Source organism: Ruminococcus sp. 1001713B170207_170306_F1, assembly GCF_015668065.1.
In the GTDB taxonomy this organism is placed as follows: Bacteria; Bacillota; Clostridia; order Lachnospirales; family Lachnospiraceae; genus Blautia_A; species Blautia_A faecis.
Genome location: NZ_JADPEX010000028.1, coordinates 1 through 57,671, shown reverse-complemented (window position 1 = coordinate 57,671; position 57,671 = coordinate 1). Strand labels below are relative to the sequence as shown.

At 42.8% G+C, this 57,671-nt stretch carries 44 protein-coding genes, 5 pseudogenes, 1 riboswitch and 1 other annotated feature (1 of these 51 running past the window's edge); of the genes and pseudogenes, 34 read left to right on the top strand and 15 right to left on the bottom strand.

Going from position 1 to position 57,671, the window contains the following annotated elements; translation table 11 throughout:
• The 14 genes and pseudogenes from I4V84_RS15710 to I4V84_RS15650 all read left to right on the top strand — a co-directional run.
• Positions 1-257, top strand: the 3' end of a protein-coding gene (locus I4V84_RS15710; protein WP_118577947.1) for an ABC transporter ATP-binding protein. Its footprint begins 712 nt before the window's first position; the window shows 257 of its 969 coding nt (coding positions 713-969); its start codon lies off the left edge, out of view; its stop codon occupies positions 255-257.
• A complete protein-coding gene (locus I4V84_RS15705) occupies positions 257-1,243 on the top strand; it encodes a dipeptide ABC transporter ATP-binding protein (protein ID WP_148463505.1) in 987 nt (328 codons plus the stop codon). Before I4V84_RS15710 ends, I4V84_RS15705 begins: the two co-directional genes overlap by 1 nt.
• 303 nt (positions 1,244-1,546) lie before the next feature.
• Positions 1,547-3,292, top strand: a complete 1,746-nt coding sequence (locus tag I4V84_RS15700) for an MATE family efflux transporter (RefSeq protein WP_207728042.1) — start codon at positions 1,547-1,549, stop codon at positions 3,290-3,292.
• A gap of 12 nt (positions 3,293-3,304) precedes the next feature.
• Positions 3,305-4,810 (top strand): annotated as a pseudogene (locus tag I4V84_RS20015) (amino acid adenylation domain-containing protein); the annotation flags it as partial.
• Positions 4,811-4,858: 48 nt separating this feature from the next.
• A complete protein-coding gene (locus I4V84_RS15695; RefSeq protein ID WP_243284129.1) occupies positions 4,859-12,295 on the top strand; it encodes a non-ribosomal peptide synthetase in 7,437 nt (2,478 codons plus the stop codon).
• Between the two features lie 28 nt (positions 12,296-12,323).
• Positions 12,324-12,626 carry an STAS domain-containing protein gene (locus I4V84_RS15690; protein ID WP_118577945.1) on the top strand — a complete coding sequence of 101 codons (303 nt, stop codon included), beginning with the start codon at positions 12,324-12,326 and terminating at the stop codon, positions 12,624-12,626.
• A 94-nt stretch (positions 12,627-12,720) separates the two neighbouring features.
• Positions 12,721-13,356 (top strand): 4'-phosphopantetheinyl transferase superfamily protein, encoded by a 636-nt coding sequence (locus tag I4V84_RS15685; RefSeq protein ID WP_118577944.1) that lies wholly within the window; start codon positions 12,721-12,723, stop codon positions 13,354-13,356.
• Between the two features lie 222 nt (positions 13,357-13,578).
• Complete coding sequence (rpmG, locus tag I4V84_RS15680) at positions 13,579-13,728, top strand: 50S ribosomal protein L33 (protein WP_117853039.1); 150 nt, start codon at positions 13,579-13,581, stop codon at positions 13,726-13,728.
• 25 nt (positions 13,729-13,753) lie between these two features.
• Positions 13,754-13,978 carry a preprotein translocase subunit SecE gene (gene secE / locus I4V84_RS15675; RefSeq protein ID WP_173718538.1) on the top strand — a complete coding sequence of 75 codons (225 nt, stop codon included), beginning with the start codon at positions 13,754-13,756 and terminating at the stop codon, positions 13,976-13,978.
• A gap of 16 nt (positions 13,979-13,994) precedes the next feature.
• On the top strand, positions 13,995-14,510 hold the full coding sequence (gene nusG, locus I4V84_RS15670) for a transcription termination/antitermination protein NusG (RefSeq protein ID WP_173718537.1): 516 nt from the start codon (positions 13,995-13,997) through the stop codon (positions 14,508-14,510).
• A 68-nt stretch (positions 14,511-14,578) separates the two neighbouring features.
• The gene (gene rplK, locus I4V84_RS15665) at positions 14,579-15,004 is read left to right on the top strand and encodes a 50S ribosomal protein L11 (RefSeq protein WP_117852954.1); all 426 of its coding nucleotides are present in this window, start codon (positions 14,579-14,581) and stop codon (positions 15,002-15,004) included.
• A 56-nt stretch (positions 15,005-15,060) separates the two neighbouring features.
• Positions 15,061-15,753 carry a 50S ribosomal protein L1 gene (gene rplA, locus I4V84_RS15660; protein ID WP_118577943.1) on the top strand — a complete coding sequence of 231 codons (693 nt, stop codon included), beginning with the start codon at positions 15,061-15,063 and terminating at the stop codon, positions 15,751-15,753.
• A gap of 155 nt (positions 15,754-15,908) precedes the next feature.
• Positions 15,909-18,326, top strand: a complete 2,418-nt coding sequence (locus I4V84_RS15655) for a N,N'-diacetylchitobiose phosphorylase (protein WP_148463502.1) — start codon at positions 15,909-15,911, stop codon at positions 18,324-18,326.
• A gap of 50 nt (positions 18,327-18,376) precedes the next feature.
• A complete protein-coding gene (locus tag I4V84_RS15650; protein ID WP_173718535.1) occupies positions 18,377-21,220 on the top strand; it encodes a cellobiose phosphorylase in 2,844 nt (947 codons plus the stop codon).
• 118 nt (positions 21,221-21,338) lie between these two features.
• Here I4V84_RS15650 and I4V84_RS20865 read toward each other — a convergent pair.
• Positions 21,339-21,467, bottom strand: a pseudogene (locus tag I4V84_RS20865) (DUF6783 domain-containing protein).
• On the opposite strand from I4V84_RS20865, the pseudogene I4V84_RS20860 reads away from it, so the two are divergent.
• Positions 21,417-21,536, top strand: a pseudogene (locus tag I4V84_RS20860) (DUF6783 domain-containing protein); the annotation flags it as partial. The pseudogenes I4V84_RS20865 and I4V84_RS20860 overlap by 51 nt on opposite strands.
• Here the strand turns inward: I4V84_RS20860 and I4V84_RS15645 are convergent.
• A complete protein-coding gene (locus tag I4V84_RS15645) occupies positions 21,518-22,258 on the bottom strand; it encodes a helix-turn-helix domain-containing protein (protein WP_148463499.1) in 741 nt (246 codons plus the stop codon). The pseudogene I4V84_RS20860 and the gene I4V84_RS15645 sit on opposite strands and share 19 nt — an antisense overlap.
• Before the next feature lie 161 nt (positions 22,259-22,419).
• Between I4V84_RS15645 and I4V84_RS15640 the strand changes: the two genes are divergently transcribed.
• The 5 genes from I4V84_RS15640 to I4V84_RS15620 all read left to right on the top strand — a co-directional run bounded on the left by I4V84_RS15640 (position 22,420) and on the right by I4V84_RS15620 (position 29,512).
• A complete protein-coding gene (locus I4V84_RS15640) occupies positions 22,420-23,787 on the top strand; it encodes an ABC transporter substrate-binding protein (RefSeq protein ID WP_195992856.1) in 1,368 nt (455 codons plus the stop codon).
• A gap of 163 nt (positions 23,788-23,950) precedes the next feature.
• Positions 23,951-24,913: a sugar ABC transporter permease gene (locus I4V84_RS15635; RefSeq protein ID WP_148463497.1), complete on the top strand. Its 963-nt coding sequence runs from the start codon at positions 23,951-23,953 to the stop codon at positions 24,911-24,913.
• Positions 24,910-25,755 (top strand): carbohydrate ABC transporter permease, encoded by an 846-nt coding sequence (locus I4V84_RS15630; RefSeq protein ID WP_195992854.1) that lies wholly within the window; start codon positions 24,910-24,912, stop codon positions 25,753-25,755. The genes I4V84_RS15635 and I4V84_RS15630 overlap by 4 nt, the downstream gene beginning before the upstream one ends.
• A complete protein-coding gene (locus I4V84_RS15625; RefSeq protein ID WP_195992853.1) occupies positions 25,755-28,262 on the top strand; it encodes a glycoside hydrolase family 3 protein in 2,508 nt (835 codons plus the stop codon). Before I4V84_RS15630 ends, I4V84_RS15625 begins: the two co-directional genes overlap by 1 nt.
• A 254-nt stretch (positions 28,263-28,516) precedes the next feature.
• Positions 28,517-29,512: a serine hydrolase gene (locus I4V84_RS15620; protein WP_226841023.1), complete on the top strand. Its 996-nt coding sequence runs from the start codon at positions 28,517-28,519 to the stop codon at positions 29,510-29,512.
• A 66-nt stretch (positions 29,513-29,578) separates the two neighbouring features.
• Here the strand turns inward: I4V84_RS15620 and I4V84_RS15615 are convergent, their stop codons facing one another.
• Positions 29,579-30,775, bottom strand: a complete 1,197-nt coding sequence (locus tag I4V84_RS15615) for an iron-containing alcohol dehydrogenase (protein WP_173774003.1) — start codon at positions 30,773-30,775, stop codon at positions 29,579-29,581.
• Between the two features lie 276 nt (positions 30,776-31,051).
• On the opposite strand from I4V84_RS15615, the gene I4V84_RS15610 reads away from it, so the two are divergent.
• Positions 31,052-31,981, top strand: a complete 930-nt coding sequence (locus tag I4V84_RS15610; protein ID WP_195992851.1) for an Rpn family recombination-promoting nuclease/putative transposase — start codon at positions 31,052-31,054, stop codon at positions 31,979-31,981.
• A gap of 68 nt (positions 31,982-32,049) precedes the next feature.
• On the opposite strand, the gene I4V84_RS15605 is transcribed toward I4V84_RS15610, so the two are convergent.
• Both I4V84_RS15605 and I4V84_RS15600 read right to left on the bottom strand, forming a co-directional pair.
• Positions 32,050-33,273 carry a cation:proton antiporter gene (locus I4V84_RS15605; RefSeq protein ID WP_195992849.1) on the bottom strand — a complete coding sequence of 408 codons (1,224 nt, stop codon included), beginning with the start codon at positions 33,271-33,273 and terminating at the stop codon, positions 32,050-32,052.
• Between the two features lie 53 nt (positions 33,274-33,326).
• Positions 33,327-33,399, bottom strand: a riboswitch (Fluoride riboswitch).
• A 313-nt stretch (positions 33,400-33,712) separates the two neighbouring features.
• The gene (locus tag I4V84_RS15600; RefSeq protein ID WP_148463803.1) at positions 33,713-34,138 is read right to left on the bottom strand and encodes a helix-turn-helix transcriptional regulator; all 426 of its coding nucleotides are present in this window, start codon (positions 34,136-34,138) and stop codon (positions 33,713-33,715) included.
• 231 nt (positions 34,139-34,369) lie between these two features.
• Between I4V84_RS15600 and I4V84_RS15595 the strand changes: the two genes are divergently transcribed.
• The 5 genes from I4V84_RS15595 to I4V84_RS15575 all read left to right on the top strand — a co-directional run bounded on the left by I4V84_RS15595 (position 34,370) and on the right by I4V84_RS15575 (position 40,799).
• Complete coding sequence (locus tag I4V84_RS15595) at positions 34,370-35,074, top strand: serine/threonine-protein kinase (protein ID WP_148463804.1); 705 nt, start codon at positions 34,370-34,372, stop codon at positions 35,072-35,074.
• A gap of 117 nt (positions 35,075-35,191) precedes the next feature.
• Positions 35,192-36,451 (top strand): zinc ribbon domain-containing protein, encoded by a 1,260-nt coding sequence (locus I4V84_RS15590; protein WP_195992847.1) that lies wholly within the window; start codon positions 35,192-35,194, stop codon positions 36,449-36,451.
• A gap of 317 nt (positions 36,452-36,768) precedes the next feature.
• Positions 36,769-37,872: a hypothetical protein gene (locus I4V84_RS15585; RefSeq protein WP_195992845.1), complete on the top strand. Its 1,104-nt coding sequence runs from the start codon at positions 36,769-36,771 to the stop codon at positions 37,870-37,872.
• A gap of 100 nt (positions 37,873-37,972) precedes the next feature.
• On the top strand, positions 37,973-39,106 hold the full coding sequence (locus tag I4V84_RS15580) for a hypothetical protein (RefSeq protein ID WP_195992843.1): 1,134 nt from the start codon (positions 37,973-37,975) through the stop codon (positions 39,104-39,106).
• Positions 39,107-39,383: 277 nt separating this feature from the next.
• Entirely contained in the window at positions 39,384-40,799 is a 1,416-nt protein-coding gene (locus I4V84_RS15575) for an Ig-like domain-containing protein (protein ID WP_195992841.1), read from the top strand.
• Positions 40,800-40,848: 49 nt separating this feature from the next.
• Here the strand turns inward: I4V84_RS15575 and I4V84_RS15570 are convergent.
• The 4 genes and pseudogenes from I4V84_RS15570 to I4V84_RS15555 all read right to left on the bottom strand — a co-directional run.
• Positions 40,849-41,184: pseudogene (locus I4V84_RS15570) on the bottom strand (tyrosine-type recombinase/integrase); the annotation flags it as partial.
• 202 nt (positions 41,185-41,386) lie between these two features.
• Entirely contained in the window at positions 41,387-42,172 is a 786-nt protein-coding gene (locus tag I4V84_RS15565; protein WP_243284127.1) for an IS3 family transposase, read from the bottom strand.
• A 652-nt stretch (positions 42,173-42,824) separates the two neighbouring features.
• Complete coding sequence (locus I4V84_RS15560) at positions 42,825-43,370, bottom strand: NADH peroxidase (protein WP_148463755.1); 546 nt, start codon at positions 43,368-43,370, stop codon at positions 42,825-42,827.
• 229 nt (positions 43,371-43,599) lie between these two features.
• Complete coding sequence (locus tag I4V84_RS15555) at positions 43,600-43,998, bottom strand: transcriptional repressor (protein ID WP_118577930.1); 399 nt, start codon at positions 43,996-43,998, stop codon at positions 43,600-43,602.
• 188 nt (positions 43,999-44,186) lie between these two features.
• Positions 44,187-44,472 (top strand) — a binding site (T-box leader).
• An 88-nt stretch (positions 44,473-44,560) separates the two neighbouring features.
• Between I4V84_RS15555 and metG the strand changes: the two genes are divergently transcribed.
• The 3 genes from metG (at position 44,561) to I4V84_RS15540 (ending at position 47,591) form a co-directional block, all read left to right on the top strand.
• The gene (metG, locus tag I4V84_RS15550; RefSeq protein WP_195992839.1) at positions 44,561-46,519 is read left to right on the top strand and encodes a methionine--tRNA ligase; all 1,959 of its coding nucleotides are present in this window, start codon (positions 44,561-44,563) and stop codon (positions 46,517-46,519) included.
• A gap of 77 nt (positions 46,520-46,596) precedes the next feature.
• Entirely contained in the window at positions 46,597-47,103 is a 507-nt protein-coding gene (gene moaC / locus I4V84_RS15545; RefSeq protein ID WP_195992836.1) for a cyclic pyranopterin monophosphate synthase MoaC, read from the top strand.
• Entirely contained in the window at positions 47,100-47,591 is a 492-nt protein-coding gene (locus I4V84_RS15540; protein WP_195992834.1) for a MogA/MoaB family molybdenum cofactor biosynthesis protein, read from the top strand. The genes moaC and I4V84_RS15540 overlap by 4 nt, the downstream gene beginning before the upstream one ends.
• Before the next feature lie 96 nt (positions 47,592-47,687).
• Here I4V84_RS15540 and I4V84_RS15535 read toward each other — a convergent pair whose 3' ends face one another.
• Both I4V84_RS15535 and I4V84_RS15530 read right to left on the bottom strand, forming a co-directional pair.
• Positions 47,688-48,089 (bottom strand): NAD(P)-dependent oxidoreductase, encoded by a 402-nt coding sequence (locus I4V84_RS15535; RefSeq protein WP_207748685.1) that lies wholly within the window; start codon positions 48,087-48,089, stop codon positions 47,688-47,690.
• A complete protein-coding gene (locus tag I4V84_RS15530; protein ID WP_195992830.1) occupies positions 48,064-48,381 on the bottom strand; it encodes a sulfite exporter TauE/SafE family protein in 318 nt (105 codons plus the stop codon). The genes I4V84_RS15535 and I4V84_RS15530 overlap by 26 nt, the downstream gene beginning before the upstream one ends.
• 267 nt (positions 48,382-48,648) lie before the next feature.
• On the opposite strand from I4V84_RS15530, the gene I4V84_RS15525 reads away from it, so the two are divergent.
• From I4V84_RS15525 to I4V84_RS15510, 4 genes are read left to right on the top strand one after another with little or no spacing between them, the layout of a single operon-like run.
• Positions 48,649-49,425, top strand: a complete 777-nt coding sequence (locus I4V84_RS15525; RefSeq protein ID WP_195992828.1) for a TatD family hydrolase — start codon at positions 48,649-48,651, stop codon at positions 49,423-49,425.
• 25 nt (positions 49,426-49,450) lie between these two features.
• Positions 49,451-50,311: a class I SAM-dependent methyltransferase gene (locus I4V84_RS15520; protein ID WP_195992826.1), complete on the top strand. Its 861-nt coding sequence runs from the start codon at positions 49,451-49,453 to the stop codon at positions 50,309-50,311.
• Entirely contained in the window at positions 50,308-50,925 is a 618-nt protein-coding gene (locus I4V84_RS15515; RefSeq protein ID WP_195992824.1) for a GNAT family N-acetyltransferase, read from the top strand. The genes I4V84_RS15520 and I4V84_RS15515 overlap by 4 nt, the downstream gene beginning before the upstream one ends.
• Positions 50,922-52,559, top strand: coding sequence for a SpoIIE family protein phosphatase (locus I4V84_RS15510; protein WP_227198948.1), 1,638 nt, complete (start codon positions 50,922-50,924; stop codon positions 52,557-52,559). The genes I4V84_RS15515 and I4V84_RS15510 overlap by 4 nt, the downstream gene beginning before the upstream one ends.
• Positions 52,560-52,639: 80 nt before the next feature.
• On the opposite strand, the gene upp is transcribed toward I4V84_RS15510, so the two are convergent.
• Both upp and I4V84_RS20855 read right to left on the bottom strand, forming a co-directional pair.
• A complete protein-coding gene (gene upp, locus I4V84_RS15505) occupies positions 52,640-53,269 on the bottom strand; it encodes a uracil phosphoribosyltransferase (RefSeq protein ID WP_118579383.1) in 630 nt (209 codons plus the stop codon).
• 456 nt (positions 53,270-53,725) lie between these two features.
• Positions 53,726-53,884, bottom strand: a pseudogene (locus I4V84_RS20855) (DUF6783 domain-containing protein).
• 54 nt (positions 53,885-53,938) lie between these two features.
• Here I4V84_RS20855 and I4V84_RS15500 point away from each other — a divergent pair.
• Positions 53,939-55,294, top strand: coding sequence for a uracil-xanthine permease family protein (locus I4V84_RS15500; RefSeq protein ID WP_118579324.1), 1,356 nt, complete (start codon positions 53,939-53,941; stop codon positions 55,292-55,294).
• A gap of 278 nt (positions 55,295-55,572) precedes the next feature.
• Here I4V84_RS15500 and I4V84_RS15495 read toward each other — a convergent pair whose 3' ends face one another.
• Both I4V84_RS15495 and I4V84_RS15490 read right to left on the bottom strand, forming a co-directional pair.
• The gene (locus I4V84_RS15495) at positions 55,573-56,463 is read right to left on the bottom strand and encodes a TPM domain-containing protein (protein WP_118579327.1); all 891 of its coding nucleotides are present in this window, start codon (positions 56,461-56,463) and stop codon (positions 55,573-55,575) included.
• 13 nt (positions 56,464-56,476) lie between these two features.
• Entirely contained in the window at positions 56,477-57,565 is a 1,089-nt protein-coding gene (locus tag I4V84_RS15490) for a hypothetical protein (RefSeq protein ID WP_118579330.1), read from the bottom strand.
• Positions 57,566-57,671 lie beyond the last annotated feature (106 nt).

Here is a 57,671-nt window from a genome sequence, read left to right as displayed (position 1 = left end):
GCATTGAGGACATTTTTGAAAGACCGAAGCATCCTTACACACAGGGACTTTTGAACTCTATTCCCCGCCTTGATGAGGATGTAGAGCTGCTGAATACCATTGAGGGCACCGTTCCGGCACCGGACGCCATGCCTGCAGGCTGCAGATTTGCTCCCCGATGTCCTTACGGAAAAGACCGCTGCATGAAAGAAAAACCAGGCGTTTACCATGCTGGAAATTCTCTGGTAAGCTGCTTCAGATACGAGGGTGAGAAATAATGAGTGAGAACACAGGAATCTTATTGGAAACAAAGGATTTATCCAAATATTTTACGGCAAAAAAAGGGCTTCTGAACCGTAATCCATCTGTAGTAAAAGCAGTAGACCATGTAAGTCTTTCTGTGAGAAAGGGTGAGACACTGGGCCTGGTCGGAGAGTCCGGCTGCGGAAAATCCACTCTGGGAAGAACTATTCTCCGCCTGATCCCGGCAACAGAGGGCCAGGTTATGTACAATGGGGAAGATATCCTTACCTATGATAAGAAAAAAATGTGGGAAATGCGCCGGAAGCTGCAGATTATTTTCCAGGATCCATATAGCTCCCTGAATCCCAGAATGACCGTTTATGATCTGATCAGTGCCCCTCTTGAGGTGTATAAAGTGGGGACTAAGGAAGAACGCAGGGAAATGGTGGAAGAGATCCTTCAGGAGGTTGGACTGGATAAACAGTATCTGAATCGTTTTCCTCACGAGTTTTCAGGCGGTCAGAGGCAGCGAATCGGAATTGCAAGGGCACTGATCCTGAATCCGGAATTTGTTGTCTGTGATGAGGCAGTTTCCGCACTGGACGTATCTGTCCGCGCGCAGGTGCTGAATCTTATGAGAAATATGCAGCAGAAGAAAAATCTGACCTACCTGTTTATCTCCCATGACCTGAGTGTAGTCCGCCATATCAGTGACAGGATTGCAGTTATGTATCTTGGAAGTGTGGTTGAGGTTGCAGAAAAAGCCCAGCTTTATTCCAATCCGATGCACCCCTATACAAAAGCTCTTCTTTCTGCAATCCCGCTTCCAGATGTGAAGAAGAAACGTCAGCGTATCATTCTGGAGGGTGACGTGCCAAGTGCCTACAATCCACCGTCAGGATGCAAATTCCATACCCGCTGTCCCTATGCAACAGACCGCTGCAGGCAGGAAGCTCCTGTGCTTCAGGAGGTGGAAAAGGGGCATAAAGCAGCCTGCCACAGGGCTTTGGAGCTTGCCTGAAAATTTATTTCCTGCAATCTGCAGGCTCCGCAAATTGTGACGTACATTTTGTAGAAAGCCTTTTTAAACATGTTCTGGAGTCTGCTGAATAATTACATATCAGGAAGGATACTACCGGTTTCCAAAGAATTCCATTAAAGGGATATCTTCGGGAAACCGGTATTTTTTTAAGCTATTTTTGTTTAATTTGACGTTATTTTCGTTGCTTTATTGAAAAATATTTCATTTTTTGCTAAATTATATATAAATATGGAGTATTCTGATTTTGTTTAGAAATACTCCAAAATTTCGAAAGGGGATGGAATGGTGGAAAACAGAAATAACAGGTTGCTGAATGCGAAATTAAACAAGTATATCGTTCCAGGTATTATGATGTCGCTGGCACTTCAGCTTGGAAACATTGTGGACACTATCTTTGTAAGTAATTTAATTGGTGTAGAAGCAATGTCCGCAGTCACAATGAGTCTTCCGGTTGAAACGATAGTTCAGCTTACCGGTTACTGTCTGGGTGTGGGAGGTTCCATAGCTGCAGGAAATATGCTTGGTAAACGTGACAAAGAAGGGGCTTCGAAATTGTTTTCAGCCACTTTCATCGTCACACTCGTGGTGGGACTGCTGTTTTCTCTTATTGCATTTCCTGCTGCAGGACCTATTGCCAGATTTCTGGTATCCGGAGACGGAGTTTTGACAACTTATACAAGAGACTATATCCGCATCAGCATGTTAGGTGCACCGGTAATCGGAATTGGTCTGATGATGGTAAATTACCTTGGGGTGGAAAATCATCCGGAGCTTGCTTCTGTTTATCTGATCACAGCCAATGTGATAAATCTTGTGCTGGATTACATATTTCTTAGATTTACACCACTTGGAGTTACAGGTGCATCCTTATCAACGGTACTTGGCTTCCTTTTTGCCATGGTGGTTTTCCTTTTCTATATTCGCTCAGATAAGAGGAATATCAGTTTCGTGCGGCTGAATGCAAAGGATTTCGGAATCGTGAAGGAAGCAGTGATTACAGGTGTGCCCATGCTTGTTTTCATGGCAACCAATTTTGTAAAAGCCCTTGGCCTGAACACCATCATTATGAATCAGATCGGGGAAGACGGAATGGCAGTATTTACGGTCTGCGACAATGTTTTGCTGATCGTGGAAATGCTTACAGGCGGAATCATTGGTGTAATTCCTAATGTTGCAGGAATTCTTTTTGGAGAAAAAGACTATGTAGGAATCCGTGTCCTGTGCAAAAAAATGCTGAAATACAGCTATATCGTGCTGGCCGTCATATTCGTTCTGATCATGCTGTTTACAGAACAGATCACCATTATGTTCGGAGGCGGCGGAGAGCTGGGACGGGAGATGGTTCATGCACTGCGTATTTTTGCTTTATGTGTAGTGCCTTATCTCTGGAATAAATTTACCGTAAGCTATTATGAATCTATTGAAGAGACTGCAATTGCAAGCTTTGTTACCTTCCTTGAAAACGCAGTGGCAGTTCTTCCTGCAACATTTATAGGAATTTCTATCTGGAAACAGATTGATGGAATCGGTACAAATGGAATTGGTGCTGCATTTGTTGCCACAGAGATCATAACCCTGATCGCAGCCTGGATTTTCCGAAAGATCAAACACAAAAATTCTACTTTTTATATTGTTCCGGACCAAAATCCCGGAATCAATCTTGATTTTTCCATTAAGAGCACCATGGAAGAAGCTGGCGCAGTTAACAGAAAAATCCTGGAGTTCTGCAAGGAAAACGGTGTATCCGGAAACAGATCCAATCTTGCTGCCGTGTGTGCAGAAGAAATGACTGTGAATATCATTAAATTTGGTGGAAAAACTTCCAACTGGATCGACATCAATCTTTGCCTGGAGGATGACATTTGCCAGTTAAGGATAAGAGACAACGGAGTGAATTTTAATCCGCTGGAATACAGCTATGACCATGAGGAGTTTGATATCCATGGAATTGAGCTGGTGAAAAAGATTTCAAAATCAATGGATTATATCCGCGCAATTGATATGAATAATACAATAATATCATTTTAGGAGGTGCAGGAAATGTCTGACATTAACGAAAAGAGCAATTTTGTTTTTGAATTTCAGTCTGTGACAAAGTTGTTTGAAGAGCAGGTGCGGCTTCATCCTGACAAATGTGCTGTAGCTTCCAGCAAGGAAAGCTTTACCTACGCACAGCTGAATGAAAGAGCAAACAGAATTGCGAATTCTCTTATTGAAAAAGGCGTTGGCTGTGAAAAAATCGTAGGTGTGGTACTGGAGCGCTGTTGTGACTTTTACGCAGTCCGTCAGGGTATTTTGAAGGCTGGTGGTGCATTTGCTGTCGCAGCCCCGGATTATCCCGATGACCGTGTACAGTTCATTTTTGAAGATGCAGGAGTTCCCTTTATTATCACCACAAAGGAGATCCAGAAGGAGCGCCAGGAGCTGTTTTCCAGGCTTTCCTGTACGGTGCTTCTGCTTGAAGAACTGCTGGAAAACCCAAATGCCGGGAACCCGGATACCCAGATTAAGGAACATGATCTTTGCTACTGTATTTACACCTCAGGTTCTACTGGAAAACCAAAAGGTGTTATGATCGAGCATATCAATCTTGCCAATTTTGTAAATCCCAATCCAAAGAATGCGGAAACCTATGGCTATGTAAGCAGGGGAAGCGTTTCCCTTTCCATGGCAGCCATGACATTTGATGTTTCGGTACTGGAGGAATTTCTCCCTCTCACCAATGGAATGACTGCAGTGATCGCAAGCGATGAAGAGATCCTGAATCCTATTATGCTTGGAGATTTAATTGTAAAAAATAAAGTGGATATTATGACCACAACTCCTACCTATCTTTCCAATATGATCGATCTGCCCTAGCTTCAGGAAGCAGCTGCCCAGATCAAGGTATTTGACGTAGGAGCAGAAGCATTCCCGCCTGCACTTTTCGACAAGATTCACGCAGTAAACCCGGATGCTTATATTATGAACGGCTATGGACCAACCGAGACTACCATCAGCTGTACCATGAAGGTGATCACCGACAGCAAAAACATTACCATCGGAGAGCCAAACGGCAATGTTCAGGTTTATGTGGTTGACAAAGAGAACAGGATCCTTCCGGACGGAGAGACCGGAGAGCTTGTAATTGCAGGTCTTGGAGTAGGTCGTGGCTACATCAATCTGCCGGAGAAAACAGCAGAAGTTTTCATCACTCTCAACGGAGAAAGAGCCTATAAAACAGGCGATCTTGCAAAGATCACTCCAGATGGCGAGATCGAATTTTTCGGAAGAATTGACAATCAGATCAAGCTTCGCGGTCTCAGAATCGAGCTTGGTGAGATCGAGGAGGTTGTTAACAGCTTCGAAGGAATCATCACCAGTATTACAGTACCGGTGGATAATAAATATCTTTGCTGCTACTTTATGGCAGACCGCCAGATCAATGTTGAAGCGCTTACCGCTTATGCGTCAGAATCCCTGGCTCATTACATGGTTCCGGATGTTTTCATCCAGCTGGAAAAAATGCCTTTAACACAGAATGGCAAAATTGACAAAAAAGCATTGCCAAAGCCGGTGGCGCAGCCCAGAAACCTGAAAGAGCCGGAAAATCCAATGCAGAAGAAGATTTTTGACATTGTGGCAAAAGTAGTAGAAAACGACTTCTTCGGAATCGACACCAGTTTTTATAAGGCCGGCCTTTCCTCCATCAGTGCAATGAAGCTCTGTGTCCTGATCTCAGAGGAATTTGGTGTTACCGTAAAAACAAGCGATATCCACGAGAACAATACCGTGGAGAAGCTGGAAAAATATGTCATGCTGGCGCCGAAACTCAGAACCTACGAAAAGAGAGAGGTTTATCCTCTTACCGGTTCCCAGAAGGGTATTTTTGCAGAATGCAGCAAAAATCCTGAGAGTACCGTATACAATATCCCCTTCCTTTTTGAACTGGATCCTGCAGTGGATACCCGGAAATTATCCGATGCAATTGCCAGAATGGTAAGTGCCCATTCCTACCTGCTCACACAGGTATATCTTGACGATAATGGGGAGATGGTACAGCGCCCTGGAAATGAGACGTTTGCGCCGGAAGTAATCGAGACCACAAATGAGAAATTTGCCAGCCAGAAGGAAAGCCTTGTACGTCCGTTTAAGCTGGAAAAGGGACGTCTCCTTCGTGTGGCAATTTATGTGACAGAAGATAAGAAATACCTCTTTACTGATTTCCACCATATTATTGCTGACGGCAACTCCTATGATATCATTTTCGAGGATATCAATAAGGCCTATATGGGTGAAAAACTGGAAAAAGAGTCCTATACAGGATTTGATGCGGCCCTTGACGAAGAGCAGCAGATGAAAGAGGGCAAATACAAAAAAGCTGAGAAATATTATGACAGTATTTTTGAAGGAATTGAGACAGAATCCCTTCCTATGCCAGACCTGAATGGAAAGGCTCCTGAAAAAGGTTATCTGGAGAAGACCATGGGCCTGAAGGAAGAGACCATTCTTTCCTATTGCGAGAAGCTGGGTGTTACCCCGAATATTTTATTTACAGGTCTGTTCGGCATCCTTATGGCAAAATACTCCAATGCAGAGGATAGTCTGTTTTCTACTATTTATAATGGACGAAACGATTCCAGGCTTGAAAACACAGTCTGCATGCTGGTAAAAACCCTTCCTGTTTATTGTAAATTCGACCCGAAGACCACCGTACAGGCGTATATGGCAGAGCTTTCCGAGCAGATGCTGTCCTCCATGGCAAACGATATTTTCCCATTTTCCGATATCTGTGCAAAATACGGGCTGAATTCGGATCTTACTTTTGCATACCAGGCAGAGTTAAGCGACGATTATCCAATCGGAGACACCATTGCCAGAGGCCATGACCTTTCCCTGGATATGGCAAAAATGCCTCTGCTGATCCAGGTAAGAGAGTACAACCACACTTATGTGCTCACTGCAGAATACCGCAGCGACATGTACAGCCAGGCCTTTATTGACGGAATCCTGGATTCCTATGAAGCTGCCATGAGTTCTGCTCTGAAGACAAAACTTGTTTCCGAAATCTCTGTGATTTCCCAGCGCGGAGTGGATAAGATTGCAGAATTCAATCATACAGAAAACGAATTTGACAGAAGCAAAACTATTTCTGACATGTTTGATGAACTGGCAGAGACCATTCCGGACCACACAGCAGTGGTATTTAAAGAACGGAAATACACCTACAAAGAACTGGACGAGCTCAGCAACAGACTTGGAAAATATATTGCATCCCAGGGAATAGGTAGGGAGGATGTAGTTTCCATTCTGATCCCTCGCTGCGAATACATGGCCATCGCACCAATGGGCGTGATCAAAGCCGGTGCAGCATACCAGCCTCTTGATCCTACATACCCGAAGGACCGTCTGATGTACATGCTGGAGGATTCTGCTGCTAAGCTTTTGATCGCAGACAGAGAGCTTCTGCCACTGGTAGACGGCTATCAGGGACCTGTTTTATTTACAGATGAGATCCCACTGCTGGAAGAGTGTGAGGTGGAACTTAAGAAGCCAGAGCTTCATGATCTGTTTATTTTACTGTACACTTCCGGCTCCACCGGCGTGCCGAAAGGCTGTATGCTGGAATATGGAAATATCACTGCATTCTGCCACTGGTACAAAAAGTATTACCAGGTAGATCACAGCTCCAAAATAGCAGCTTATGCGTCCTTTGGATTTGATGCTTCCATGATGGATATTTACGGTGCAATTGCAAACGGTGCAGAGCTTCACATTATTCCGGAAGAAATCCGTCTTGATTTTATTGCACTTCAGCGTTATTTTGAAGAGAATGGCGTTACCCATTCCTTTATGACTACACAGGTGGGAAGACAGTTTGCGATGGAAATGAGCTGCGAGAGTCTGCAATATCTTTCCATAGGTGGAGAGAAGCTTGTTCCTATGGAACCGCCGAAGGATTATAAATTCTTTAATGCGTATGGTCCTACAGAGTGCACAATTTTTACAACTGTATTTGAAGTGGATAAATATTATTCAAATATTCCAATCGGAAAAGCGCTTGATAATTTCAAGCTTTATATAGCCGATAAGTTTGGTCATCTGCTTCCATACGGTGCCTGCGGTGAACTGATGATCTCCGGATGGCAGGTTTCCAGAGGCTATCTGAATAAACCGGAGAAAACTTCGGAAGTTTATACGAAGAATATTTATGACGATGCAGAAGGTTATGAAGTCCTGTATCATTCCGGTGATGTTGCCAGATATCTTCCGGATGGAAACATCCAGATCATTGGAAGAAAAGACTCCCAGGTTAAGGTCAGAGGCTTTAGAATTGAGCTTTCCGAGGTTGAGGAGGTCATAAGAAGATACGAAGGCATAAAGGATGCAACCGTAGTGGCTTTTGACGATCCAAATGGCGGCGGAAAATATATTGCAGCTTATGTAGTATCTGACGGTCAGGTTGACATAAATAAGTTAAATGATTTCATCAAAGAAACCAAGCCTCCATACATGGTTCCGGCAGTTACCATGCAGATCGACAAGATTCCGCTGAACCAGAATCAGAAGGTAAACAAAAAAGCCCTTCCACTGCCAGAGCGAAAAGTGGAAGAGATTGTGAAACCGGAGAATGAGACCCAGCAGAAGCTGTTTGACTGTATTGCTGAGGTTCTTGGCTATACCGAATTCGGCATTACCACAAATATTTACGAGGCAGGACTGACCTCTATCACTGCTATTAAGCTGAATATCCTTATTTCTAAAGCTTTTGACATTGTGATAAAAACATCTGACATCAAGGATCACCCAACTATTCAGATGTTAGAGGGCTTTGTGAAGACTGCCGGAAAAGAAACCAAGAGGGAAATCCAGGAAAATTATCCTCTCACCAATACCCAGGAGGGAATTTTCATCGAGTGTACAGCCAATATGGGATCCACCATTTACAACATTCCATATCTTCTGAAGCTTGACAAAAAGGTTGACCTGGATAAGCTGGCAGAAGCAATTGACAGCACCGTTGCAGCTCATCCTTACCTGAAAACCCGTCTCTTTATGAGCGACGAAGGAGAAGTCCTTCAGAAACGTAATGATGCTTTCACTTATAAGACGCAGATTATAAATGGAATGAACCGGGAAACTCTGGTTCGTCCGTACATGCTGTTTAATGAACAGCTTTTCCGCTTTGAAATTCACAGAACCTGTGATGGAAATTATCTGTTCCTTGACATTCATCATATTGTTGCAGATGGTACCTCCCTGGGCATTATCCTGAACGACATTAACAGGGCTTACAGCGGAGAAAAGCTGGAAGTGGAAGAGTATACTTCCTATGATCTGGCCCTTGATAACAGGGAGGCTCTGGCAAGTGATGCTTATAAGAATGCAGAGAACTACTATAAATCCGTTTTTGAAAATGCGGGCGGAAGCATCAACTTCTATCCAGACAAGAGCGGAGCAGCTCCAACCGCAGAGATGTATCATCGTGAGACCAGTGAGTTCTCCGTACAGGACGTGAAGGCATTCTGTAAGAAGCATGGAATTACAGAGAATGTATTCTTTATCTCTGCCTTTGGTATTACTCTTGGAAAATACAATTTCAGGAAGGATGCGGTATTTACCACTATTTACCACGGCAGAAATGATTCCAGACTTTCCGATACCGTGGGTATGCTGGTAAAGACTCTTCCTGTTTACTGTGATTTCTCAGGAAGCACTGCGGATTGCCTGAATGCTGTCCAGCAGCAGCTGATTAATTCCATGAACAACGATATTTATCCGTTCTCCCAGATCAGCCACGAGTTCAACATCAAGGCAGATGCCATGGTGATCTATCAGGGCGACAACTTCACCTTTGATAATATCGGCGGGGAATATGCGCAGGAAGAACCTGTTCAGCTGAATGCGGCAAAGGCACCTGTTTCCATCAGTATTTCAATTGAGAGAAATAAGTTTGTCTTTGAGATTGAGTACAGAGGCGACATGTACAACGAGGAAACCATCAAATACCTTGCAGATAACCTGGAAACAACGGCAGATGGAATCCTGAGAGAATACGAGCCGGCAGACATCAGACTGATGTTTGAGGAAGAAACCAAAATGGAAGATGATCCTTCCCATGCCGGAAAGACCTTTGTAGACCTGTTCAGGGAAGCTGTTGCAAAATATCCGGACAGACCGGCGGTAAAAGACGGAATGGGCGAGCTTACCTATAAAGAACTGGACCATATGTCAGATTATGTTGCTCAGAAGCTTACGGAAAATGGCTTTGGCAGGGAAAAGGTTGCAGGTATTCTGTGCGGAAGAACAAAAGAATATGCCGTAGCTTATATCGGTGTTATGAAAGCCGGCGGTGCGTATGTTCCATTGGATCCGGAATATCCGCAGAGTAGAATTGAGTACATGCTGAAGGATTCCGAGGCAGAAAACCTGCTTGTAATAGACCGTTACCGCAGTCTGGTAGGCTTCTACGACCAGAATGTGATCAGCCTGGATGACGTGGCAGCAGAATCCAAAGACTTTGCACTTTCTGTAGAGCTCACAGCTCCGAAACCAGAGAACCTGGCTTATATGATCTACACATCCGGTTCCACCGGAAAACCAAAAGGTGTTATGCTTGAACAGCGGAACCTGCTGAATCTGATCGAGTATATCCTTATGACAAGAAAACTGACACCAGATGATATTGTGGCAGAGTTTGCAAGCTTCTGCTTCGATGCATCCGTGATCGACCTGTTTGCTCCGCTTACTGCAGGCGCAGTACTGTACATTTTGCCAGAGAGCATACGAAAAGATGCGGTTGCTGTTGGAAAATTCATAAAAGAAGAAAAAATTACCACAGCTACCTTCCCAACTCAGATGGGCGAGTTGGTTGCAGAGCTTCTTGACGATGCTCCGAGCCTGAAATTTGTCACCCTGGGTGGTGAGAAGTTCAAATATTACCGGGATAGAACTTACCAGATGATCAATGGCTACGGTCCAACGGAGAATACTGTTTCCTCCACAGAGTTCTGGGTTGACAAACAGTACGACAACATCCCGATCGGTAAGTCACAGCGAAATATCCGCAGCTACATTGTGGACGAAAATATGAAACGGCTTCCGGTAGGCGCTTCTGGTGAGCTTTGCCATGCCGGACGTCAGATTGCAAGAGGATATCACAATCTTCCTGAGAAGACGGCTTCCGTATTTGTGGAAAATCCGTTCTCCGTATGTGACGAGGACAAACGTCTTTACAGAACCGGTGATATGGTCCGCATGAAAGGTGACGGAAATATTGAATATATCGGAAGAATCGATTCCCAGGTAAAGATAAGAGGATATCGTATTGAACTTGGTGAGATCGAAGGAGCTCTTCTGAAGCACGATAAGGTGAAGAATGCTGCTGTTATAGTGATCGAAAAAGGCGGAAACAAATATATCACAGCTTATTATACTGGTGAAATCATTCCGGAAGATGAGCTGAAACTGTTCCTGAACCCGCTGATTCCGGATTACATGATGCCATCCTTCTTTGTCCATCTTGAGAAAATGCCGGTGACTCCTGGCGGAAAGATAGACAAAAAGGCGCTTCCGGTACCAGAAGTAACCACCACAGCAAGCACAGCCTATGTGGAGCCTGTTACCGCTGTCCAGATTAAACTTTGCGAGATATTTGAAAAAGCACTTGGCATTGAAAAAGTAGGAATTGAGGATAACTTCTTCGAACTTGGAGGCTCCTCACTTACTGCATCAAAAGTTGCTGTTATGTGCCTTTCCAAGAATATTTCCATTGTATATGCAGACATTTTCAAATATCCGACCATCCGTGAGCTTTCTGCAATCGTGGATAACAGTGAGGCATTTGAAAATCCGCAGAGTGAGAACGAATTCTCCAGCTACAATTATAACCGGATTCAGAGCGTGATCAGCGGAAATGTGGAAGAAAACGTAAACCAGGTGACAAAGGAAGAAATTGGTGATATCATGATCACAGGTGCAACCGGCTTCCTGGGAATTCATGTTCTGAAGGCTTACCTGGATAATTATGACGGTAAGGTTTACTGTCTGGTACGTAAGGGTAAATATGAGTCCATGGAGAAACGAATGATGCATATGTTGATGTATTACTTCGATAATCCGTGCCAGGAACTGTTTGGAGAGCGTATTATCTGTGTGGATGGCGATATTACCTCGAAAGAACAGGTGGAGAAATTTGCAGATTACAAATTTAACACCATTATTAACTGCGCAGCCTGCGTAAAGCATTTTGCAGCTGGTGATGTACTGGAGAAGATAAATGTACACGGAGTGGAAAATCTGATTGAATTCTGTAAAAATAGTGGACGCAGACTGATCCAGATTTCTACTGTTTCTGTTGCCGGAGAAGGTTCCGATGGTGTTCCGCCAATGTCCAGAGTCTTTAATGAAAACGATCTGTATATTGGACAGAACATCACAAATGAATATATCCGCACAAAATTCCTTGCAGAGAGAGCTGTACTGGAAGCTGTTTCCAGTGGGCTTGACGGAAAGGTTATCCGTGTAGGAAATCTGATGAGCCGAAATTCAGATGGTGAATTCCAGATCAACTTTATTACAAACGGATTCCTGCGAAGCCTGAGAGGATATGAGGCAGTTGGTAAATTCCCAATTGGGGCTATGCACGAAGTTACAGAATTTTCACCAATTGATTCTACTGCACTTGCAGTGTTGAAACTGGTGCAGACAGACCGGAGATTTACCGTATTCCACGCCTGCAACAGCCATCATATCTATATGGCGGATCTGATCTATGCAATGCGGAGCCATGGATTTGACATTGACATTGTAAGTGATGAAGAGTTTGAGGCTGCAGTAAAAGAATTTGCAAAGAACAATGATGATTCGGATGTTGTTTCCGGACTGATCGCGTATACGGCTCATAATGAAAATGAGATCTATACCCTGGATTACAGCAACCGGTTTACAGCACAGGTTCTTTACAGACTGGATTACAAATGGCCGGTTACAGATGACAGATATCTGGAAAGCGCTATTGAGGCACTTGACAGACTTGCATTCTTTGATTGATTTACGCAACTTAAAGGAGGAAATTGTAATGGAAATTGTAAGTAAGACAGAGGGCAGCAAGGTAACTATGGAGATCACAGGATGGCTTGACACCCAGACTGCACCGCAGCTGGAAAAGGAGCTGTCAGCACTTGATCCTGGTACAACCAGCCTGGTATTTGACTTTGCAAACCTGGAATATATCTCTTCTGCCGGACTTCGTCTGGTAATCGCCGCTTATAAGAAGATGGCAGGCAAGGAAGGCTTCAGGATTGTAAATGTTTCTGATGAAGTGTACGATGTTTTCAGCCTTACCGGATTTGACCAGAAGATCAATATTGAGAAGAAATAAAGGTTGAATTCGTGCATGGCGAAGTGAACAGCAACCTGTCTGGAGCAGGCCTGGGGAATCTACAGTTGCTACCCGGTGCTTTTTATAGTAAGAAATGATAAAATTATATAGAATCAATATCAATACTCTTGAGGATCCCTTGCAGAATGAAAGTCTTTTGGAACAAGTTGGACCAGAGAGAAGAAAGAAGGTCATCCGGTATCTTCAGCCGGATGACCGAAAAAGGAGTCTGGGCGCAGGAATTATGATCCGGAAGATCCTGAATGGGAACGGACTTTCCGAAAGCAGCCTGAAATATTCCGAAAATGGGAAGCCTGTGGCGGATCATCTCCATTTTAATATCTCCCATGCCGGAGACTATGTGGTGGGAGTGGTGTCGGATGATGAAGTGGGATGCGACATTGAGCGGAATGTCAATGCGCCTCTGGAAATTGCGGAGCATTATTTCCATTCGACAGAGCGGGAATATATAGAAGCTGCTTCTGACCCGGGCAAAGCTTTTTTTACACTTTGGACCTTAAAGGAAAGTTATATGAAAATGACAGGCAGGGGGATGAGCCTTCCGCTTGATTCTTTCGAGATCATTCGAAAAGATCAGGGCTTTGTTCTGGGAAAATCACCGAAAAGACCAGGCTTTTTCAGGACAATGGAATTTGAGAATTATATTTTCTCAGTGTGCATGGAAAGTGATTTTTCTTTGCCGCCCAAGGGCTTTACAGAGCTTCTGTGACACTACTGCCTTTTGCTGCTATCCAGCATGGATTGGAGCTTATTTTTAGTCAAAAAATCCTTAAGAATTATATGCAAAAGACTTGACGGATATGTCCGCTGTGTGGTAAACTGTACAAGCGACATGGAAGTTAGGTCTTTTTTTTATGCCGAAAAACGGTGGCGGATACACCGAAAAGGCTGATTTAAGACCATGCAAATGAAAACACTGGAGGTGGAAGTTGTGCGCGTTAGGATTACATTAGCATGTACAGAGTGCAAGCAGCGTAACTACAATATGACCAAGGAGAAAAAGAACCATCCTGAGAGAATGGAAACCAAGAAATATTGTAAGTTCTGCCAGAGACACACAATGCACAAGGAAACAAAATAGTCACTTTAGATTGTGAGGTTAGGCTATGCAAGAAAAAGAAAAATCTGCAGGCAAGACCGCCAAGGCTAAGGAGCCGAAGAAATCCTGGTTCCAGGGGCTGAAGGCAGAGTTCAACAAAATTGTCTGGACAGACCGCGATACACTGATGAAACAGTCAGTTGTTGTTATTGTCATAACCGTAATTCTCGGTGTGATCATCAGTGTGATGGATGCAGGCATTCTGGAATGCATTAATCTTTTAATCAAATAAGGACAAAGGTGATTGTATGTCAGAAGCAAAATGGTACGTTGTCCATACCTATTCCGGTTATGAGAACAAGGTAAAGGCCAACATTGAGAAGACAATTGAAAACCGACATCTTGAGGATCAGATTCTGGAAGTACGGGTTCCTCTGGAAGACGTTGTGGAGATGCGTAATGGTGTTTCCAAGCAGGTCCAGAGAAAAATGTTCCCAAGCTATGTTCTTATCAACATGGTCATGAACGACGATACCTGGTATGTTGTCCGGAATACCCGTGGAGTGACTGGGTTTGTTGGTCCGGGATCCAAGCCTGTACCGCTCACAGAAGAAGAAATGAAGCCGCTGGGCATCAAAGATGAGACTGTCCGCGTTGATTTCGTCGAGGGCGATACCGTTGTTGTAACAGGCGGAGCCTGGAAAGAGACTACAGGTGTTGTGACTGCCATCAATCCGCAGAAGCAGCTTGTAACGATCAATGTAGAGATGTTTGGACGCGAAACACCGGTTGTAATCAGTTTCGCAGAAGTTCAGAAAATGTAACAGACAAAGGTAACACAATATCGTGGGAGGGACATACCCCCGCCAATACCACATAGGAGGTGCCGAAAATGGCAAAGAAAGTAACAGGATATATCAAATTACAGATTCCCGCTGGTAAAGCAACTCCAGCACCACCTGTAGGTCCGGCTCTTGGACAGCACGGTGTAAATATCGTTCAGTTTACAAAAGAGTTCAATGCGAGAACAGCAGATCAGGATGGTATGATCATTCCTGTAGTAATCACTGTTTATGCAGATAGAAGTTTCAGCTTCATAACCAAAACTCCGCCGGCTGCAGTTCTTCTTAAGAAAGCTGCAAACATCAAATCCGGTTCCGGCGTACCGAACAAAACAAAAGTTGCTAAAGTTACAAAAGCTCAGGTTGAGGAGATCGCTCAGCTTAAGATGAAAGACTTAAATGCAGCATCCATCGAAGCAGCAGCAAGCATGATTGCTGGTACTGCAAGAAGTATGGGAATTGAAGTAGTTGATTAATCACAAATAGTAAGTGGGAGGGCTTTTCCCCGCAAATACCACAGGAGGTTATAGAAATGAAACGAGGAAAGAAATACGTGGAGGCTGCTAAGGCAGTTGACCGCGCAACATTATACGATACTAATGAAGCTATCAGCTTAGTTAAAAAAGCTGCTGTTGCCAAATTTGACGAGACTATCGAAGTTCATATCCGCACAGGCTGCGATGGACGTCATGCAGATCAGCAGATCCGTGGTGCAGTAGTTCTGCCACATGGTACAGGTAAAACTGTTCGCGTTCTTGTATTCGCTAAGGATGCAAAAGCTGAGGAAGCTAAGGCTGCAGGTGCTGATTTCGTTGGCGCTGAGGACCTTATTCCGAAGATCCAGAATGAGGGATGGCTTGACTTCGACGTTGTTGTAGCAACTCCGGATATGATGGGTGTTGTTGGACGTCTTGGTCGTGTACTTGGACCGAAAGGTTTAATGCCTAACCCGAAGGCTGGTACTGTAACTATGGATGTTACAAAGGCTATCAATGATATCAAAGCTGGTAAGATTGAGTATCGTCTTGACAAATCAAACATTATCCATGTGCCGATCGGTAAAGCTTCCTTTACTGAGGAGCAGTTAAGCGACAACTTCCAGACGCTGATTGGAGCTATTGTAAAGGCTAGACCTAGCACACTGAAAGGACAATATTTAAAGAGCGTTGTTATTGCTCCGACAATGGGTCCTGGAGTGAAGATCAACCCGATCAAGTTAGCTTAATAGATGAAAATGAAGAGCACTCACCGCGAGGTGGGTGCTTTTTTTCATGTCATAATTTTGATATTTTATAGTGAGTTTTGGTATATGTTTTTTATCATATGAGATATCATATGGGAAAATCGGGTCAATATAAAGACCAGGAGGAGTGTGCAGGGATGAAATATGGATATTTTGATGATAAGAAACGAGAATATGTGATTACCAGACCAGATACACCAGCGCCTTGGGTAAACTATCTGGGAGATCCTGAATATGGTGCCATTGTGTCCAATAATGCAGGCGGATACAGCTTTGTAAAGTCTGGTGCTAACGGAAGAATTTTACGTTATGTTTTTAATCAGTTTGACGAGCCGGGAAGATATATTTATCTGAGGGACAATGAAACGAAAGATTTTTGGTCAGCGTCATGGCAGCCTGTAGGAAAGGATCTTGAAAAATATAAAAGTGAATGTCACCACGGTACTGCTTATACCAGGATGATGGCAGATTACAGCGGTATTCATTCTGAGGTTAGGTATTATGTACCCCTGGGACAGTCTTATGAGGTGTGGAGCCTTTGTGTGGAGAACTGTTCTGATAAGGAAAGAGAAATTAATGTAACCGGATATGCGGAATTTACCAACAACAGCAACTATGAGCAGGATCAGGTAAATCTGCAGTATTCCCAGTATATTACCAAAACTGTTTTCAGAGGAAACCGTGTACGCCAGATGATCCATGCAAATCTGGATCGTCTTGATGAAGGGGAAAAGGTAGATAACAAAGATGTGACAAATCGGTTCCTGGGTCTGGCCGGCGTGCCAGTGGATTCCTGGTGCGGTGAAAAAGAAGCATTTCTGGGGAGATATCACGGTTATGGAAACCCGGTAGGAGTAATTGACGGCAAGCTTAATTGTGAGGGAAATTATAATGAAAACAGCTGTGGTGCATTGACAGCAGTGTTAAAGCTTGCCCCGGGAGAAAAGAAAGAGATGGCTTTTCTTGTAGGTATGAAAAAAAATGACGAGGCAGAAGCGATTGTTGCGCGTTATGACCAAAATTGCCAGCAGGTTTGCGAAAGGGAACTGGAAGAACTGATCAGTTACTGGCATGGACAGCTTTCACATTTTCAGATAAAAACTCCAAGTAATGAATTTAATACCATGATCAACACATGGAACGCTTACAACTGTTTTATGACTTTTATCTGGTCCAGAGCAGCATCCTTTACTTACTGCGGTCTGCGCAATGGATATGGATACCGCGACACTGTGCAGGATATTCAGGGCGTGATCCATCTGGCACCTGAAATGGCAGCGGATAAGATCCGTTTTATGTTGTCTGCCCAGGTAGATAATGGTGGTGGTCTGCCTCTTGTTAAATTCACCCACAATCCAGGACATGAGGATACGCCGGACGATGCTTCTTATGTACAGGAAACAGGGCATCCGGCATATCGTGCTGACGATGCTCTATGGCTTTTTCCAACTGTATATAAGTATGTGTCAGAGACAGGAAATGTAGATTTTATTGATGAGGTAATCCCATTTGCCAATAAAGATGAAGGAACAGTATATGAGCATCTGAAACGTGCGATCCAGTTCTCGATGGAACATCTTGGAAAACATGGAATGCCGGCGGGACTTTATGCAGATTGGAACGACTGCCTGAGGCTTGGAAAAGATGGAGAATCTACTTTTGTAGCTTTGCAGTTTTATTATGCAATGACCATTTTGAAGGAGTTTGCGGCTTACGAAAAAGATGAAGAATATATCTCATATCTGGAAAAAAGCCAGGAAGAGCTTGGGAAACTGATTGAAAAGCTTTGCTGGAATGAAGACCGGTTTATCCGCGGTTTTACAGAAGCAGGAGAAATAATCGGACAGCGTACAGATCCGGAAGCAAATATGTGGCTGAATCCCCAGAGCTGGGCTGTGATCAGTGGGCTTGCAACAAAGGAGCAGTCAGAACTGGCACTTGAGCAGGTTTATGAAAGACTGAATACAGAGTATGGTGCTATTCTTATGGATCCCCCATATCACGCACATGCTTTTGACGGTGCACTGGCTGTAATTTATAATGCAGGAACAAAAGAAAATGCAGGAATTTTTTCTCAGTCACAGGGATGGATCATTTTGGCAGAAGCATTAATGGGACATGGAGAAAGAGCATTTGGCTACTTTATGGAAAATGCTCCGGCTGCACAGAATGATAAGGCGGAGATCCGCAGGCTTGAGCCATATTGCTATGGTCAGTTTACAGAGGGGAAAGCAAGTCCGAATTTTGGCCGTTCTCATGTACACTGGCTTACTGGAACTGCGTCTACTGTTATGGTAGGATGTGTGGAAGGTATTCTTGGAATGCGTCCTGATTTCTATGGTCTTCGTATCGCACCGTCCATACCGAAAGAATGGGATGGATTTGAAGTCGAAAAAGATTTCCGCGGCTGTCACCTGCACATTAAAGTGCAAAATCCGGGACATGCAGAGAGTGGATTTAAGAAACTTACTGTAAACGGTGAAGAGTTAAAAGATAATTATATTCCACAGGAGAAGCTGACTGCTGAAACTGAGGTTGAATTGTATCTGTCGTAAAAATTTAGTAGGCCTGGTGGGTGGACGCAGGCAGAAAGCGAGAAACATTGATGAAACATATAGAATTTCAGGATAAAAACGGAAGCTTTATTATACATGATCCGGAAAATTATAGCGGTCTGTATCTGCCTATGGCGGGAGAAAAAGGACTGAAATCCAGTATCACCCCTAATCTGGGAGGTGACAGCAAAACGGATCAGAATCATTTCCTTCTTGAGCCTGTAAGTATTGAAAACCTGCATAACAACCGAAATACCAGAAATTTCTGGTGTCAGGTATATAAAAGCACAGAAGCATGTGATACTGCTCTGTCTGGAGCAGATCCGAAGCTTCTGGGCTGTTGGTCTGTCTGTGGAAATTCTGCAGAACAGGAATTTCAGAAATTTACAGATAAGCAGGACGAAAGCACACTGGAAGCTGGTTTTATGTGGCAGAAGATTTCCCGAAAATCACAAAAATATGGTCTTCAGGCAGAAGTAACTTCTTTTGTTACAATTTCCGGGGACATGGAAGTAGAATATGTGGAAATCACAAATATTTCCGAAAAAAAAGTGGAAATTGTGCCAACAGGTGCAATTCCAGTATATGGAAGAAGTGCAGATAATCTTCGAGATCACCGCCATGTTACCTCCCTTCTCCACCGAATTCGGACCACCGATTATGGTGTGGAAGTAACCCCGGTTTTGTCCTTTGACGAGCGGGGACATCAGAAAAATAATACTACATATTTTGTATACGGTTCAGATGAAAACGGAGAGAAGCCGGAGTCATTTTATCCTACGGTGGAGGAGTTTATAGGAGAAGGCGGAACCTTTCTGAATCCAGAGGCAGTAAGAATTAATAAGCCCGGAAAACCCTCTGGAACAGAACTTCAGGGAAAAGAGGCTGTTGGAGGCATCCGATTCAGCCGGAAAACACTGAAACCAAGGGAAACAGCTGGTTATATTTTACTATGTGGGATTGCAGATGCCGGTGAGCAGCAGTTCCCAAGAAAGGAGAATACAGATAAAAAGGCAATAGATCCGGCAAAAGCTTCTAAATGGATAGAGTCGTTGACTTCTGGCTGCAGGACCCGCTCCCAGGTACGGAATATGCTGGAAGAAGTAAAAGAACACTGGATTCGGAAGGTTAATGTAGCGTTTGAAACTGGAAGCGAAGATGCGGATAATTATCTGAAATGGATCTGTTTCCAGCCAATCCTCAGAAGAATTTATGGATGTTCTTTTCTCCCCTATCATGATTATGGAAAAGGGGGACGCGGCTGGCGCGATTTATGGCAGGATTGCCTTGCCTTGTTGATCATGGAGCCATCTGAGGTAAGACAGATGATCATTGATAATTATGGAGGTGTTCGTATTGATGGAACAAATGCCACAATTATAGGAAGTGGTCAGGGAGAATTTATTGCAGACAGGAATAATATTACCCGTGTATGGATGGATCATAGCTTTTGGCCGTTTGTAACTACGAAGCTTTATTTGGATCAGACCGGGGATCTTGATGTTTTATTTGAGAAGATTCCATATTTTAAGGATCTTCAGTCAAAACGCGGAACAGCTCATGATGAAGAATGGAACAGCAGTTATGGTAATTTACAGAAAACAGATGCTAATGAAATATATCATGGAACTGTTCTGGAACATATTCTTCTTCAAAATCTGTGCGCATTTTTTGATGTGGGAGATCATAATGAAATGTGTCTGCATGGAGCAGACTGGAATGATGCCTTAGACATGGCCTGGGAAAAAGGTGAGAGTGTGGCCTTTACCTGTGCTTATGCCGGAAATTTGAAGGATATCGCTTATGTGCTTAGAGAAATAGAGAGTGTTCAGGGAATTAACAGGATTGAGCTTGCAGAAGAAATGGAATGTCTGTTTGCCTGTGGAAAACAGTTATATGAAAACCCTGAGAAAAAACAGAAGGTTTTGAAGCAATATACTGATTTGAGTGCCCATAATCTCAGTGGAAATAAAGTAGTGCTTTCTCTGAAAATGGTATGCAGCAATCTGGAAGAAAAAGCAGACTGGCTCGTGGAAAATATTCGGAAAAATGAATGGATCCAGGATGGGGATAAAGGCTGGTTTAATGGATATTATGATAATCATGGAAGAAAAGTAGAATATAGCGCGGTTTCAGATGAAACCGACAATAAAGCTGGTGCAGAGTGTAACACCCGAATGATGCTTACCGGACAGGTATTTGCTGTCATGAGTGGTACCGCTACAGAGGAACAGATACAGGCAATCTGCAGGAGTGCAGATGCATATCTGTATGACAGGAAAGCCGGCGGCTACCGCCTGAATACAGATTTCAAAGAGGAAAAATTTGACCTGGGAAGAATGTTTGGATTTGCATATGGAGAAAAGGAAAATGGTGCCGTCTTTTCCCATATGGCAGTTATGTATGCCAATGCATTGTACAAAACCGGTCACGCCAAAGAAGGATACAAAGTTCTTCAGACTCTGCTTGATACTGCAATGGATTTTGAACGCAGCAAAATGTACCCGGGAATCCCGGAATATTTCGATAATCAGGGAAGAGGCTTATACGCATATCTGACCGGAGCTGCAAGCTGGTATATGCTGACCATGATAACAGAAGTTTTTGGAGTAAAAGGCCAGCTGGGCGATATGGTGATAGCACCTGCACTTATGCCTGAGCAGTACGATCAGGAAGGAAAAGCTTCCTTGAAAATAGAATTTGCCGGAAGGAAATTTTCCATTCATATTTTTAACAGGGAGAAAAAAGAATGGAATAAAGTGCAGATAAAAGAAGCCTTTTGTGATGGTACTTTGCTGTCGGCAGAAGGCGGCAGGCAGGCTCGCCTGAAGCGCTCTGAAATAGAAAAACTGACTTTGGAAAAAGTACATGAAATTAATATTATTTTGAACTAATCTGGATAAAGAATTAGAAAAATGACCAGATATTCAGGAATAACAATGCATAAATAAAGGTTATTCCTGAATATCCGGTCTTTTTATGTAAGGCGGAGAATTATGCATTGCAGGAGCCTTACGTGCTAGAGCCTGTTTGAAAAATCATTCCCGCAATCTGCACGCCCCACTTTGCGGTATATTTTGCCCGAATTCAGTTGCCGTAGCCCGCTACGGCGCCTTCATCCGGACAAAATCTTCCACAAATTGTGACGCACATCATGCAGAAAGCTTTTTTCAAACACGCTCTAGGTCAGCTTACCACATGGATTTATAATACCTATCCCTGTATTTTTTTGGAGTCAGACCAGTGAAATTTTCGAATACCTGAATAAAGTGACTCTGGGAAGAGAAGGATAGGTAATTGGCGATGTCAACTACTGCTTTGTCCGAGTAGCGAAGAAGATGTGTGGCTTTTTCTATTTTTTTCTCCCTTATGTAGTCACTGATGGAAATTCCAAGATTTTGTTTGAATACCCTGGATAGATAATTCTGGGAAAGACCGGTGTGGCAGGCAAGGTCTTCTATGGTGATACGGTCCTTTATATGAGCATAGATGTAATCAATGCACTGCATAACTGGCTTGGAAAGTACGGATAATTTTTTTTGCAGGATCATTTTTCCGGTAAAATCCTTTGCCATAGTGTGGTGAAGGTCTGCAATCTGTCGCAGGGAAGTGCAGGAATCCATTTTTAAAATGTAAAAGTCACTAAGCCGGTAGGCCTGCTCTGCCTCCATCCCTCCGTCAATGCAATATCTGGTAAGCATCGCAGCTGTAACCACAAAGTGGTATTTCAGATTCGTGACAGGGTTTCTGGAAAGGACTCCGGTTCCCTCCAGATTCGTAAAAGAATCTGCATTACAGTTCTGTATGACAGTTTCCATATCTCCGGTTTTTACTGCCGTATAAAAGGAATATTCAACAGAAGGCGGCCTGTGCTTGGATTCAGTTTCGTTTTCTTCAAATTCTGTGTTGTACCAGTCTTTTGATATTGCCATGTAATCCCCTCCAAAACAAAAATGTGTCATTTTTTATATTATGACATGAATCTGATATTTTGTTAAGAGAAATAATATAATGTCAAAAATAAAAATGGTATATTTATTGCACCAAAGAGATACAGCATTAAGAAAATGCTCAAAAAAGGAGGATCTTTTATATGAAGAAGAGAGCAGTATCTATGTTACTTACAGCTGTTATGGCAGTTACCGGTATGGCTGCAACAGCAACCGTAGCACATGCAGAAGGAGAAGAGGGAAAGGTTATTAACATCTATTCCTGGAACGATGAGTTCCGTACACGTCTGGAGGCTATTTATCCAGAAGTTGAGTCCACTTCCAGCGATGGAACTGTTACAACCTTAAAAGACGGAACTGAGATCCATTGGATCATCAACCCAAACCAGGATGGTGTTTACCAGCAGAAGCTTGATGAGGCGCTTCTGAATCAGGCTGATGCATCTGATGATGATAAAGTAGATATTTTCTTAACTGAGACCGATTATGTTTTCAAATATACAGACAAAGATGCAGATGTAGCAATGCCGCTTACAGATCTTGGAATTGACCCGGATACAGATCTTGCAGATCAGTACGATTTTACAAGAACAACTGCTTCTGACTCTGACGGAGTACAGAGAGGTTCTACATGGCAGTGCTGCCCAGGAACCCTGGTATACCGTCGTGATATTGCAAAAGAAGTTTTTGGAACAGATGATCCGACAGAAGTAGGCGAGAAAGTAAAAGACTGGGATACAATGAAAGAGACTGCTGCTCAACTGAAGGAGAAAGGTTACTACACATTTTCTTCTTATGCAGACACCTTCCGTTTATATGGAAACAGCATCGCACAGTCCTGGGTACAGCCTGGTGAGACAACCATTACAGTTGACCAGAAGATTATGGATTGGGTAAATGATTCAAAAGAGTGGCTGGATGCAGGTTTCCTTAACCCTACTGTAAAAGGACAGTGGAACGATGACTGGAACAAAGCTATGGGCTCCCAGTCAAAAGTATTTGCATTCCTGTTTCCGGCATGGGGAATCGACTTTACATTAAGTCCAAACTGGGATGGCGATGCAGGCTCATGGGCAGTTACAAATCCTCCGCAGGAATACAATTGGGGCGGTTCTTACATTCATGCAGCAACAGGTACTGATAATCCAGAGCATGCAAAAGACATTATCCTTGCTATGACTGCAGACAAAGACAACCTGTTAAAGATTTCTAAGGATTATTCAGACTTCACAAATACAAAGAGTGGTATGGCAGAGGCTGCTACAGATGATGCAAACTTCTCTTCTGAGTTCCTTGGCGGACAGAACCCATTTGCATATTTTGCACCTGTTGCAGAGAACATTAAGATTGCACCGCTTTCTGCATACGATCAGGGATGTGTAGAGCTGATCCAGAACTCTTTCAGTGATTATTTCCAGGGAAATGTTGACTTTGATAAAGCAAAGGCAAACTTTGAGACTGCTATTAAAGAGCGTTATCCTGAGATCTCTGAGGTTAAATGGCCGGAATAATGTAGATAGTTCTGAGGATTTTGTTTGCAAAAACATCTTGCAGAATACTATTAAAAAAATAATGTCCATGTGACATTTGAAAATTGGTATAAGGAACGTGGAGAGGATCCTGTAACATAGGATTCTCTCCTGTTCTGTAAGATGTGTGTAAAGGAGAACTGTTATGAAGAAAAACAAGAAAAGCATTAATTATGGAAAATGGGGCTACCTGTTTATCCTTCCTTTTTTTATAATCTATTTGATTTTTTCTTTGATTCCATTGGTTGATACGGTCCGTTACAGCTTTTTTGAATATTTCCGTTCTGGAATTAAAGAAATCGGACCCAATTTTATTGGAATGGCAAATTACATCAGTCTGCTGAAATCCGATATGTTTAAATATGGAGCAAACACATTGATTCTGTGGCTGATCGGATTTGTGCCGCAGATTGTGGTTGCGTTAGTTCTGGCAGCCTGGTTTACAGATGCCCGTTTGAAAATAAGAGGAAAACAGTTTTTTAAAGTGGTAATATATCTGCCGAACCTGATTATGGCATCTGCATTTGCACTTTTATTTTTTACTATGTTTTCTACAAACGGACCAATAAATTCTATTCTGATGTCTCTTGGATGGATTAAAGACCCTATTGATTTTATGGGATCTGTAGTTGGAACAAGATCATTAATTGGCTTTATGAACTTCCTTATGTGGTTTGGAAATACAACGATTATGCTGATGGCGGCTGTTATGGGTATCAGTATGGATATTTTTGAGGCTTCTGACCTGGATGGCTGCAATAGTATTCAACGTTTCTATTATATTACATTGCCGCTGATCAGACCGATTCTTGCATATACATTGATCACATCTATAATTGGTGGTCTTCAGATGTTTGATGTACCACAGATCCTGACAAATGGACAGGGTAATCCAGATAGAACGTCTATGACGCTGATCATGTTCCTGAACAGTCATCTGAAGAGTAAGAACTATGGTATGGCTGGTGCATTATCTGTTTACCTGTTTATTATCAGTGGTATTTTATGCTTCATCGTATATCGCATGACCAATGATAATGATCCGGATGGTTCCAAAAAGGCTGCAAAAAAACGTGCTAAGGAAGAAAGGAGAAGATTAAGAAGATGAAGAAGAAAGTAGGAAGCCAATTCAGAACAGTTTTCGCACATATCGTATTGATTCTTCTGTCTTTTATGTGCCTGTTCTTCTTTTACGTATTGATAATTAATGCAACCAGATCTCATGGGGATCTGCAGAAAGGTTTCTCTGCACTTCCAGGAAAATATTTCCTTGAGAATCTGAAAAACGTGGCAAACGACGGAAGCTTTCCAATGTTTCGGGGAATTTTGAACAGTGTGATCGTATCTTCCTGTAGTGCCGCACTTTGTACATATTTTTCATCCCTTACGGCATATGGTCTTTATGCTTATGAGTTTAAGGCAAGAAAGGTTGCTTTTACATTTATCATGGCAATTCTTGTAATGCCAACGCAGGTTACTGCAATGGGATTCCTTCGTCTGGTTACGAAGATGGGATTATATGATTCCCTTCTGCCGCTGATTATTCCCTCCATTGCATCTCCAGCTGTATTTTATTTTATGTACAGTTATCTGCAGTCGTCTCTGCCGCTTTCTCTTGTGGAGGCTGCCAGAATCGATGGTTCCGGAGAATTCCATACCTTTAATCGCATTGTGATTCCAATTATGAAGCCTGCAATTGCAGTTCAGGCGATTTTTACATTTGTTGGTTCCTGGAACAACTACTTTGTACCGGCCCTGATCATCCAGTCCAAGAGTAAAATGACGGTGCCGATTCTGATCGCTACTCTTCGTGGTGCTGATTATATGAATTTTGATATGGGTAAAATTTACATGATGATCACAGTTGCGATCGTGCCGATCATTGTTGTGTACCTGCTTCTTTCCAAGTATATTATTGCAGGTGTTACCCTTGGTGGTGTCAAAGAGTAATGGCGTTTACACAGTTTAAGTACAGTGGGACTTTGAATCCGGAAATATCTGTCTGCGAGAAAAAGCATAGCTCTTTTGCAGAAAAAGCGGCAGAGGAAGGCATTGTTCTATTGAAAAATGAAAATATTCTTCCCATTTCATTATCTGCATCGGTTGCCCTTCTGGGCATCGGTGCGGATAAAACTGTAAAAGGGGGGATTGGTTCCGGAGATGTAAATAACAGGCAGAATATTACCATTTACGAAGGAATGGAAGAATCCGGAATTCGGATCACCAGCAGGGACTGGCTGGATGATTATGAACATCGCTATCAGAAAGCGAGACTTATATGGAAAGAGAAAATTCTTGAAGAAGCAAAGCATGTAAATAATCCTTTTGATGCCTATGCATCCAATCCATTTATCATGCCGGAGGGGCGTCCTGTTTCTGAAATGGATATCCAGGAAGCTGAAATTGTTGTTTATGTAATCAGCCGTATTTCTGGTGAAGGAAAAGATCGTCGTCTTGAAAAAGGTGACTATTATCTTAGTGAACGAGAAGAGAAAGATATTCTTTTTCTAAACAGCAGAAGTGTGCCTATTGTTCTGCTTATAAATGCCGGTGGTCCTGTGGAGCTTACAGATATTCTGGAAAAAGCGCAGTGGATAAAAGGTATCCTCAATATTTCCCAGCTTGGACAGGAGGGGGGACGTGCGGTTGCAAGGATCCTTCTTGGAGAAGCTGTTCCAAGCGGAAAGCTTACAACAACCTGGGCAAAAAAATATGCGGATGTGCCATTTGCAGAGAATTTTAGTTATCTGAATGGAAATCTGGAATTGGAAGAATATAAAGAAGGAATTTATGTGGGCTATCGGTATTTCGATAGTTTTGGTGTAAAGCCACTTTTTCCTTTTGGCTTCGGTCTTTCTTATACAGATTTTAAGATTCAGTTTTGCAGTATTGAAATTGACAAGGATAAGATTGCAGTAAATGTATCTGTAGAGAATATTGGAAATACTTTTGCAGGAAGAGAAGTTGTACAGGTGTATGTATCACTTCCCCGGGGCAGGATAGAGAAAGAATACCATCGCCTGGTTGGATATGCAAAGACAAATGTATTAAAGCCGGGAGAAAAACAGGAGTTAAAGATCCTGTTTGATGGAAAAACTATTGCAAGCTTTTTTGAGGATGCAAATGCCTGGATCGTGGAAACAGGAAAGTATGGTCTCTGGATTGGAAATAATTCAGCCAATCTGAAGCTGGAGGCTTTTATAAATGTGAACCAGGATGTAGTTCTGGAGCAGACGCAGAAACTGGAAGCATTGGTTGAATTATCTGAAAAACTGGAAGCTTCAAAGAATGTAAAGGCTGCAGAAAAGCAGCTGGAGAAAAGTAGAAATGCTGATTTTCCCACCATACAGTTTGAAGCATTGCAGAGAAAACAAAAGGCTGGAAATGTTGACCGAGAGTCTCTGGTCATGGGAAACTCGCTGGAAATTCTGGCAGAAGAGCTGCCTGTAGAAGAATTGATCCCACTTTTATACGGAAATACTGGTGGTATTAGCAGCAATCTTGGAGCAGCAGGGATTAAAGTGCCTGGTTCAGCTGGCGAAACTTCAGAAGCTCTTTATGAAAAATATGGAGTTCCGGTATTGATCATGGCAGACGGACCAGCTGGTATCAGACTGCAAAGAAGTTATGAGGTAAATCGCGAGAATGATTCTGTTTATGGAATCGGTGTTCTTGGTTCTTTGGAAAATGGATTTCTGGTAACAGAAAAGCCTCACCAAAATGCAGATACGTATTATCAGTACTGTACTGCTTTTCCGGTTGGTACAGCTTTGGCGCAGTCCTGGAATCGGCAGCTGTTGAAAGAGTTTGGAGAAATGATAGCTGAGGAAATGGAGAAATTTGGCGTCAATCTCTGGTTGGCACCGGGAATGAATATTCACAGAAATTCCCTGTGCGGACGAAACTTTGAATACTATTCAGAGGACCCGCTGCTTGCAGGAAGTCTGGCCGCAGCAGTTACCAAAGGGGTTCAGAGTAAAGCAGGATGCGGGGTAACGATTAAGCATTTTGCATGCAATAATCAGGAAGATAATCGTATGGGAGTAGATGTTCATCTTTCTGAAAGGGCCCTTCGTGAGATTTATTGTCGTGGATTTGAGATTGCCATAAAGGAGAGTAAACCTGCGGCAATTATGTCCTCCTATAATCTGGTAAATGGGGTACATGCCGCAAACAGCAAGGATCTGTGTACCAGAATTGTGCGTGATGAGTGGGGATTTGAGGGCGTGATCATGTCGGACTGGAATACTACGGAACCCAAGGACGGAAGTATTCCATGGAAGTGCACAGCTGCCGGAAATGATATTATCATGCCGGGAAGTGAGAATGATCATAAAAGTATTCTGGATGGTTACAGAAGCGGGGAGCTTTCAGAAGAAGAAATTCGTATTTGTGCCAGAAGGGTCTTGAAACTAATTGATAAACTGCGAAGCAGTTATTTGGTTATGAGCAAGTAGTGAAGCGGATTGCGAATATTCGCTTGACTAAAAGGACTGAGCAAGGTATGCGTATGTGTACTTTGCTCTTATTTTTTTCATTTTTATAGAAATTATAAAGAGAGATGTGGTAGTATGGAAAATACCAGCGATACAAAAAGAAAATCTGGAATGGAGCTTGAGGTGAAAGATGGTGCTTTGCTGTGGCAGAGTATAGAAATAGACGAAAGTAAGAAGAGCGTATAAAAGCAGTGGAAAATGGAAGGAGAGTCTAAATGGATGAGCGAAGCAAACGGGCGCAGATGGAGCGGAAGAGGAGAATTCGTAGAAAGAAACAGAGACGTCGGGTTTTGATTAGTGCACTGGTGGAAGTTTTGATTCTGGCAGTGTTGGCTTTGGCGTTTTGTTGGGATAGAGGACTTAGTGCTAAAGTGTCGGGAGTGCTCGGGATTTTCGACAGACCGCCTGCGACGGAACTGGATGTGTCGGGAGTGAACAGCTCAAATGTGCTTTTAATGGATGTAAAAAGCGGAAAGGTCATTGGAAATCTAAATGGGGAAGAGCGGATTTATCCGGCATCCATGACGAAGATCATGACTGCAATTGTGGCGCTGGAAGCATTTTCAGATCTGGATCATGAGATTACTTTAAGTGAGAATATTTTTTATGCTCTGGATGGACAGGATGCCACACAGGCAGGCTTTCAGCCAGGGGAGAGCGTGAGAGTGCGTGATCTGGTCTACGGCGTAATGCTGCCTTCCGGAGCAGAATGTTGTCTGGCTTTGGCAGATGAAGCATCCGGCTCAGAAGAAGCATTTGTGGAAAAGATGAATAAGAAGGCCAAGTCCATTGGGATGAAGGATACCCATTTTATGGATTGTACGGGATTACATGATCCAGAGCATTATAGTACAGCATATGATATTGCGCTGCTGCTTAAGTATGCGTTACATAATGATACTTTCCGTGAAGTGGCAGAAAGCCATTTCCATTCTACGCCAGCTACCAATGTACATCCGGATGGAATTACCTATTACAGTACCATGTTTAAAAATATGTCGGATACATCGGTAACCGGCGGGGAAATTCTGGGTGGCAAAACCGGGTATACCTCTGAGGCAGGGCATTGTCTGGCAAGCTTTGCACAGATATATGACAGGGAGTACATTCTGGTAACTGCAGGCGCCGCGGCGGACGCTACGGGAGTGCCGCACATTCTGGACGCGAAAACAATTTATAACCGACTGGGCGAAGCGGTGGCACAGAAATAAGAAATGACAAATCCAGTGAGGAAGTGAATGCTCTTTTTCTATGCTGTGTTTCGAGTCAGGCTGGTGTTATTTCGCCATTTGCAGGATTGCCACAATATCTTCTTTCGTCAACGGCTGGAAGAAGCCAATGTGTCCGTTTCTGCCGAAAACGCATTTCTCAGCCATTTCCTCGATTTGGGCATCGGTTGGATAAATGCCAAGTTCAGTGAGGGTGGTTGGCATGTCTATAGAGTGGCACCAGGTCTCCCAGGCAGTGATGGATGCGAGAACAGTATCCGTAATATCAGAATCGCTGGTCTGGGAAGCATCAATTCCGAAAACCTTCTCACCAAACTGTGCAAATCTTCCCGGATTTGTCTTATACACATATCTCGCCCAGCTTCCCCAGACAGATGCAAGTCCGGCTCCGTGAGCTACATCAAACATACCGCCGAGTTCATGCTCAATCTTATGTGTGGCGAAATCAGATACCCTTCCGGCACCGGTCAGACCGTTATGGGAAAGGCTTCCGGCCCACATGAGAGTAGCCCGGGCGTCATAGTTCTCAGGGTCTTTTACAGCAACCTGGGCGGCATCACGAACGGAAATCATCAGTCCCTCTGCAATCCGGTCAGTAAGGCTGGTATCTGTGTCTGTAGGGGTAAAATAACGCTCCATAGTGTGCATCATAATATCAGCTGCGCCGCTGGCTGTCTGATACGCCGGAAGGCTGTAAGTCAGCTCAGGATTCATAATAGCAAATCTGGGGCGTGAGCAGTCGTGCCCATAGGAACGTTTCATCATACCGTCTTCAATGGTGAGAACCATGGAGGAAGACATCTCAGAACCGGCAGCTGCAATTGTAAGGATAACACCGATTGGCAGATTTTTATCTGTTTTTACACGACCGTAAAGCAGATCTTCTATTTCAAAATCATTGGCGATTCCGTAACCGATTCCCTTTGCTGTATCAATTACGCTGCCGCCTCCAATTGGCAGAAGGAAGTCAACACCTTCCGACCGTCCAATGCGGATTCCTTCTTTTACCAGGGAAAGGCGAGGATTGGGAACCACGCCACTAAAGTCTATATAGGAAAGTCCGGCTCCATTCAGACTCTGATGTACACGTTCCAATAATCCTGATGATTCAACATGTCCACCTTTTTTTCCATAAATGATCATAACTTTATGCCCACCAAATGCGGCAACCTGTTTGCCAGCCTCGTTTTCCCGGTCTGCACCGAAAAGAACTCTGGTAGGAGTGTAAAAATCAAAATTTATCATGGGAAATGCCTCCGTAAAATATGAAAATAAATTTGCGATTCTTTGCAAAAAGTGTTCTGTGAGCGGTCTTATGCATCTGACATCATTATATATGCTGGAAATGTAAATGACCAGAGCGGATTTTGTAATTTTATGGGATAATTTTTCGAACGATAAAACTTTACTTTTAAGCTGTGATTTTGTAAGGTATGGTTATAGAGGAAAAACAGAAAAACGGTGCACAGTTATTCTTTACTTCCAATATAGAAAACTATATAATAAAAGGAGAACTGATAGATGAAAGATCTAAAGGATTTGAACCTGCTGGACCGTTTTCTGTTTGCTGAGGCGATGGAAGATCCGCAGAATATGCGGGATGTATTGGAAATTATTCTTGGAAAAGATGTAGTTTTGAAGCACCTACCCCAGACAGAAAAAGAAGCACGGATTTCACCAGCGTATCGTTTTGCTAAAGTGGATGTGTGGGCAAAGGATACAGATGAAGTTGTATATGATACAGAGGTACAGGGGACGAATACGAAGAATCTTCCCAAAAGAAGCAGATATTACGAAAGTATTATTGATGCGAAATTATTAAAACCCGGTGAACGTGATTTTAACAAAATGAATGATATTTATATTATTCTGATAGCTCCGTTTGATTTGTTTGGGAAGAGAAAATATATGTATACATTTGAGATGACCTGTAAAGAGGATCCATCTGTATCGCTTGAGGATGGCGCTACCCGCATTTTTCTGAATACCCATGGGGAAAATCCAGATGAAGTAAGTCCGGAGCTGGTAGAATTGCTTCATTATATTGAACATACCACTCAGGACATGGCAGATGGCTGTAAAAGCGAAAGAATACATAAGATGCAGAAGCGTATATGCAGTATCAAATCCAGTGAGGAAGTGAGTGTGAGATATATGCAGAGATGGGAAGAAATGGAAATGGAAAAAGAGGCGGCACGTGAATTAGGACTCGCAGAGGGCAGAACCCAGGGACTTACTGAGGGCAGAACCCAGGGACTTACTGAGGGCAGAACCCAGGGTCTTGCGGAGGGAAGAGCGGAGGGAAGAGCGGAGGGAAGAGCAGAGGGAAGAAGTTCTATGGCACGATTGATAGATAAATTATTAGAAGAAAATCGCATAGAAGATTGTAAAAGAATAGCAAAAGACCCAGAATTTTGTCAACATCTGATGGAAGAATTTGGAATAGAGTAAAAAATAAAAGTGGAACATTCTTTAAAATTAATAAACAGAATGTTCCACTTTTCCTGTATCGTTATATGTTAGCTAGAGAATATCTGGCTTTTATCGATTTCCCTGGAAAGCAGCTTCTTATAACTGCAATCCATCCCGATTGCTCCAAGTGGTGCAGTGATCAGAATTCCCAGTACAGCCACAGAAAGCACGATCTGCCCGCAGGAAAGTCCCATAGCCATTGGAACAGACCCAATCGCTGCCTGTACGGTTGCTTTCGGAAGGTAGGCAATGGAACAGAACAGTCTTTCCCGCCATGTTAGGTTTGTTACGGTAACACAAAGAGAAACGCCCAGGGTACGGATCAGAAGTGCTGCAAAGATCATGGCCAGGGCAGCAGGACCGGCTTTTAAGGTATAGCGGATATCTACAGAAGCACCTACAAGTACAAAAAGCAGGACTTCAGCAGCCAGCCATAGTTTCCCGAATTTCTGGGAAAGGCGGGCAGAAACGGAGGCGGTGCATTTTAGCTTCAAAACACAAGCCATGCTTACCACAGCCAGAAGTCCGGAGACGGAAACCACAGGCTTCAGCCATGTCTCAATGGACATAAGCAGGAAAGCCACGCCCATTACTACGATCACTTTCATGCTGTTTCGCACCATATGACTGTGCGCATAAGCAGTTTCGAAAAACAAGGAAAGAAGATAACCAGCTACACTTCCAAGTGTAATACCCAGGATAATGGAAACCGGAATGTTGATAAAATCTTTCAAATGTGCGCTGCCGCCCTGTGCCATAGTAGAAAATGTGGAAAACAGCACGATCACATAAATATCATCACAGGAAGCGCCTGCCAGGATCATCTGGGGAATGCTTTTGGCTGTGCCGTATTTTTCATCCATCAACTGTACCATTCTTGGGACAACTACAGCCGGGGATACCGCACCCATTGCAGCGCCCATCACAGCCGCTTCCAGTCTGGTAATTCCCAGAAAATACGGTGCCAGCAAAAAGTAAGCCAGGATTTCGAAAGTTGCAGGAATGCAGGCCATCATGATGGCAGGACGTCCCACTTTCTTCAGATCGGCAAGATTCAGGGAAAGTCCCGCTTTCAGCAGGATAATGATCAACGCGATCTGCCGCAGCTCCGATGAGATGGACAGAATCGACGGATCCAATACGTTCAGCACATAAGGTCCCAGTAAAATACCGGTGATCAGCATACCGATAATACGCGGTAGTTTCAGTGTCTGGCAAATAGCAGCCAAGGAAAGTCCCACAAGAAAAATAAAAGCCAGAGATGTTAACATTGTTATAAATTCCTCCTTTTTACGCAGAAAAGCTGATGCTTCCTGCGACAATTGTTATCACAGAAGTCATCAGCTTAATAAGCGGTTCGGGATGATCCCGGGGAGACATTCATTCCCCTTTGTTTCTGGTGGTATAATAGCACATTATAAAAGTGGTGGCAAGAAGAAATTATAAATCAAATAACAACTTCGGCTGTGCACGTTACTGCTCACTCTGTGACCAGTAACCGCTCCGCGATGCACAGAAAGACGAACCTTCTTGTGACAAGCACAAGAAGTAGCGTTTGCTGCGCAAACTTAATTCTCGGGTTTTCTATGAACTTTGTTCACGAAAAACACCTCGCGGAATGTTACCAGTGAACAGTAACCTGTGCACAACAACGTGCTTTGTAACATGTAGAATCTAAGTTTTGTATCATTAGGCGTTGGGGGAAGAGAATTAAAACAACGTCTCTTCATTCTCCTCAAATAGTTTATCATTAATTTCAAACAACTTAAGCCTATGAAGCAATCCATAATAAATAATGGCATCTCTCTTTAATTTCGGATAAAGCTGTGCCATTCCACAAAGCTTCAGCAGTTCCTGGGTTTCGTCAACCGTCGCTTCAAGCCCATAACACAGGCACAGAAGACGATTCCGCGATGGATTACGGCGGCCTGCGAAAATCTGATGGAGATATATTTCGCTCATACCGGCCTGTTTGGCAAGCGCTGCCTTAGAGATATGCTTCTTTTCGAACAGACGGTTTAATAATTCTGCCACACTCTTATTTTCAAATTGCTCCTGGTTCTGGGACAGAAACTGGCTCAGATCCGGGGAATCCATAAGCTCCTGCTGTAAACCATCTGTATTTTTCTTTTTCATATTCGCGCCTTTACAATAATTTGTCAATAAGTTAAAATAATTTTAACAATACAATCAAATAAAACTATACTATAAAAAATTCTGAAAAACAATATGCAGTCAGCATAGTGGTTGCTGCCCTCTGGCAGTATTCCATAGCTGTGGGAGTGCCATTGGCGAGGAACATCTGATTTTCATAGCGTGCAGGTGATATGTCCATTTGGGGAATGATAGTTGGTGATAAGGAGAAATATGGAAATTTATGACAGTCTTTTAGGCGCAGTTTGTGATGAATATGACAGGGTCACATTGATCAAAAAAAGCGAGCGGGGCGAAGTAACCTTGATACGCCACAGGGCAAGCGGAAACCGCTATATTTTCAGACATTTTTCCGGCAGCAGTGAAGTGTACCGGAAGCTTCTTACGGTATCCTGTCCCAATCTGCCCCAGATCATGGAGGTGGGGGAAAAGGAGGGAAAAACAGCTCTTCTGGAAGAATATGTGCAAGGTGATACGCTGGGGGAGATTTTACAGGGTGGACTTTTGACAGCGGCACAGGCAAAGCAGATCACCCGCCAGCTGTGCATGGCTTTGTGGGTGCTCCATTCCCTGGGAGTTGTACATAGAGATGTAAAGCCAGATAATGTGATCATACGTGGAACCGAAGCGGTTCTTATCGATTTTGATGCTTCCAGAATTTATAAAAATGAAAACAGAGAAGATACACAGATTCTTGGAACCACAGGCTTTGCAGCACCGGAACAGTATGGGCTCTCCCAGTCTGATGGGCGTGCGGATATTTATGCACTGGGAGTTCTGCTGAACATTATGCTGACTGGGGAACATCCCTCCAGGAAGCTTGCCAGCGGAAGAATGGGCAGGATCGTCCAGCGTTGTACCATGGTAAATCCGGAGAAAAGATACAAGAATATCCTTCATCTGATGGAGGTTTTGTAAAGCATAAAAAGCTTATGGTCTCTGGAAAAAAGCCTGTAAATTTATAATACAAGATGGATAATTACTTACTGACTGTAAGGTATGTTAACCATAAATATATCGTAATAGGAGAAAAATATGAGTAAAAAATGTATAAAATGCGGACAGCCTCTTCCGGACAATGCTTCTTTTTGTCCTCATTGTACAGCAGTCCAGAAGGAAAAACAGGAGATAAAAGCACCGAAACGATGGAGAAAGGCGGCTTTTGGAGCAGCTGCTGTGGTAGTGCTTCTGGCAGCTGTTGGAGCAGCTTTTTCCCTGCATCACCGTCCGAAGTCCTATGAGGGAGGGGCGCAGGTGGTTTATACAGACAAAGGAAAATCTTATAAACTGCTGTTGAATTTTTCCGAAGATGATGGAGTAACAGGACATGCCCAGGGCGAACGTACTGATACACTGGCGCAGGGAATGGAGAGTGCCCTTCCATGTCAGCTGTATGTTCTGGATCAGGAGACTGGAGAACTGGCGTGGGAAGAATTTACAGAAAAGGTAGTTTCCTGTAAGGTGGATACAAAACCTGGAGAAAATTCCCGGAAAGTAGATTATGTAGAACCGGTTCATAACGAGAGTTTTCCAAATGCAGTATATGTTTCTGATATTATTTATACCTCAGACAGCGGTACTAACGATATCTTGTGGAATCTGACGATGAAAAACGGAGATACGATTTCTCTTAGCACACGGCTTACCATTGAAAAGCAGGCAGCAGTTACCTATTTTTCAGAGGATACGCCTATGGAGACCACAGAGGAACTGAATGCATTGCTGGCTTCCATTGAGGAAGAGGTGTCATCGAAAACTCCGGTTTACCTTCATCTTCCGGCAGTAACTTATGATGGTGATATTGTTTTTGGAAATCATGTGTGGGGAATTTATGGCAGCTCAGACGGAGATGACGTGACTACTTTCACAGGAACCGTCAGCTTGCGTGGATTGAATGGAAATTACGCGGAAATGTCAGGAATCCAGTTTAAAGGGAATTCTGGAATCGGGGTGAACGCGTATTGTCTTACTTTACTTTCCCAATGCAGTTTTGATGGTTGGGATACGGCTGCAATTGCCAATAATGAAGCCTGGGTAAATGCAATGGACTGTACTTTTACCAATAATAAAATTGCACTGAAGTTTAACAGCAGTATGGCTTATGGTACAGCGCCCAACTATCTGAATAATACATTTACCGGAAATGGAACGGCGGTCTGCATTGAGAATCTGCCTGGAAATGAAGTTCTTGATTTCGCGGGAAGCACTTTTTCAGGAAATGACGTGGACATTGATAATAAGGCAGAGCATTCGGTGGATACGGCGAAGGCGAATTTTGAGACTGCTTCGGAGTAATGCTCTGTGAGAGCTTTTTTATATAGCGTTCAAGTAATATTTTTATAAGATTTTTAGGGTTACAGATCAATCATTTTGCGGTCTGTAACTCTTTTTATATTACGGCACAATGGCAGATGCCGCCGGGACTCCCTGCTGCAGTAGCAGAATCCTGCAAAGTATGATTTCTGTGCATCGCGAAGTGTGTTGCTGTGAAGGTCGTGAACAGTAATAATTTCTTCTTGTACTATGCTTTCAGGTAATTGCTTTCCTTCCTCCTATTATTATATGATAACTTATCAGTCTCAAATAAAATTACAAAAAATGGGGGTCAAAGGATGAAGAAAAGAACATTAGCGCTGGCGTTGGCATTGGGGTGCGTATTTATGTCTCCAACGCTTTCCTATGGGGAAGAGAATGCAGAGGCAGAAGCTGTTTCAGAGACAGAAGAGGATTCCGGTATGGGGGATTTGTATGGAGTATGGATAATTGACCAGTCGGTTGATGAATTTGGAGACAAAACTGAGGGAGATGCTCCGGTGTTAAAAACACCAATAACAGGAGATTTCAGTAATACCGCAACTGCAAGTTCTACACTTAGCGGTGCTCTTTTTATTCAGAAAGTTTCCCAGAAGTATGTTGCAGCCTTTCGGCTTTTGGAGTATGGAAACACCCCAGCTACCTATTTGTCTTCTGAAGAGGATGAACTTATCTTAAAAACAAAAGTCGGGGATGAAGTAAAAGAGTTTAATTTGTTCGGTACAGCTCCTAATGGAGATTTATATTTGGGAGCGTTGAATGACGAAGATGGAAACTGGTTCGTAGATACATTATGTGGCGGAAACGATATTAAATGTGTGATCTATATTGGAAGCTCTAAATACAATTTTACCATTAGCAGCAATGGATTTTCCGATGCCTGCACAGCAGCTGGTTTTGGCAGTCTGGTGACGAAAAGTAAATTGTCTGCTTCTGCAGCCACACTTTATGAATATATGAAAGCGAATGAAGAAGAGATTCAGGACAATTATTATCAGCATGAATATTATAAAGATGCTGACCGTGTGATTAATATTGCTGCAACAGAAGATAACGATATTCCATATATCATGGTATACGAAACTGTTTATTACGGGCAGGAGGACAAAACACAGCAGTCCATTATCTTTTTATACGAATCAACATCAAGTGTACAGCTGTATAGTAATATTGGTTCAGATGAAATGGACGGTAGCGTGAAAGTTCCTTTTGAACCGGCAACCTTTAAGGAGAATACCACCCTTACACAGTATTATGACCTGGAAGGAAACCCGAAAGATGCTTCCGATGCAGTGGTTGAGTATTGGAATACCCATAATGCAGCACTGTTGGATGCATTGGCAGATTATCTGTCTACTACGGATTGCGGGCTGACATTGGAAGATTTTGGATTTGCAGAATAAAATTTCCAGAGGATAGACTGAGAAAATGTTTAAGACAAGTTGTGCTGGGAGGGACTATGGTTCGCACAATATAACAAAGAAACGCAAGGAGGAAAACAAGATGAAGAAAAAGGTTTTATTGGCAAGTTTATTATGTTCAGTAAGTTTTTGCTTTTCACCGGTAAATGTTTTTGCAGAGGATGATTCTATTTCTCAGATTGAAAATGGGGATGGAGTTGCCACATTTGGTGACTGGTATGAGAATGAATATGTAGATGACTTTGGCGATTCTACAGGAAAGATATTTTGTGCATCAATTTGTCAGGGAACGTTTGAGAATACTGCTACTTCGGAGGAGGATCTGGCTGTCGTCGTATTTTATGAACCTCGAAAGGAATCATTGACATTCAGATTACTTGAATATGAGAACAAAAAAGCAACCTATTTGGACAGTGATGAAATCGCATTTAAATACAAAATTGATAAAAAAACAGGCGAATGTACACCAAAAAGTTCAGCTCCAAATGGTGATCTGGAGCTTACGGGAGAAGATTCAAAAGCTCTTATTGATGCGTTAATGAAGGGCTCAGATGTTAAAATAGTTATCTACATCGGCAGCTCTAAATATAATTTTTCTATAAATGGAAATGGTTTTAGTGATGCGCATGATGATGCAGAGAAGAAGATAGAAGAAATCGGAATTGCAGGTGTTTACTATAGTACAAAAGAGGATGGAAGTGACTATTTTGAGATAACACCAGAAACAGATACACAAGGAACAATTTTGTATTATGATGAGGGAATAAGTGATACGGAAGAAGATACTATTACAGTAAATTATACGTATGATACGGAAACGCATCTGCTGACTTTTGACAGCTCTGAAATAACTGACTGGAATGGAATAGAAGAATTGCTGCTGGTTGATGATTATTGTGTCAAAATAAAGGACAATGTGTATGAAGGAACTGTTCCTGATGGAAATGCGTTCGATTTAGAATTAAACTGGAGTTCGAGAAAACCAGATAATCAGGCTTCTGGAGTTTTAACTTTTCATAAAGATCTTACGTGGGAATATACCAGCATCGCTTATGATGGTTCAGAAGGAATGAATCAACACGGGGCTTACTTAAGAAATGGAAGTGAATTATATATGATTACTGTTGATAAAGTTTGTTACACTTCTTTTATATATGAAGGAAAATATTATGACGGACTTTTTGAGTGGTCACATCCGGTGATTTACAAGCGGTAAAGAACTTGCAATTTTAATTTTTACGAATATGTTGTCATTGGCGACATCACCATATATGAAAATCAGTTACTTTGCAACTGTCGAATGTATTTGCAATCTGAGGTGCCTTCCAGGACTCTCATAGTAATAGCTAAAAATACGCAAAAAAAGGGGCTGTCGGGAAATAGACAGCCCCATTATAGTATTTGGTTATAGAGTACCAAACGAATACAATAGATTGTAAAAAAAATGGACAGCATGGTACTATGAAAGAAAAAATCCAAGGAGGAAAAGGAGTATGAAAAGAATCAAAAAACTGTCAGTTATGCTATTGTGCTGTTTACTGTTAAGCGTGATTGCCATGCCAGTTTCAGCCAGTGCGGCAAAGTTGAACAAAAAGAGTATTTCCCTTAATGTTGGAAAAACTTACACTTTGAAAGCAAGTGGAACAAAGGGGAAAATTACTTGGACAAGCAGCAAAAAGAGTGTAGCAACAGTATCTTCAAAAGGTGTTGTAAAGGCTAAGAAAAAAGGAACTGCGGTAATTACTGCAAAATATGGAAAGAAAAAACTCGCTTGCAAAGTAACTGTTAAGCAGCCGGTAAAAAGCATAAAGCTGAATAAAACATCAGCTACACTTAAAAAGGGGAAATCTCTTACTTTAAAAGCAACGATTTCTCCAAGCAGTGCTAACAATAAAGCAGTAACTTGGAGTTCAAGCAATAAAAAAGTAGCAACAGTATCTTCAAAAGGTGTTGTGAAAGCTGTTGGAAATGGAACTGCCACAATTACAGTGAAAGTGAAAGATGGAAGTGGGAAGAAAGCAACTTGTAAAATTACGGTAGGAACAACGAATACACCATCTAATAACACTCCAATTCATACAGCTATTATTGGAGTAAAGCTGAATTTAGGTATGATAAATGTTGTCTATGGAAATCATGAATTACATACCAAAATTGATCTGACAGGAGACGGAAATGCAGATCAGCTTGATATCCAAGCCACAGGAATTGGATGGTCTGATAATAAATTTAATGGCACGTTATCAATATCTGTAAATGGGAAAAATGCACAGAAGTTTGCATTATCGAGTGATAATATTTGTATATCCTATATAGCATTAAAAAATAATATTCAGATAATACGAGTTCAAAGTGGTTATTCATATTCCGAAGACGATTTCTTTATTCAATATAATAAGGCAACTAATAAATTTCAAACAGTATTAAATGAAAAATTGGGTGGTTTTTCACATGCTTACACCATACTTGATGATATAGCATTTAATGGAAATAATACGATCAAAATAAAATACTTAATTCAACCATATCTTACAGGCACAGTTAACGTGGAATATACTTATGTATATTCAAATGGTGTATTTAAAAGAGCGTCTGATACAGCCGCTGCAACTTCTTTATATTACAAAGACAAGAGTAAATTAACCTCAGAGTATTATCAGGATGGTTACCAAAATTATTTTTATGATAACAAATTTGTAGCAATGAAAAATCTTGTTTTTTATAGTTCTCCAAGTGGGAAAAATAACTTTACTCTAAAAAAAGGTGCTGTTGCTACTTTAGAGAGATTTTGTTCAAAAGACAATAATAACTATATGATTTTCAAATACAATGGACAGAGAGGATATATCAAGTTAGATGACAATCAGAAAGATTCTTTTTACGGAGTTTCCAAAAGGATGGTAGGTTAGTAAAAAAATTCAAGATTGCAAACTATGGAGGGAGCTTTTCGGCTCCCTTTTATAATAACTGTGTGTGTCCCTCAATGGCTTCTTCTATCCGCTGTGGCTCTATTCCAATATAACGCTGTGTAATGGCAGCAGAACTATGTTGGAGCAGTCGTTGGACTAAAGTAATATCGTAGCCATTATTTTTGTAAATTTCTGTTGCATACCACTTTCTGAAAGAGTGTGTTCTGATTCCCTCAAATCCAAGGTAATCGCAGACAAGAGCAAGCTGTTTATTGATTGTCCTTTCAGTCAGATCAAAAATCCTTTCAGTTTTTTCGAGTCCATTTCTCAAACAATAATTTTCAATATACTGCTGAATAACAAGGGGAACTGTAAAAACTCGTTTCTTTTTTGTTTTCTGTTCTGTTTGGTCCTATGTCAAGATTTAGTACAAGTTAAAATGAGAAATTTCTCCCCATTTTAACCTGCCAGAAGCTCAGCCTCAGTGTGTGTTCTTTCATACACTCGTTCCAATTCGTTTGGCGACATATAGTTGCAATGGCTATGAATTCGTTTCGTATTGTAGAAAGCTTCCAGATATTCAAAAATCAACTGGTATGCCTGCTTATAGTCGCGAATTTTAAAGCGATTGAGCCATTCACGTTTGATAGTAGAATGAAAGGATTCAATGCATGCATTATCCCACGGAAAGCTTTCTTCGAATAACTGCGCTGCATATTTTCGGTTGCTTTTTTATATTCCTTTGCAACATATTGGCTGCCACGATCCGAATGGATAATTAATGGTTGATCGATATTTCGGCGAGCTTTGGCTTTGTTTATAGTATCAATCACGCAAGATACTTCCAGTGTTTCTGAAAGCGTCCAGGCTATGATTTTTCTGGAAAATAAATCCATAACACTGGTCAGATAGACAAATCCATCTATTGTCCAGATGTAGGTAATATCCGAACACCAGACTGCATTCGGACGATCAGGATTAAATTGCCCATCAAGGATATTTTGTAATTCAGTGCTGAAATCGGAATCTTTTGTGGTGATCGTCCATGGTTTGCTCCACTGAGCACGGATTCCCATTTGGCGCATATATGTACCAACGGTTCTTTCCGAAATGACTTCACCAGTTTTTCGAAGTTCTACAGTGATTTTCGGAGCACCGTAGTTCTGCTTGGAATCATCATAAATATCCTGTATTTTTGCTTTTACAGCTTTACGACGTTTTTCTGTATCAGAAGGTACGTGGTGGAGCCATGCAAGATATCCTGAGCGAGAGACACCTAAAAATTTCAACATTCCGGAGACGGAAACCCGGTGCCCAGCCTTTTTGGCAGCTTCCGTCTTCTCAGACACTTCAAGATAAATGGCTTCCGTCATTTTCCCAGAATGTTGATTGCTTTTTTTAACACATCAAGTGCATCTTGGGCATCACGTAATTCACGTCTGAGACGGGCAATTTCCTTCTGCTCATCAGATGCATAATTACCAGAACCATGAACAGGAATATCACCTGATTTCCGGAAGTCTTTCAGCCATTTTGTTAATGTGCTGTATCCGATGCCAAGATTTTCTGCACATCCACGTACCCCGAGATCTTTGTGATCCTGATATTACTGGACTGCATCAAGTTTAAATTGTTTGTCATGTTGCTTTGCCATATGAGATCCTCCTTCAGCATGCCTCTATTGTATCATGCTTATGTGTATTTGGAATTTCTCATTTTGGCTTGTACTATTTATATTCTAGCACCAGTTATCTCTAATCTGTATCTGTCGCCATCCCTTACAATATCGGAGAGCCGCAGGCTCAGAATATCAGATATTCTAAGCCCAAGATTTCCCTCTAAGACAACAACTAAAATGCGGGACACATTTTTTAAGGACAGATTTTCTTGCATTTAGGATTTTCAAAAAGGCAGCAGGACACGCAAAGGACACAGGAAATATAAAAAATCTGCAAAAGCAGCAAAAAAAGAGGGAACAGATGTCTCTATTCCCTCTTTTGATAATCCTTATTTTATGCGGCTTTCTTATTCTCCGAAATATCTCTTAAGAAGACCAGCGAATGCTTTTCCGTGTCTTGCCTCGTCTCTTGCCATTTCATGAACTGTATCATGGATTGCGTCAAGGTTAGCTGCTTTAGCACGTTTCGCAAGATCAGTCTTACCAGCTGTAGCGCCGTTCTCAGCTGCTACACGCATCTCAAGGTTCTTCTTGGTGCTGTCTGTAACAACTTCACCTAATAACTCAGCGAATTTAGCTGCGTGCTCTGCTTCCTCATAAGCAGCTTTCTCATAATACATACCAACTTCCGGATATCCTTCTCTGTGAGCAACACGTGCCATAGCAAGATACATACCAACCTCAGAGCACTCGCCCTCGAAGTTTGCTCTTAAATCAGCAAGGATGTCTTCGCTGACACCTTTAGCAACGCCCACAACATGCTCAGCTGCCCATGCCATTTCATCATCCTGTTTCGTAAATTTCTCAGCCGGAGCCTTGCAGATTGGACATACTTCCGGAGCTGTGTCACCTTCATGAACATAACCACATACACTACATACCCATTTAGCCATAATTAAATTCTCCTTTTCTTATATAAAATTTTTATTTAGTTTTTAATAATAGTAATTATTACTGTTTTATGGTAACATATTGTTTCTTGCTTGTCAAGAGTTATTGAAACTTTTTTCTAACAGGATCGAATGTTCACTTAAAGTTTGGTGCTGTGGCCATTGCTTGTCGAGCGGCTGTAATTCCCTACAGAATAGCTATGATCAGAAAATGAAAAATTTATTCAACTGATTAGTGAGACTCTTCCTTCAGGCATTCCTTGCAAATTCCGAAAAATCTTGCTTTATAATCGGAAATCTGACCATCCTTAAAGTCAGCTGCAATACTCTCAAGGCTTTTATCAATATGTTCGCTGAATACGTCCATCACTCTGCCGCAGCGGGTGCACATAAAGTGACAATGGGGAACGGTGCGGGCATCGAATCGGTCTGCTCCGCCAAAGCTGGAAAGCTTCTGTATTTCACCCAGATCAGCGAGAAGAGAGAGGTTTCGGTATACAGTTCCAAGGCTGATGTTTGGATAAATCTGCTTCATATTCTCATAAACAAAATCAGCGGTGGGATGGTCGGTTCTGCCAGTAAGAAACTCCTTAATAGATTCTCTCTGGCGGCTGTATTTCAATGTGGCCATCTGATTCCTCCTTTCTCTCAATAATAGTAATTGTTACTGATATTAATATACAAGATAATTGCAAATTTGTCAATAGTAATTTGGCTAAATTTACACTAAAATTATAAATATTGCATCGCTGTAAAATGATAAATTTGGGTTTACAAACCCATTAAAATGTGATACGCTCTTTTATATGAATTTATAAGCCAAACCCATAGAAAAAGAGAGTACATTTGCGTACCGCATTACAGAGAATCCCCCGGGAGATGAGCAGTTAAGAGTTGCTTTTCCAGGCTGAGAGGGGGTGTGTATGGAACAGATGGAAGATGGCTTTGGAGGGGCGCAGTTGAAGTAATTTAGGCTGCGACAGGAACGCCTGTTATAGCGTAAGGGTATGAAGGTACCCGGTGAGATTCCCGAAGATGGTTTTTCCATCTGTACCGTGAGGCGGGAATGAATAGAAGTGGTAACACGGGATAACTCGTCTTCTCAGTATATTTGAGAAGACGTTTTTTTATGTTGTGACAGGAAGGAGAAGTTTAACCAGCTCTTTTTGTTACACAGAAAAGGAGGAAATACAATGAGTAAACCAAAATATTACATCACCACAGCCATTGCCTATACATCCGGCAAGCCGCACATTGGCAATACCTACGAGGCGGTTCTGGCAGACGCCATTGCGCGTTATAAAAGACAGCAGGGCTACGACGTATTTTTCCAGACCGGAACTGACGAGCATGGCCAGAAGATTGAGCTGAAAGCAGAAGAAGCAGGTGTTACACCTAAGGAATTCGTTGATAACATATCCGGTCAGATCAAGAGCATCTGGGATCTGATGAACACATCCTATGACAAATTCATCCGTACCACAGATGAAGACCATGAGAAACAGGTTCAGAAGATTTTCAAGAAAATGTATGCAAAAGGGGACATCTACAAGGGAGAGTACGAGGGAATGTACTGTACTCCATGTGAGTCCTTCTTCACAGAATCCCAGCTTGTAGATGGAAAATGTCCGGACTGCGGACGCCCATGCGTACCAGCCAAAGAAGAGGCTTATTTCTTCAAAATGAGCAAATACGCAGACCGTCTGATTGAGCACATTAAGACACATCCGGAATTCATTCAGCCGGAATCCCGTAAGAACGAGATGATGAACAACTTCCTTCTTCCGGGACTTCAGGATCTGTGCGTATCCAGAACTTCTTTCAAATGGGGAATTCCGGTAGACTTTGATCCGAAGCATGTTGTATATGTATGGCTGGATGCCCTGACCAACTATATTACCGGAATCGGTTATGATTGCGATGGAGACAATTCTGAACTGTTTAACAAGATGTGGCCTGCCGACCTTCATCTTATTGGAAAAGATATCATCCGTTTCCATACTATTTACTGGCCAATCTTCCTGATGTCACTGGATCTGCCTCTTCCGAAGCAGGTATTCGGTCATCCGTGGCTTCTCCAGGGCGATGGAAAAATGAGCAAATCCAAAGGAAACGTTATCTACGCAGACGAGCTGGTTGATTTCTTCGGCGTTGATGCTGTCCGTTATTTCGTACTTCATGAAATGCCGTTTGACAACGATGGTGTGATCACCTGGGAGCTGATGGTAGAGCGTATGAATTCCGAGCTGGCAAATACTCTTGGAAACCTGGTAAACCGTACCATCTCCATGTCAAACAAATACTTTGGCGGCGTGGTAGAGAATAAAGGCGTAACAGAACCTGTTGACGATGATCTGAAGAGCTTCATTCTTTCTGTTCCTGCAAAGGTTGATGCAAAGATGGAGAAACTTCGTGTAGCAGATGCCATCACAGAAGTGTTCACTATTTTCAAACGCTGCAACAAATATATTGATGAGACAATGCCATGGGCACTTGCAAAGGATGAGTCCAAACAGGATCGTCTTGCAACCGTTCTTTACAATCTGGTTGAGGGCATTTGCATTGGAACCACTCTTCTTGAGTCCTTTATGCCGGACACAACAAAGAGAATCCTTGGTCAGTTAAATGCTTCTGAGAGAACTCTTGAGGATCTGAAGACATTTGGACTGTATCCGTCAGGAAACAAGGTAACAGACAAACCGGAGATCCTTTTTGCCCGTATGGACATCAAAGAAGTTATGGAAAAAGTAAACGAGCTTCATCCACCGAAAGAAGAGCCGAAGGAAGAAAAGCCAGAGGAGAAGGTTGTAGATATTGAGGCGAAGCCGGAGATCACATTTGATGATTTCGCAAAGCTTCAGTTCCAGGTTGGTGAGGTTATTGCCTGTGAGGCGGTGAAGAAATCCAAGAAGCTTCTTTGCTCCCAGGTTAAGATTGGAAGCCAGGTTCGCCAGATCGTATCTGGAATCAAGGCTTACTATACACCAGAGGAAATGGTTGGCAAAAAGGTTATGGTAGTAACCAACTTAAAACCAGCGAAACTTGCAGGAATTCTTAGTGAGGGAATGATTCTCTGCGCAGAGGATGCTGAGGGAAATGTATGCGTAGTCAGCCCTGAAAAAAATATGCCGACAGGATCTGAAATCTGCTGATTTTGACCGGAAGCGTCCATCTGATATAGCCGGAATATAATACAATAGGTTAATATTGTTATAAAAAGGGACGAATTATGTGTAATAAACTAAGCCATTTTGATAAAAATGGTAATGCTGTTATGGTGGATGTCTCGGATAAACCGATTACCCACAGAACTGCAATTGCAACAGGTTCTATCCAGGTTGGAGCAGAAATCATGGAGCATCTTACTGCAGGCACTGTGGCAAAGGGAGACGTTCTTGGCGTTGCCAGAGTTGCCGGGATCATGTCTGTGAAGCACACCTCGGATCTGGTACCTATGTGCCATCCTTTGCCGGTTACCAAATGTACCATTGATTTCGAAATTGAAAAAGAAAATGAAATTATCCGCACTTTTTGCACTGTGAAGACAGACGGTAAAACCGGTGTGGAAATGGAAGCCCTTACAGGTGTGCAGGTGACTCTTCTTACAATTTATGATATGTGCAAGGCAATCGACAAGCATATGGTGATGACGGATATTCACCTGGTAGAGAAAACTGGTGGTAAGAGTGGAGATTTTTTATTCAAAGAAATAAAAACGAAGGGGGGAGAAAAATGAAACGAGTAGCAATTATCACATCCAGTGATATGGGATTTCAGGGCAAGCGGGAAGATTTAAGCGGTCCGGCAATTAAGGAAATTGCAGAAAGAGAAGGCTATCAGGTAGTATCTATGGATATTCTTCCGGATGACCGTGCCATGCTTTCCAGACGAATGGCGGAAATCGCAGATGAGAATCAGGCAGAACTGATTTTGACTACTGGTGGAACTGGCTTTTCCCCGCGGGATATTATGCCGGAGGCTACCGAAGATATCATAGAACGTAAGGTCCCTGGAATCCCGGAAGCCATCCGCGCCTACAGCATGACGATCACAAAACGCGCCATGCTCAGCCGCGCTACAGCCGGAATCCGAAAAAAGACTCTGATTATTAATCTTCCAGGCAGTCCGAAAGCAGTAAAGGAGAGTCTGGAATACATTATTGGAGCTCTTGGCCATGGTATTGAGATTATGGCCGGGGAAGCTGGAAATTGTGCAAGGCAGTAAATATTCATAAATTTTATAGTAAATGAGAATCCCCTCCACTATGCAGCAGTTGCTTTTGTGGAGGGGATTCTCAGTTTGGGAGCTGACGAAGACTGCTTATGGCTGCTCTTTCATAGTTTTAAAATACTGGCTTGTTACAACCAGAGAGTTGTGCACCATATCTTCCAGTGCCTGATCTGTAAAATATGCGGCGTGAGGCAGCATAAGTACATTAGGCATAGAGTTTAAGATTGCCATTTCGTGATGTATAATCATCTGATTTTTGTGATCTCGGTAATAAATATTCCGGTCTCCATCAATTACATCAAGACCTGCTCCTGCAATATGGCCGCTTTCAAGTGCTTGAATAAGTGCTGTTGAATCAATGACGGAACTCCGGGCAGTATTTATTAGTGTAGGTTTTTCGCTGAGAAGCTTAAGGTCTATATTGTAATTCTGGTAATACTTCTCAAAAACAGGAAGTTCTTCCGGTTCAACAGTATATGAGATCATTTTCATCTGGCTTTTCATTTTCCGTCACTGTCCTTTGCTCTATGATATCAGCATTTATTCCTGCTATGGATGCAGTGAACCAGTAAACATGTCCGCTTTTTATAAACTTATAAAGTGATGTGAAGCCGCCGAGAAGACAGGAACACTGGTTTGTTCCTGCAATCAGATGCACCGGGAATCCAGTGAGCATAAAGGTGGGAAGGGTGAGGAGACCTCCGCCTCCGGATACGGCATCAATGATTCCTGCAAAAAAGAAGGATATGCTTATTATTACAAATGTAGATAAATGTAGTTCCATAGGCGCCTCCCAATAACGAGTATAAAAAAAGCCAGCGCATATCTGCACCGGCTTCTTTGCTGATTTGTTTTTCACATTATCGGTCGAATCTTCTGAATTGTCAAGTATTTTTTTACTGTTTTTGAAATTGTATTTAAAATAGTTTGATGTTCGTTCCATTCACAGTAACACTGAAATAGAACTTTCATAAAGCGGTTTATAACACTTTACTGGTATGATTTTTGTATGCTATAATTGTTGTATCTCAAAGAAAAATGAGGCAGAAAAATGATATTTGATACACATGCACATTATGATGATGAGGCATTTGACGAAGACAGAGATCAGCTCCTTTCTTCCATGAAAGACGGGGGAGTGGGCTGTATTGTAAATGTGTGCGCGTCCGTCGGGGGATTTGGCGGGACCTTGGAATTGATAAAAGCGTATCCTTTTGTGTATGGCGCAGTGGGGGTTCATCCCGACGATGCAGGAATTATGACACAGGATACTCTGGATGAGATCCGGCGTCTTTCCCATTTGGAGAAAATGGTCGCCATCGGAGAAATTGGTCTGGACTATTACTGGCATAAGGAAGAGGCGGAGCATAAACAGCAGCAGGAGATGTTCCGGGCGCAGATGGACATTGCTAGGGAGGAGAAACTGCCATTTATGATCCACAGCCGGGATGCAGCCGAGGACACTCTGGAGATTGTAAAGGAATATATGAAAAAAGATATGTCCGGAGGAATCATTCACTGCTTTTCCTACAGTAAGGAGATTGCGGCGGAATATTTGAAAATGGGACTTTATCTTGGCATTGGCGGCGTGCTTACTTTCAAAAATGCAAAGAAGCTGAAAGAAGTAGCTGCCATAGCGCCGCTGTCCCAGATCGTTCTGGAAACGGACTGCCCTTACATGGCACCGGAGCCCAATCGAGGCAGGAGAAATTCCTCCTTGAATCTGCCCTATGTTGCAGAAGCCCTGGCGCAGATCAAGGGAATTACTGCAGAAGAAGTAATTGCAGTGACGGAAGAGAATGCGAAGCGGTTATTATTCAGAGCATAAATTTTGACGGACAAGGAGACAAGTAGTGCAAAGTCAGTTAGTATTTCAGGAAGAAAAAGAGAGGGAACGACTGAGAAGACAGAATTTGCTGTTGTCACAGGCAGAGAAACCTGCGTTAGAGCATTTTTTTAAGGGAAAGTCAGAACTTTCTGTTCTGGATATTGGCTGCAATGATGGAGCCCGAACCTTTCACCGCTTTTCAGATGACAGGATTTCCAGGGTGATTGGCCTGGAGTATAATCAGCAGCTTGTGGAAAGAGCCAACAGTCAGTACGGAAATACTAAATTTTCTTTTTATCAGATGGATGTGGATCGGGATTCGTTTTCCGCGGATTTTCAGAAGCTATGCACGGAACCGGAAGACAGAGAATTTGATCTGATCTGTCTTTCTTTTGTATTAATGCATTTGCATGATGGGGAAAAGCTGCTTCGCACATTGAAGAATTTTTTGAAAAAAGGCGGAGTGATTTTTATCACAGAAAGCAATGACCGCATATCCACTTTGGCTCCAGATGAAAAGAATTTTCTTGGACAGTTTCTGGATATCTTAAAAGAGGACAAATACGCAGGAAAAAGAGAAACCGGTCAGGCCGTTCCCGGCTGGCTGACCAACTGCGGATACGATCATATCCATGTCTGGTGCAAGGGGATTTCCGCTGCCAAAGGCGAACAGCAGCAAAAAGAAGATATTTTCCAGACCTTTTTTTCCTATTTGCCCGAGGATGTGGAAATCTTGCTGGCGGAAGAACCGGATAACAGAAAATATCAGGACTGGCAGAACTGGCTGAAGAAGAATTATGAAGAACTTCAGCAGCTGATTCTGAGTGAGGAATCGGAGATTACAATGGGCATGCAGATTTTGTCCTGTGAGAGGGGAAGCTTATGACACAAAAGACAGGCTGGCTTGGGGCTTCTGGCAGAGAATTTTGTCTGTGTTCATTGGAAAAAGAGGATATTGAAGAAACACTGCAGCTTATGGACCGGTGCGTAGGCGAAAATCTATATCAGAAAGAAGAACTTGAGCAGGCCATTGGAAGCAGTGAACGAGCATTTCTGCTGCTGAGAACTGCAGAAGGAGAACTTGCAGGCTATATTTATTACTATCTTACCAATGAGAAGCAGATTGCAGAGGATACCAGGCTTACGGAACAGAAAATCCAACGGGTATGCCAGCAGGATACTTTGGCACCTGTTGGCAAGATTCAGTCAGTAGGAATAAAAGAAGCATTTCGCAGACAGGGTCTGGCAGTTGGGCTTATGAACTATGCATTGAATCAGTTTGCGGAGAAGGGCATAGGGGAAGTGTTTATCATCTGCTGGAATGCAGGCGGTAAAGTTCCTCTGGAAAGGGCACTTCAGGAATGTAAGTTTGTTCATCTTTTTTCTGCAAAGATGATCTGGTATAATAAAAAAGAACTTTATTGTCCATATTGCAAAGGACGCTGCAAGTGTGATGCAGAGGTTTATTTTAAGAAAGTTAAGGAAAGGAATTGCAAATGAAAATAAAACTTCTTCCTAAATTTATACTTTCACTTGGCGTGATCGGTGTAATCCTTACCATTGCCATTTCTCTTTTCAGTTATAGAAGCTCCAGATCCTATCTGGAAAATCTATATGCACAGAGGGTAATGACGAACAGCAATAGTATTGCAGATATGATGTCGGTTTCGGATGTGAAGAAAATCCTGGCAGAAGGTGGGGACAAGACAGAAGAATATTCGGAAATGGTTACGTTGTTTAACAAGCTGAAAAAGGACGGCGATGTTACATATCTGTCTCTGGTTGTTCCGGATGAAGACAGTGTTCATTTCTACATAGATGCCCTGGTTGAGGAATTGGGAGATGATCCTGCGAATCAGATTGCCTATGGAAGTGACATTTTGTACACTGATGCTGCAAATCCTGATGATCCTGCTGACATGGAGAAATATATTACCATATGGAACCAGTATCAGCAGAATAAAGGTGTGGATCATCCGCTTGTGACGGACAACAGCTATGGCTATAATTACACGGGCATTTCGGTGATTCTGGACGAGAATGGAAAGGCTCTGGCAGAAATTCAGTATATTCTGGATATGAAAGAGGTCAGGAATTATCTGAATTCCTTTCTTATCAATATGCTGCTGATTTCTTTTTGCATTATCGCAGTGACGATGGCTGCGTATATTGTCTTTGTGCGAAAGACAATCACCAGACCGATCAGCAGGCTGGCTGATTTTACCCAGGAGATTACAGAGAGCGGAAAGTTTGAGAATCAGAGAATTACCATGAAAACTGGTGATGAGATCGAGGCACTAAGTGACTCTTTCAACTTTATGATGGAAGAGCTTGAAAATTATATTGCCAATTTGTCCAAAGTGACTGCTGAGAAGGAGCGAATCGGCACTGAGCTGGATATCGCCAGGAATATTCAGGCATCTATGCTGCCATGTATTTTCCCGGCTTTTCCGGATCGTAAGGAATTTGATATTTATGCAACTATGACACCTGCAAAGGAAGTTGGCGGTGATTTTTACGATTTCTTCATGGTAGATGAGACACATCTGGCAATTGTTATGGCCGATGTATCCGGAAAAGGTGTTCCGGCTGCGCTCTTTATGGTCATTGGAAAAACGCTTATCAAGGATCACACTACACCAGGAAGAGATTTGGGGGAGGTTTTCTCTACTGTAAATAATCTTCTTTGTGAGGCAAACAGTGAAGGCTTGTTTATCACTGCTTTTGAAGGTGTGCTGGATCTGGTGACAGGAGAGTTCTGTTTCGTAAATGCTGGACATGAAATGCCATTTATCTGTAAAGCAGGCGGCAGTTTTGAGGCATATAAGATCCGTCCAGGCTTTGTCCTTGCTGGATTTGAAGATATGAACTATAAAGCCGGCAGTATGACGCTGGATGTGGGAGATTTGATCTTCCAGTATACAGACGGTGTGACTGAGGCTACAAATGTAGAAAATCAGCTTTATGGAATGGAGCGTCTGGAGCAGGTTCTGAATCGTGTAAAAGACAGAACACCATCAGAAATTCTGCCTGAAGTGAAAAAAGATATTGATGCTTTTGTGGGAGAGGCACCGCAGTTTGATGATATTACCATGCTTTGCGTAGAGTATAAGGCGAAGATGGAAAAAGCATGATCGGGCAAAAAAAGGCTGAATTCTGGAAATGAGATAATTTCCGGAATTCAGCCTTTTTCAAATATGCTCTGGTCAAAAATCTATTTAGTACCAAAAATTCTGTCGCCTGCATCGCCAAGTCCCGGGCAGATATAAGCGCGGTCGTTCAGTTCTCTGTCCAGATGTCCTACATAGATCTGCACATCCGGGTGCACCTCATGAAGTCGTTTCAGACCTTCCGGAGCAGCGATAACAAACATACATTTAATGCTCTTTCCACCATGTTGTTTGATGAAGTTAACGGCGGAGATAGCAGAGCCGCCAGTTGCAAGCATGGGGTCAACCATAACGATGAGACGCTGGTCGATAGGATCCGGAAGCTTACAATAGTACTCATGAGGCTCATGAGTAACCGGGTCACGGTAAAGACCAATATGACCGATCTTGGCAGACGGAACCAGAGTGGTGATACCATTTACCATACCCAGACCTGCACGAAGTACAGGAACAACAGCAAGCTTCTTACCAGAAATCATAGGAGTTCTGCAAGTCTCAATAGGAGTCTCAACTTCAACATCCTCAAGAGGAAGATCGCGAAGAGCTTCAAAACCCATAAGAACTGCAATCTCCTCAATAAGTTTGCGGAATTCGTTTGTTCCGGTCTCCTTATTACGAAGAATGGAAATCTTATGCTGGATCAGCGGGTGATCCATAATAAAAACATTGTCCATATCTGAAAAATTTGACATGATAAAAACCTCCGTAGTGTGATAAAGTTGCCATTGCCCTATGCAATAACAATCGTTACTGTTCACTCCGTGATCAGTAACACGCTTCGCGATGCACAGAAAGACGAACCTTCTTGTGATAAGCACAAGAAGTAGCGTTTGCTGCGCAAACTTAATTCTCGGGTTTTCCGTGAACTTTGTTCACAAAAAACACCTCGCGGAACGTTACCAGTGAACAGGAACTAACAATCCCTTCAGAACTTTTTTCAAATAGGCTCTATAGCGTATTGAAAATGCTTTATGGGAATACTGTAAAAATCATATCGCACTTTCTATAGAAAGTCAATAATTGTAAAAAATTGTCGCATACTTTATACTATAACAAGATTGCTGTTCACAGTATAGACCGTATTGGAAGAAATCATGCGAATGTATGATTTCTGTGCATTGTGAAGCGCGTTACCAGTCAGGTCGTGAACAGGCGCTAGAGCGTGTTTGAAAAATCATTCCCGCAATCTGCACGCCCCACTTTGCGGTATATTTTGCCCGAATTCAGTTGCCGTAGTCCGCTACGGCGCCTTCATCCGGACAAAATCTCCCACAAATTGTGACGCACATCTTGCAGAAAGCCTTTTTCAAACACGCTCTAAGGGAAAAGGAGGAACTATATTTATGAAATTCAGAGTTGAGGGCATTTATGATGCCAAAAAGCTGGGAATCCCACAGATGCTGATCCTGGGACTCCAGCATATGTTCGCCATGTTTGGTGCTACCATTCTGGTGCCGATCCTGGTAAATAACTATTTTCACGGCGAGGGCTTATCCATTCAGGTAACCCTGTTCTGTGCCGGATTCGGAACACTTCTGTTCCATGTACTGACTAAGCTGAAGGTACCTGCATTCCTGGGCTCATCATTTGCATTTCTTGGCGGATTTGCCACAGTTGCAGAGCTTGACACTGGAATTTTTGCCAACATGTCTTATGGAGAGAAGCTTCCATATGCATGCGGTGGTGTGTTTGTAGCAGGACTTCTGTATCTGGTACTTGCAATGATCGTTAAGGTAATTGGTGTAAAGCGCGTCATGCGTTATCTGCCTCCGGTTGTAACTGGTCCGATTATTATCTGTATTGGTCTTAGCCTTGCACCGTCTGCAATCAGCAACGCATCCCAGAACTGGATCCTTGCTTTGATCGCACTTGGAACTGTTATTTTCTTCAATATCTGGGGCGTTGGAATGTTCCGTATTATTCCGATTCTGATGGGTATTGTTGTTTCTTATGTGGTTGCCCTGATCATGAATGCCCTTGGCATGACAAACGCAGATGGAAGTGCTATCCTCAGCTTTGCAGGAGTAGCAAGCGCGCCGATCGTAGGTGTTCCGAAATTCTTCCTCTGCAAATTTAACATTACTGCAATCCTTGCAATGGCGCCGATTGCGATTGCTTCCATGATGGAGCACATTGGCGATATTTCTGCTATTTCCGCAACAGTTGACCGCAATTTCATCGAAGATCCGGGACTTCACCGTACACTTCTGGGTGACGGACTTGCAACTTCCTTGTCAGCACTGATCGGTGGACCTGCAAATACAACTTACGGAGAGAACACCAGTGTTCTTGCTCTGAGCCGTGTTTATGACCCGAAGGTAATCCGTCTGGCTGCTATTTATGCAGTTATCCTCAGCTTTATCCCGAAGATGGCTGAGGTGATCAGTTCCCTTCCGTCTGCGATCATCGGTGGTATCAGTTTTATTCTTTATGGAATGATCTCTGCTGTTGGTGTCCGTAATGTAGTTGAGAACAAAGTAGATCTGACACGTTCCCGTAACCTGGTTATTACAGCGGTTATCCTGGTTTGTGGTCTTGGTATTTCCGATGGACTTACATTTACCATCGCAGGCGCACATATTACTCTTACAGGACTTGCACTTGCTGCAATTGTAGGAATCCTGCTGAACGCCGTTCTTCCGGGAAATGACTATGTGTTTGAGACTGCAAAGAAGAAAGAGGAGATGGAAGACGACTGATCCGGCTGGCTTTCCTATATGGTGATGCTGCCGGCAGGTGAAATGTCCGTTTAGCTGATATATAAAAAGAACTCGATTCAAAGCAAATAAATTCGGGAGTCTTTTTCAAAGAGGCTCTAAGTACATTTATTTGCCATGTATGAATCGAGTTCTTTTTTATGTTGTAATAGGAAATGCTGTTGGAATTTCCTATTACCGGGCAGAATCGCACTGCGGCGGAAGGGGAGGTGTCGTTCGAGGCGACCTGCCGCAGTGCAATTCTGCAAGAAGGAATCTTTTTAGAAGCTTCCGCCTGTACCTCCGTGATCGCTGTCTGAGCCGCCGGAGGAACTGTCACTATCCTTCGGTTTCGCTGTTTTGGTAACTGTGTGATACAGGAAAATATCGTTTGATCTTGTCAGTGCCATACTTCCCTGGCGCACATAATCCACTGCGCTGTCCTGTGTCCGTACGCTTTTCAGCTGGGCTCTCATGCCCATGGTACACAGAAACGCAAGCACAAGACCGATTCCCAGGGAAATGAGAATCCATATGGAAGAAAAGGGCTCTGTATAAGGCTCCCCGTTAGCAGCCATTTCCAACAGATCCTGACACAGATCTGCGTAGGTATCGAAAGCGCCGTAGAAGTTTTCATCCTTTAACAGAGGCTCTACATTTTCCTTCAGATAAGCAAGTCCGTCATCGTTAAACGCAGTCATACCATATCCGTGGGTGGTAATGTGCCATTCACGGTCGCCAATGCTGACCATGAACAGGATTCCGTCGTGGTTTTCGCCGGTTCCGTAACCATTCTCATCGAAGAAATGATCTGTAAAGTAGTTCATCTCATTGCCGTCTTTCGACTCTACTGTGGCAACTGCCACTTCCAGATTGTATTCCCCGGTGATGGCTTCCAGCTTATCCAGAAGCTGGGATTCTTCTTCATCTGTGAGAAGATCCGCCTCGTCCAGGACAAGGGAAAATTCGGAGGCTGCAAAGTCCTGATAAGAGTCATCTTCCTCACTGCCGGATCCGCCAAAGCTGTTGGAAGCTTCGGCCTGTACCGTAACAGCTCCCGTACCTGGCAAAGCAGTAGTAAAAAGCGCATCCGTGCCTGGAATAACTGCACTGAAAAGGCTTCCTGCTCCCAGCACTGCCGCCAGAATAATTCCAAATGATTGTTTTTTCATGGCATGTTCCTCCTTAACAAAATGTGTGAATCAGCCATGCAATGGCGTAAGCAGCAACGGAAAAACCTGCAGTAAGTCCAAGGAACCATTTAGTGAAAATACCTTTATCTACAGGCAGATTTCCTACAAATTTACCAGTCTGTCCGTTCATGCCGAACAGATAGTGGTTGCCCTTCCAGGTGGTGGAAAGAAGCCATACCGGGAAAAGGGCATAGTGGGTTTTACCGCCTTTTAACTGAATACGGGTATCTTCAGGGGTAACGCTGTCATAACCGATGACCGTATCGCGAAAAGCATCCTCAGCGGCTTTTCTTACACGCTGGTTGGCGCGCTCAGCAGATTCTTCTGCGGATACATCATATTTGTCCGCAACGTATCCTGCCAGGTAAGGAGTGGCAAAGTCCACAGCCTCGGAAATTACATAAGGCTCCAGAGACTCTGTTAAATCATTGTCAATTTTGGAAGAACCGTCTACCGGAATCTGGTCGAACCCGATGTTTCCAGCCCGGAAAACAGAGTAATGGCTGGTTTCCGTATAATCATAGTCGCTGTCACTCCAGAAACGGGTCTTGGTGGCATGATAGCGGATATCTGCAGAGGCGTCGGTGTCAAAAAGCCAGAAAGGCACATAAACACCTTTGATCTCGTCAATGTGATTTTCCTTTTTAAATACTTTGGGTAAAAGGATCTTGCCGTGAAGATGTTTGGTCAGACCTTCTTTGGCTGCCTTTTTGTCCAGCTTAAACGGAATGATAAAATCCGGACGCAGGGTACCGGAAAATTTGCCGGACATTACCACTGGATTGCCGCAGAATGGGCAAGAGGAAGCACCTGTGCTTTCATCGGCAACGATTTCTCCGCCGCAGGACTGGCATATGTAAACGGACATTCCGCTGGCTTCATCTTCCTTCCAGGAGTTGTCTGAAGCACTTTCCCAGTTCAATTCATCAGATTGCTGGTTAGCTGCTGCTTCGTTAAATTCTTTGACGGTTTCCATATCAAATTCAGTGTCGCAGTAAGGACATTTCATCTTCTGGAGCGTACTGTTGAATTCGATAGCTCCGCCGCAGCAGGGGCATTTATATTCAAGTAAATCGGACATAGTTCATCTCCTTTTATGCTGCTTTTTTATAGGCGTTTGCGAAACGCCAAAAGCCGCATAAATACGGCATTTTTTTGTTGTTAAAATAAAATATCTCCTCAAGGTT

What these genes read in the sequence shown, in the direction of transcription:
- I4V84_RS15700 (WP_207728042.1), top strand. Translation starts at nt 1,547, where the DNA reads ATGGTGGAAAACAGAAATAACAGGTTGCTGAATGCGAAATTAAACAAG.
- I4V84_RS15605 (WP_195992849.1), bottom strand. Translation starts at nt 33,273, where the DNA reads ATGTTAACATCTCTGGCTTTTATTTTTCTTGTGGGACTTTCCTTGGCT.
- I4V84_RS15565 (WP_243284127.1), bottom strand. Translation starts at nt 42,172, where the DNA reads ATGACGGAAGCCATTTATCTTGAAGTGTCTGAGAAGACGGAAGCTGCC.
- I4V84_RS15635 (WP_148463497.1), top strand. Translation starts at nt 23,951, where the DNA reads ATGAAGAAAAACAAGAAAAGCATTAATTATGGAAAATGGGGCTACCTG.
- I4V84_RS15575 (WP_195992841.1), top strand. Translation starts at nt 39,384, where the DNA reads ATGAAAAGAATCAAAAAACTGTCAGTTATGCTATTGTGCTGTTTACTG.
- rplA (WP_118577943.1), top strand. Translation starts at nt 15,061, where the DNA reads ATGAAACGAGGAAAGAAATACGTGGAGGCTGCTAAGGCAGTTGACCGC.
- I4V84_RS15685 (WP_118577944.1), top strand. Translation starts at nt 12,721, where the DNA reads ATGATAAAATTATATAGAATCAATATCAATACTCTTGAGGATCCCTTG.
- I4V84_RS15525 (WP_195992828.1), top strand. Translation starts at nt 48,649, where the DNA reads ATGATATTTGATACACATGCACATTATGATGATGAGGCATTTGACGAA.
- I4V84_RS15615 (WP_173774003.1), bottom strand. Translation starts at nt 30,775, where the DNA reads ATGATAAATTTTGATTTTTACACTCCTACCAGAGTTCTTTTCGGTGCA.
- nusG (WP_173718537.1), top strand. Translation starts at nt 13,995, where the DNA reads ATGTCAGAAGCAAAATGGTACGTTGTCCATACCTATTCCGGTTATGAG.
- I4V84_RS15490 (WP_118579330.1), bottom strand. Translation starts at nt 57,565, where the DNA reads ATGTCCGATTTACTTGAATATAAATGCCCCTGCTGCGGCGGAGCTATC.
- I4V84_RS15695 (WP_243284129.1), top strand. Translation starts at nt 4,859, where the DNA reads ATGCAGAAGAAGATTTTTGACATTGTGGCAAAAGTAGTAGAAAACGAC.
- I4V84_RS15515 (WP_195992824.1), top strand. Translation starts at nt 50,308, where the DNA reads ATGACACAAAAGACAGGCTGGCTTGGGGCTTCTGGCAGAGAATTTTGT.
- I4V84_RS15495 (WP_118579327.1), bottom strand. Translation starts at nt 56,463, where the DNA reads ATGAAAAAACAATCATTTGGAATTATTCTGGCGGCAGTGCTGGGAGCA.
- I4V84_RS15630 (WP_195992854.1), top strand. Translation starts at nt 24,910, where the DNA reads ATGAAGAAGAAAGTAGGAAGCCAATTCAGAACAGTTTTCGCACATATC.
- moaC (WP_195992836.1), top strand. Translation starts at nt 46,597, where the DNA reads ATGTGTAATAAACTAAGCCATTTTGATAAAAATGGTAATGCTGTTATG.
- I4V84_RS15585 (WP_195992845.1), top strand. Translation starts at nt 36,769, where the DNA reads ATGAAGAAAAGAACATTAGCGCTGGCGTTGGCATTGGGGTGCGTATTT.
- I4V84_RS15640 (WP_195992856.1), top strand. Translation starts at nt 22,420, where the DNA reads ATGAAGAAGAGAGCAGTATCTATGTTACTTACAGCTGTTATGGCAGTT.
- I4V84_RS15560 (WP_148463755.1), bottom strand. Translation starts at nt 43,370, where the DNA reads ATGGCTAAATGGGTATGTAGTGTATGTGGTTATGTTCATGAAGGTGAC.
- I4V84_RS15535 (WP_207748685.1), bottom strand. Translation starts at nt 48,089, where the DNA reads ATGAAAATGATCTCATATACTGTTGAACCGGAAGAACTTCCTGTTTTT.
- I4V84_RS15645 (WP_148463499.1), bottom strand. Translation starts at nt 22,258, where the DNA reads ATGGCAATATCAAAAGACTGGTACAACACAGAATTTGAAGAAAACGAA.
- upp (WP_118579383.1), bottom strand. Translation starts at nt 53,269, where the DNA reads ATGGACAATGTTTTTATTATGGATCACCCGCTGATCCAGCATAAGATT.
- I4V84_RS15530 (WP_195992830.1), bottom strand. Translation starts at nt 48,381, where the DNA reads ATGGAACTACATTTATCTACATTTGTAATAATAAGCATATCCTTCTTT.
- I4V84_RS15610 (WP_195992851.1), top strand. Translation starts at nt 31,052, where the DNA reads ATGAAAGATCTAAAGGATTTGAACCTGCTGGACCGTTTTCTGTTTGCT.
- I4V84_RS15620 (WP_226841023.1), top strand. Translation starts at nt 28,517, where the DNA reads ATGGATGAGCGAAGCAAACGGGCGCAGATGGAGCGGAAGAGGAGAATT.
- I4V84_RS15580 (WP_195992843.1), top strand. Translation starts at nt 37,973, where the DNA reads ATGAAGAAAAAGGTTTTATTGGCAAGTTTATTATGTTCAGTAAGTTTT.
- secE (WP_173718538.1), top strand. Translation starts at nt 13,754, where the DNA reads ATGCAAGAAAAAGAAAAATCTGCAGGCAAGACCGCCAAGGCTAAGGAG.
- I4V84_RS15690 (WP_118577945.1), top strand. Translation starts at nt 12,324, where the DNA reads ATGGAAATTGTAAGTAAGACAGAGGGCAGCAAGGTAACTATGGAGATC.
- I4V84_RS15705 (WP_148463505.1), top strand. Translation starts at nt 257, where the DNA reads ATGAGTGAGAACACAGGAATCTTATTGGAAACAAAGGATTTATCCAAA.
- I4V84_RS15510 (WP_227198948.1), top strand. Translation starts at nt 50,922, where the DNA reads ATGAAAATAAAACTTCTTCCTAAATTTATACTTTCACTTGGCGTGATC.
- I4V84_RS15540 (WP_195992834.1), top strand. Translation starts at nt 47,100, where the DNA reads ATGAAACGAGTAGCAATTATCACATCCAGTGATATGGGATTTCAGGGC.
- I4V84_RS15500 (WP_118579324.1), top strand. Translation starts at nt 53,939, where the DNA reads ATGAAATTCAGAGTTGAGGGCATTTATGATGCCAAAAAGCTGGGAATC.
- I4V84_RS15595 (WP_148463804.1), top strand. Translation starts at nt 34,370, where the DNA reads ATGGAAATTTATGACAGTCTTTTAGGCGCAGTTTGTGATGAATATGAC.
- I4V84_RS15625 (WP_195992853.1), top strand. Translation starts at nt 25,755, where the DNA reads ATGGCGTTTACACAGTTTAAGTACAGTGGGACTTTGAATCCGGAAATA.
- I4V84_RS15600 (WP_148463803.1), bottom strand. Translation starts at nt 34,138, where the DNA reads ATGAAAAAGAAAAATACAGATGGTTTACAGCAGGAGCTTATGGATTCC.
- I4V84_RS15555 (WP_118577930.1), bottom strand. Translation starts at nt 43,998, where the DNA reads ATGGCCACATTGAAATACAGCCGCCAGAGAGAATCTATTAAGGAGTTT.
- I4V84_RS15655 (WP_148463502.1), top strand. Translation starts at nt 15,909, where the DNA reads ATGAAATATGGATATTTTGATGATAAGAAACGAGAATATGTGATTACC.
- metG (WP_195992839.1), top strand. Translation starts at nt 44,561, where the DNA reads ATGAGTAAACCAAAATATTACATCACCACAGCCATTGCCTATACATCC.
- rplK (WP_117852954.1), top strand. Translation starts at nt 14,579, where the DNA reads ATGGCAAAGAAAGTAACAGGATATATCAAATTACAGATTCCCGCTGGT.
- I4V84_RS15590 (WP_195992847.1), top strand. Translation starts at nt 35,192, where the DNA reads ATGAGTAAAAAATGTATAAAATGCGGACAGCCTCTTCCGGACAATGCT.
- I4V84_RS15650 (WP_173718535.1), top strand. Translation starts at nt 18,377, where the DNA reads ATGAAACATATAGAATTTCAGGATAAAAACGGAAGCTTTATTATACAT.